55 protein-coding genes (1 of these 55 cut by a window edge) are annotated in these 55861 nt (G+C 71.7%); 24 read left to right on the top strand and 31 right to left on the bottom strand.

Going from position 1 to position 55861, the window contains the following annotated elements; translation table 11 throughout:
- Together ACFC96_RS43500 and ACFC96_RS43495 are read right to left on the bottom strand one after the other, a co-directional pair.
- Window positions 1–821, bottom strand: the 5' portion of a protein-coding gene (locus tag ACFC96_RS43500) for a SpoIIE family protein phosphatase (protein ID WP_376618070.1). Its footprint begins 1264 nt before the window's first position; 821 of the gene's 2085 nt are visible here — the first part of the coding sequence; its start codon is at window positions 819–821; its stop codon lies beyond the left edge, outside the window.
- Window positions 822–1066: 245 nt separating this feature from the next.
- A complete protein-coding gene (locus ACFC96_RS43495) occupies window positions 1067–1483 on the bottom strand; it encodes an NUDIX domain-containing protein (RefSeq protein ID WP_376253687.1) in 417 nt (138 codons plus the stop codon).
- A 522-nt stretch (window positions 1484–2005) separates the two neighbouring features.
- Here ACFC96_RS43495 and ACFC96_RS43490 point away from each other — a divergent pair.
- Both ACFC96_RS43490 and ACFC96_RS43485 read left to right on the top strand, forming a co-directional pair.
- On the top strand, window positions 2006–2602 hold the full coding sequence (locus ACFC96_RS43490) for an ankyrin repeat domain-containing protein (protein ID WP_376618068.1): 597 nt from the start codon (window positions 2006–2008) through the stop codon (window positions 2600–2602).
- Window positions 2599–3711: a YncE family protein gene (locus tag ACFC96_RS43485; RefSeq protein WP_376618066.1), complete on the top strand. Its 1113-nt coding sequence runs from the start codon at window positions 2599–2601 to the stop codon at window positions 3709–3711. Before ACFC96_RS43490 ends, ACFC96_RS43485 begins: the two co-directional genes overlap by 4 nt.
- Window positions 3712–3816: 105 nt before the next feature.
- Here the strand turns inward: ACFC96_RS43485 and ACFC96_RS43480 are convergent, their stop codons facing one another.
- From ACFC96_RS43480 to ACFC96_RS43470, 3 genes are all read right to left on the bottom strand, one after another.
- Window positions 3817–5049 carry a cytochrome P450 gene (locus ACFC96_RS43480; RefSeq protein ID WP_376618064.1) on the bottom strand — a complete coding sequence of 411 codons (1233 nt, stop codon included), beginning with the start codon at window positions 5047–5049 and terminating at the stop codon, window positions 3817–3819.
- Between the two features lie 120 nt (window positions 5050–5169).
- Window positions 5170–6060, bottom strand: coding sequence for a hypothetical protein (locus tag ACFC96_RS43475; protein WP_376618062.1), 891 nt, complete (start codon window positions 6058–6060; stop codon window positions 5170–5172).
- Between the two features lie 375 nt (window positions 6061–6435).
- Window positions 6436–7425, bottom strand: coding sequence for a helix-turn-helix domain-containing protein (locus tag ACFC96_RS43470; protein WP_376618060.1), 990 nt, complete (start codon window positions 7423–7425; stop codon window positions 6436–6438).
- A 58-nt stretch (window positions 7426–7483) separates the two neighbouring features.
- On the opposite strand from ACFC96_RS43470, the gene ACFC96_RS43465 reads away from it, so the two are divergent.
- Window positions 7484–8728: an MFS transporter gene (locus tag ACFC96_RS43465; protein ID WP_376618058.1), complete on the top strand. Its 1245-nt coding sequence runs from the start codon at window positions 7484–7486 to the stop codon at window positions 8726–8728.
- A 154-nt stretch (window positions 8729–8882) separates the two neighbouring features.
- Here the strand turns inward: ACFC96_RS43465 and ACFC96_RS43460 are convergent, their stop codons facing one another.
- Window positions 8883–10106: a PP2C family protein-serine/threonine phosphatase gene (locus ACFC96_RS43460; RefSeq protein ID WP_376253670.1), complete on the bottom strand. Its 1224-nt coding sequence runs from the start codon at window positions 10104–10106 to the stop codon at window positions 8883–8885.
- Between the two features lie 413 nt (window positions 10107–10519).
- Here ACFC96_RS43460 and ACFC96_RS43455 point away from each other — a divergent pair, with 413 nt between their 5' ends.
- Both ACFC96_RS43455 and ACFC96_RS43450 read left to right on the top strand, forming a co-directional pair.
- Window positions 10520–11857, top strand: a complete 1338-nt coding sequence (locus ACFC96_RS43455; protein WP_376618101.1) for an MFS transporter — start codon at window positions 10520–10522, stop codon at window positions 11855–11857.
- Between the two features lie 27 nt (window positions 11858–11884).
- On the top strand, window positions 11885–12373 hold the full coding sequence (locus ACFC96_RS43450) for a MaoC family dehydratase (protein WP_376618056.1): 489 nt from the start codon (window positions 11885–11887) through the stop codon (window positions 12371–12373).
- A 115-nt stretch (window positions 12374–12488) separates the two neighbouring features.
- Here the strand turns inward: ACFC96_RS43450 and ACFC96_RS43445 are convergent, their stop codons facing one another.
- A complete protein-coding gene (locus ACFC96_RS43445; protein WP_376618054.1) occupies window positions 12489–13346 on the bottom strand; it encodes a VOC family protein in 858 nt (285 codons plus the stop codon).
- A gap of 303 nt (window positions 13347–13649) precedes the next feature.
- On the opposite strand from ACFC96_RS43445, the gene ACFC96_RS43440 reads away from it, so the two are divergent.
- The 3 genes from ACFC96_RS43440 (at window position 13650) to ACFC96_RS43430 (ending at window position 16866) form a co-directional block, all read left to right on the top strand.
- Window positions 13650–14492, top strand: a complete 843-nt coding sequence (locus ACFC96_RS43440; protein WP_376253665.1) for a SigB/SigF/SigG family RNA polymerase sigma factor — start codon at window positions 13650–13652, stop codon at window positions 14490–14492.
- Window positions 14493–14811: 319 nt separating this feature from the next.
- Window positions 14812–16359, top strand: a complete 1548-nt coding sequence (locus ACFC96_RS43435) for an FAD-dependent oxidoreductase (protein WP_376618099.1) — start codon at window positions 14812–14814, stop codon at window positions 16357–16359.
- A 111-nt stretch (window positions 16360–16470) separates the two neighbouring features.
- Complete coding sequence (locus ACFC96_RS43430) at window positions 16471–16866, top strand: hypothetical protein (protein WP_376253663.1); 396 nt, start codon at window positions 16471–16473, stop codon at window positions 16864–16866.
- Between the two features lie 687 nt (window positions 16867–17553).
- Here the strand turns inward: ACFC96_RS43430 and ACFC96_RS43425 are convergent.
- Window positions 17554–18216, bottom strand: a complete 663-nt coding sequence (locus tag ACFC96_RS43425; RefSeq protein WP_376253660.1) for a TetR/AcrR family transcriptional regulator — start codon at window positions 18214–18216, stop codon at window positions 17554–17556.
- 70 nt (window positions 18217–18286) lie between these two features.
- Here ACFC96_RS43425 and ACFC96_RS43420 point away from each other — a divergent pair, with 70 nt between their 5' ends.
- Window positions 18287–18535 (top strand): hypothetical protein, encoded by a 249-nt coding sequence (locus ACFC96_RS43420; RefSeq protein ID WP_376618052.1) that lies wholly within the window; start codon window positions 18287–18289, stop codon window positions 18533–18535.
- Window positions 18536–18606: 71 nt separating this feature from the next.
- Here ACFC96_RS43420 and ACFC96_RS43415 read toward each other — a convergent pair whose 3' ends face one another.
- The 3 genes from ACFC96_RS43415 to cynR all read right to left on the bottom strand — a co-directional run bounded on the left by ACFC96_RS43415 (window position 18607) and on the right by cynR (window position 22459).
- On the bottom strand, window positions 18607–20268 hold the full coding sequence (locus ACFC96_RS43415) for an FAD-dependent oxidoreductase (protein WP_376618050.1): 1662 nt from the start codon (window positions 20266–20268) through the stop codon (window positions 18607–18609).
- Between the two features lie 19 nt (window positions 20269–20287).
- The gene (locus ACFC96_RS43410; RefSeq protein WP_376618048.1) at window positions 20288–21202 is read right to left on the bottom strand and encodes a diiron oxygenase; all 915 of its coding nucleotides are present in this window, start codon (window positions 21200–21202) and stop codon (window positions 20288–20290) included.
- A 348-nt stretch (window positions 21203–21550) separates the two neighbouring features.
- Entirely contained in the window at window positions 21551–22459 is a 909-nt protein-coding gene (gene cynR, locus ACFC96_RS43405) for a transcriptional regulator CynR (protein WP_376253801.1), read from the bottom strand.
- Window positions 22460–22594: 135 nt separating this feature from the next.
- Between cynR and ACFC96_RS43400 the strand changes: the two genes are divergently transcribed.
- The 3 genes from ACFC96_RS43400 to ACFC96_RS43390 are packed head-to-tail and all read left to right on the top strand — an operon-like array spanning window position 22595 to window position 24266.
- Window positions 22595–23194 carry a carbonic anhydrase gene (locus ACFC96_RS43400; RefSeq protein WP_376618046.1) on the top strand — a complete coding sequence of 200 codons (600 nt, stop codon included), beginning with the start codon at window positions 22595–22597 and terminating at the stop codon, window positions 23192–23194.
- Between the two features lie 50 nt (window positions 23195–23244).
- Complete coding sequence (cynS, locus tag ACFC96_RS43395; protein WP_340460526.1) at window positions 23245–23715, top strand: cyanase; 471 nt, start codon at window positions 23245–23247, stop codon at window positions 23713–23715.
- Between the two features lie 53 nt (window positions 23716–23768).
- Window positions 23769–24266, top strand: coding sequence for a nucleoside deaminase (locus ACFC96_RS43390; protein WP_356008737.1), 498 nt, complete (start codon window positions 23769–23771; stop codon window positions 24264–24266).
- A 17-nt stretch (window positions 24267–24283) separates the two neighbouring features.
- Here ACFC96_RS43390 and ACFC96_RS43385 read toward each other — a convergent pair whose 3' ends face one another.
- Window positions 24284–26377, bottom strand: a complete 2094-nt coding sequence (locus ACFC96_RS43385; protein WP_376618044.1) for an AAA family ATPase — start codon at window positions 26375–26377, stop codon at window positions 24284–24286.
- 343 nt (window positions 26378–26720) lie between these two features.
- On the opposite strand from ACFC96_RS43385, the gene ACFC96_RS43380 reads away from it, so the two are divergent.
- Window positions 26721–27071: a VOC family protein gene (locus ACFC96_RS43380; protein ID WP_376253641.1), complete on the top strand. Its 351-nt coding sequence runs from the start codon at window positions 26721–26723 to the stop codon at window positions 27069–27071.
- Window positions 27072–27204: 133 nt separating this feature from the next.
- Window positions 27205–29595, top strand: a complete 2391-nt coding sequence (locus ACFC96_RS43375; protein WP_376253638.1) for an ATP-binding cassette domain-containing protein — start codon at window positions 27205–27207, stop codon at window positions 29593–29595.
- A 327-nt stretch (window positions 29596–29922) separates the two neighbouring features.
- Here the strand turns inward: ACFC96_RS43375 and ACFC96_RS43370 are convergent, their stop codons facing one another.
- Window positions 29923–30447, bottom strand: a complete 525-nt coding sequence (locus ACFC96_RS43370) for a hypothetical protein (RefSeq protein WP_376618043.1) — start codon at window positions 30445–30447, stop codon at window positions 29923–29925.
- Window positions 30448–30723: 276 nt separating this feature from the next.
- On the opposite strand from ACFC96_RS43370, the gene ACFC96_RS43365 reads away from it, so the two are divergent.
- On the top strand, window positions 30724–30915 hold the full coding sequence (locus ACFC96_RS43365; protein WP_376253633.1) for a CsbD family protein: 192 nt from the start codon (window positions 30724–30726) through the stop codon (window positions 30913–30915).
- 87 nt (window positions 30916–31002) lie between these two features.
- On the opposite strand, the gene ACFC96_RS43360 is transcribed toward ACFC96_RS43365, so the two are convergent.
- Entirely contained in the window at window positions 31003–31671 is a 669-nt protein-coding gene (locus tag ACFC96_RS43360) for a formylglycine-generating enzyme family protein (RefSeq protein ID WP_376253798.1), read from the bottom strand.
- An 86-nt stretch (window positions 31672–31757) separates the two neighbouring features.
- Complete coding sequence (locus ACFC96_RS43355) at window positions 31758–32723, bottom strand: aldo/keto reductase (RefSeq protein ID WP_376253630.1); 966 nt, start codon at window positions 32721–32723, stop codon at window positions 31758–31760.
- Between the two features lie 205 nt (window positions 32724–32928).
- Between ACFC96_RS43355 and ACFC96_RS43350 the strand changes: the two genes are divergently transcribed.
- The gene (locus tag ACFC96_RS43350; RefSeq protein ID WP_340459325.1) at window positions 32929–33129 is read left to right on the top strand and encodes a hypothetical protein; all 201 of its coding nucleotides are present in this window, start codon (window positions 32929–32931) and stop codon (window positions 33127–33129) included.
- A 69-nt stretch (window positions 33130–33198) separates the two neighbouring features.
- Here ACFC96_RS43350 and ACFC96_RS43345 read toward each other — a convergent pair whose 3' ends face one another.
- Window positions 33199–33357: a potassium-transporting ATPase subunit C gene (locus ACFC96_RS43345; RefSeq protein WP_376618097.1), complete on the bottom strand. Its 159-nt coding sequence runs from the start codon at window positions 33355–33357 to the stop codon at window positions 33199–33201.
- 244 nt (window positions 33358–33601) lie between these two features.
- On the opposite strand from ACFC96_RS43345, the gene ACFC96_RS43340 reads away from it, so the two are divergent.
- A complete protein-coding gene (locus ACFC96_RS43340; RefSeq protein WP_376618041.1) occupies window positions 33602–34492 on the top strand; it encodes a glycoside hydrolase family 19 protein in 891 nt (296 codons plus the stop codon).
- 135 nt (window positions 34493–34627) lie between these two features.
- On the opposite strand, the gene ACFC96_RS43335 is transcribed toward ACFC96_RS43340, so the two are convergent.
- Window positions 34628–35221 carry a YdeI family protein gene (locus ACFC96_RS43335; protein ID WP_376618039.1) on the bottom strand — a complete coding sequence of 198 codons (594 nt, stop codon included), beginning with the start codon at window positions 35219–35221 and terminating at the stop codon, window positions 34628–34630.
- 108 nt (window positions 35222–35329) lie between these two features.
- On the opposite strand from ACFC96_RS43335, the gene ACFC96_RS43330 reads away from it, so the two are divergent.
- Window positions 35330–36157 carry a hypothetical protein gene (locus tag ACFC96_RS43330; protein ID WP_376618038.1) on the top strand — a complete coding sequence of 276 codons (828 nt, stop codon included), beginning with the start codon at window positions 35330–35332 and terminating at the stop codon, window positions 36155–36157.
- A gap of 107 nt (window positions 36158–36264) precedes the next feature.
- Here ACFC96_RS43330 and ACFC96_RS43325 read toward each other — a convergent pair whose 3' ends face one another.
- Together ACFC96_RS43325 and ACFC96_RS43320 are read right to left on the bottom strand one after the other, a co-directional pair.
- Window positions 36265–37191, bottom strand: a complete 927-nt coding sequence (locus ACFC96_RS43325; RefSeq protein ID WP_376618036.1) for an aminoglycoside phosphotransferase family protein — start codon at window positions 37189–37191, stop codon at window positions 36265–36267.
- Between the two features lie 68 nt (window positions 37192–37259).
- Entirely contained in the window at window positions 37260–38081 is an 822-nt protein-coding gene (locus tag ACFC96_RS43320) for a LysR family substrate-binding domain-containing protein (protein ID WP_376618034.1), read from the bottom strand.
- A 58-nt stretch (window positions 38082–38139) separates the two neighbouring features.
- Between ACFC96_RS43320 and ACFC96_RS43315 the strand changes: the two genes are divergently transcribed.
- Window positions 38140–38544 carry a DUF5997 family protein gene (locus ACFC96_RS43315; RefSeq protein WP_340460296.1) on the top strand — a complete coding sequence of 135 codons (405 nt, stop codon included), beginning with the start codon at window positions 38140–38142 and terminating at the stop codon, window positions 38542–38544.
- Window positions 38545–38973: 429 nt separating this feature from the next.
- Here the strand turns inward: ACFC96_RS43315 and glsA are convergent, their stop codons facing one another.
- The 5 genes from glsA to ACFC96_RS43290 form a co-directional block, all read right to left on the bottom strand.
- Window positions 38974–40758 carry a glutaminase A gene (gene glsA, locus ACFC96_RS43310; RefSeq protein WP_376618032.1) on the bottom strand — a complete coding sequence of 595 codons (1785 nt, stop codon included), beginning with the start codon at window positions 40756–40758 and terminating at the stop codon, window positions 38974–38976.
- A gap of 70 nt (window positions 40759–40828) precedes the next feature.
- Window positions 40829–41644, bottom strand: a complete 816-nt coding sequence (locus ACFC96_RS43305; protein ID WP_340459391.1) for an ABC transporter permease — start codon at window positions 41642–41644, stop codon at window positions 40829–40831.
- Between the two features lie 98 nt (window positions 41645–41742).
- Window positions 41743–42627 (bottom strand): ABC transporter permease, encoded by an 885-nt coding sequence (locus ACFC96_RS43300; protein ID WP_227293016.1) that lies wholly within the window; start codon window positions 42625–42627, stop codon window positions 41743–41745.
- Between the two features lie 12 nt (window positions 42628–42639).
- Window positions 42640–43842, bottom strand: a complete 1203-nt coding sequence (locus ACFC96_RS43295; RefSeq protein WP_376618030.1) for an ABC transporter substrate-binding protein — start codon at window positions 43840–43842, stop codon at window positions 42640–42642.
- Between the two features lie 127 nt (window positions 43843–43969).
- Window positions 43970–45004, bottom strand: coding sequence for an ABC transporter ATP-binding protein (locus tag ACFC96_RS43290; RefSeq protein WP_376618028.1), 1035 nt, complete (start codon window positions 45002–45004; stop codon window positions 43970–43972).
- Between the two features lie 107 nt (window positions 45005–45111).
- On the opposite strand from ACFC96_RS43290, the gene ACFC96_RS43285 reads away from it, so the two are divergent.
- Window positions 45112–45936, top strand: a complete 825-nt coding sequence (locus ACFC96_RS43285) for a FadR/GntR family transcriptional regulator (protein ID WP_376618095.1) — start codon at window positions 45112–45114, stop codon at window positions 45934–45936.
- Entirely contained in the window at window positions 45890–46690 is an 801-nt protein-coding gene (locus tag ACFC96_RS43280) for a cache domain-containing protein (protein ID WP_376618026.1), read from the top strand. Before ACFC96_RS43285 ends, ACFC96_RS43280 begins: the two co-directional genes overlap by 47 nt.
- 17 nt (window positions 46691–46707) lie before the next feature.
- Here ACFC96_RS43280 and ACFC96_RS43275 read toward each other — a convergent pair whose 3' ends face one another.
- The 7 genes from ACFC96_RS43275 to ACFC96_RS43245 all read right to left on the bottom strand — a co-directional run bounded on the left by ACFC96_RS43275 (window position 46708) and on the right by ACFC96_RS43245 (window position 52071).
- On the bottom strand, window positions 46708–47271 hold the full coding sequence (locus ACFC96_RS43275; protein WP_376618024.1) for a GNAT family N-acetyltransferase: 564 nt from the start codon (window positions 47269–47271) through the stop codon (window positions 46708–46710).
- 43 nt (window positions 47272–47314) lie between these two features.
- The gene (locus ACFC96_RS43270; RefSeq protein WP_376618022.1) at window positions 47315–48154 is read right to left on the bottom strand and encodes an alpha/beta fold hydrolase; all 840 of its coding nucleotides are present in this window, start codon (window positions 48152–48154) and stop codon (window positions 47315–47317) included.
- A 68-nt stretch (window positions 48155–48222) separates the two neighbouring features.
- On the bottom strand, window positions 48223–49107 hold the full coding sequence (locus ACFC96_RS43265) for an alpha/beta fold hydrolase (protein ID WP_376618020.1): 885 nt from the start codon (window positions 49105–49107) through the stop codon (window positions 48223–48225).
- Window positions 49104–50069: an alpha/beta hydrolase gene (locus tag ACFC96_RS43260; RefSeq protein WP_376618019.1), complete on the bottom strand. Its 966-nt coding sequence runs from the start codon at window positions 50067–50069 to the stop codon at window positions 49104–49106. The genes ACFC96_RS43265 and ACFC96_RS43260 overlap by 4 nt, the downstream gene beginning before the upstream one ends.
- 129 nt (window positions 50070–50198) lie before the next feature.
- Complete coding sequence (locus tag ACFC96_RS43255) at window positions 50199–50843, bottom strand: TetR/AcrR family transcriptional regulator (protein ID WP_376253591.1); 645 nt, start codon at window positions 50841–50843, stop codon at window positions 50199–50201.
- Between the two features lie 68 nt (window positions 50844–50911).
- A complete protein-coding gene (locus ACFC96_RS43250; RefSeq protein WP_376618017.1) occupies window positions 50912–51586 on the bottom strand; it encodes a DUF1707 domain-containing protein in 675 nt (224 codons plus the stop codon).
- A 74-nt stretch (window positions 51587–51660) separates the two neighbouring features.
- Complete coding sequence (locus ACFC96_RS43245; RefSeq protein ID WP_376618015.1) at window positions 51661–52071, bottom strand: RidA family protein; 411 nt, start codon at window positions 52069–52071, stop codon at window positions 51661–51663.
- A gap of 175 nt (window positions 52072–52246) precedes the next feature.
- Between ACFC96_RS43245 and ACFC96_RS43240 the strand changes: the two genes are divergently transcribed.
- The 3 genes from ACFC96_RS43240 (at window position 52247) to ACFC96_RS43230 (ending at window position 55772) form a co-directional block, all read left to right on the top strand.
- Window positions 52247–54769 (top strand): SpoIIE family protein phosphatase, encoded by a 2523-nt coding sequence (locus tag ACFC96_RS43240; protein ID WP_376618013.1) that lies wholly within the window; start codon window positions 52247–52249, stop codon window positions 54767–54769.
- 132 nt (window positions 54770–54901) lie between these two features.
- Window positions 54902–55357, top strand: coding sequence for a GNAT family N-acetyltransferase (locus tag ACFC96_RS43235; RefSeq protein WP_376618011.1), 456 nt, complete (start codon window positions 54902–54904; stop codon window positions 55355–55357).
- Window positions 55358–55379: 22 nt separating this feature from the next.
- Window positions 55380–55772: a helix-turn-helix transcriptional regulator gene (locus ACFC96_RS43230; RefSeq protein ID WP_340459761.1), complete on the top strand. Its 393-nt coding sequence runs from the start codon at window positions 55380–55382 to the stop codon at window positions 55770–55772.
- The last annotated feature ends 89 nt before the right edge of the window (window positions 55773–55861 follow it).

Genomic DNA, 55861 nt, shown 5'->3' with positions numbered 1-55861 from the left:
GCGATGACGGCCAGGCGCCGGCGAGCCCGGGCGGCTTCCTTCGAGGCCCGGTGCTGTTCGCTCACGTCCACGACGGAGATCGCCAGGCCGAGCACCCGGCCGGCCGGGTCGTCCAGCCGGTAGTAGGACACCGACCAGGCGTGCTCCGCATCGGCGGCGCCGCCGGGGCGGCCGACGGTGAATTCGTTGAGGAGCGGCGTGCCGGTCGCCAGGACCTGGCGCATCGTGGACGTGATCGCCTCGGTGTCCAGGAACGGCAGGACCTCGCCGACGCAGCGGCCGATGTGCTGCTCGGCGGGCAGAGCGTTGATGCGTTCCAGCGCGGGGTTGACCATCACGTAGCGCAGGTTCGTGTCCAGGACCGCGAGCCCGATGGGTGACTGGGCCACGAGTTGCACGGACAGTGCGAGGTCCCTCTCGACGCTGCGCAGGAGCGCACGGTCGCTGGCGATGCCCAGGGCGTAGACGTCTCCCAGCTCGTCGTGGAGCCGCATGTTGCGGAACTCCACCAGGCGGGTGCTGCCGTCCTTGTGGCGCACGGGGAAGACGCCTGCCCAGCTCCGGCCGCTCTCCATGACCTCGGCGAACAGGCCGATGACGAGTTCGACGTTCTCCGGGGCGACCAGGAGCTGAGCGGCCCGCTGCCCGAGCGCCTCCTCGGCGGTGAACCCGAACAGTTCCTCTGCCTGGGGGCTCCACAGGCTGATCCGGCCCTGGGCGTCGACCATCACCGCGGCAACCGCCAGGGCGTCCAGAAGGCCGCCGGGCTCGGACACGGTGCCCGCCGTCAGGCCCGTCCGCGACGAACCGATCGCATCCATCCAGACACCTCCCCAGAATCGCCGGGGTCCGAGGGACGGCTGAAGAAGATCAACTCGGTTCGGGATGTCATCGACTCCATCGAGGACGAGTATGTTGTCAGCCGGAGCCCCGGCGTGTGGTGCGGTCCAGATTCTCGGCCATGCTGCCTCCAGACTCCCCACGGCATTTTATGCCCCTTTCCCGGGGAAGGTCATGTTCGCTTCCTCCACTGCTGGTGGGCCGCGCCCACGCGGGGCCGGTGGGTCTATCGGGCGCCGATCATCGCCAGGCTGTCGACCGCCGCGGGGGACAGCTGTGATTCCCGCAAGCCGGACAGAGACATCCAGGTGACGGCGCTCGTGGAGTCGTCCGCCTTGGTCACCACGAGTGGGCCCGGCTCGACGTCGACGCGGTAGAAGAGCCCCACCAGATGCCAGTCGATGCCGAGCCGGTGAGCGGTGTACGACCGCGCGTCGACCAGCCGGGCGTCCAGGAGTTCCAGACCCGTCTCCTCGTACAGTTCGCGCCCCAGCGTCTCGTGCGGCTGCTCCCCCGGGTCGATCCCTCCACCGGGCAGGTGCCACAGGCCGGGCTCGAAGACCGGTGAGCTGTCCGCGAGTTGGGTCAGCAGTAACTGATCCTCCACGACAGCGATCGCATACGCCGAGACTCGCGTACGCATCTGACCTCCCTGGTTGCACCACTGAGGACATCACCGTCTCCGATGACGGCCGATGCAGGGGAACAACCTATCGATCACGGAGCCCGCGCGGTCAGGAATCACGCCGAACCCACAGAGCCCGCACGGCGCGTCAACGTGACACGCCGATCGACCACGTGCGGGTGCCCTGTGCCGCCATGGCAGAACATGGCACATCCCGGCTCGTTGAGGTACCCGAGGACGTCTTCGGGTTCCTGTCGTGGCGACGGCAACCGGTGCACACCCTGAGGGCGGGTCTCCATCACGGCCCCCTCCGCGCCCCACCGGGTACGGAGGGGGCCTTCCTCTTCGTCCCGCCCGGTGGGGCGGCACAGAGGGCGGCACAGGGGGCATCAGCCGATCGGACGACCCCGATGTCGTCCGTAGGGGTCCGCAGCCGCAGACGGCAGGCCGACCGGTGAGGGCGTGACACGGCCGGAGAATGGACTCCGGAACGGAGACCGGAGGCGCCCCGTTCCTTCCCTACGGACCTGGAGCATCGAGATGCACGAGCGCGACCGCCGACTCCTGGAGGCCGCCCGGCGCGGTGACACCGCCGAGGTGCGCGCAGCCCTCCACGCCGGGGCCTCGGTGGAGACCCGCGACGAGGAACTGCGCACCCCGCTGCTCCTTGCCGCTCTGAACGATCACGTCCAGGCCGCGCGGGTCCTGGTCTCGGCCGGAGCCGACCCCGACGCACAGGACCGGCGGCACGACAGCCCGTGGCTCGTCACCGGCGTGACCGGCAGCGTAGCGATGATGCGCGTCCTCCTCCCGGCGGGCCCGGACCTCACTCTGCGTAACCGCTACGGCGGCATCTCGGTGATCCCCGCCAGCGAGCGCGGCCACGTCGCCTACGTGAGGGCGGTGCTCCGGGAGACGGACATCGACGTCGACCACGTCAACGATCTCGGATGGACCGCGCTCCTGGAAGCCGTGATCCTGGGCGACGGGGGCCGCGCGCACCAGGAGATCGTGGAGCTGCTGCTCGCGGCGGGGGCTCGCCCGGAACTCGCGGACGCGGACGGCGTCACGGCCCTGGAACACGCGGAACGCCGTGGCTTCGACGCGCTCGCGGCGCTGCTCCAGGCGGCGGCATGACGGCCCGCGCGCGCGGTGTGCTCGGGGCCATCGCCGTCGTCCTCCTCGCGGCGGGGTGCACGGCGACCGGCGCCACCGGCTCCACCGCGTCCTCGCCCCCGGCTGCCGCCGTCACACCCTCGGCGCCGGCGCCCGCGCGCACCGCCCAAGGCACCCTGCTGGTGGCCGACTTCGGCAGCGACACGGTCACGTTCGTGGACCCGGAGCGCGGCACACTCGACTCGGTGAAGGTGGGCATGGCACCGTACGGGCTCGTCGTCGGCAAAGACGGCCGGGCCTGGGTGGCGACGGCCCAAGGGGTGGCCGTCGTGGACACCGGGACGCGCGAGAAGGTCGGCCGCATCCCGTACACGACGGAAACCGGCCCCGCCACGACCGGCGAGTACCGCGGCGGCGGCATGGGCATCGCCCTCGCGCCCGACGGGAAGCGTGTCTACGTGGGCGTCAACGTCCCGGACAGATACGGGGTGTTGGAGGTCATCGACACGGCGACGCGGAAGGTCACGGGCACCGTACCGGTCGGCCGCCGTCCCTTCGATGTCGACGTGTCGCGGGACGGCGGCGAGGTGTACGCCACCGGCCACGACTCGTTCGACGTGACCGCCGTACGCGCCGACACGCTCGCCCCGCGTCGGTTCGAGGTCGCGCCGTACGGCACGCAGGGCGGACTCGGGTCGTGGCTGAAGCCGCACTACGCCGCCGTACGCGACGACGGGAAGCTCCTGCTGCCCTTCGAGGGCGAGAAGCTGGCCGTGCTCGACCCGCGCACCGGCAAGGTCGCGATCGAGCCGATGACCGCCGACACGCACCAGCACGGCGCCCTGCTCACCCCCGACGGCACCCTGCTCGCCGTCGGCACGGGACCGGTCGGCTCCGGGGACGACGACGCCTCACTGACGATCCGGACCGCCGACGGGAAGGAGCGCGTCGTCCCCCTCGACGGCCCGCACGAGGACGTCGCGGTGTCGCGCGACGGCCGCACCGCCTATGTCACCGGAGGCTTCACCCGGGACGGATTCTGGGACGGGATCACGGTCGTGGACCTGAAGAGCGGGGACACCCACCGGCTGCCCGCAGGTCATCGGCCGCTGGGGATCGCCGTACTGTGACCGGGCCCCGGCCCCCGCGCGCCCGGACCCGACCAGGGCCTCTTGTTCGGACCAGACCCCACGAGCCGCCTGATCCGAACGAATGGCGCTGGATGACGAGAGGCCCTAGATGCGGACCGGCAGCGCGATCGGGTAGGTGCCGTCGCCCGCGAATCCGACGCGCTGGACGGCGTGCCGGTCGACGGCCAGCTCGAGACCGTCCCTGCGCAGGAACAGCTCGTCGAGGATCACCTCGGTCTGGAGGTTGGCGAGAGCGGCACCGATGCAGCGGTGCGCGCCGTGCCCGTACGCGATGTGCCCGGCCCCGCGCGCCGCCTCGCGGGTGAGGTCGAGGCGCGTGGCGTCGTCGAAGGTTCCCGGGTCACGGTTGGCGGCGAGCAGGCCGCTCGTCACACCCTCCCCCCGGCGTACCAGGACACCGCCGAGTCGCACGTCCTCGGTTGCGTACAGGGTGGCCCCGACCCGCACCGCGGACACGTGCCGGAGCAGCTCCTGGACGGCGCGCGGCAGCAGGTCGCGCTCCGCCCGCAGCCGGGCCGCCTCCTGCGGATGGTCGAGGAGGGTGAGGACCGCGTCGGTGATGAAGAAGGCGGGTGGTGCGATCCCCGTGTTGATCAGCAGGAAGACGAGCGCGATCATCTCCTGGCGCGTGAGGCGCTGCCCCTCGGCCGCCGCCGCGCTGGAGCGCAGCAGATCGGAGACCAGGTCCTCCCTGGGCGCCGGGCCACGGAGATCGAGCAGTTCGCCGATGTAGCCGGCGAGGTGGTCGATGCCGGGCAGGAACCGGTCCGGCTCACCGGACTCGTAGTCCCTGATCCAGCCGCTCACCTTCGGCCGGTCGGCCGCGTCCACGCCGATGATCTCGCAGATGACGTCCGTCATGACCGGGTAGGCGAAGGCACTCAGGAGGTCGAACTGGTCGCCCTTCGCGGCGAGTTCACCCGTCACCTCCTGGACGATGCGCTCGATGCGCGGACGCAGCGCGGCGATCCGGCGTGGCGCGAAAGCCCGCATCACGTGCGTGCGCAGGCGGGTGTGCTCGGGCCCGTCGACCATCACGAGGATCTCCAGGTACTGCCGGTACTCCGGCGGCAGCCCGGCGTCGTCGAGCAGTTCCGCGCCCACACCTCCGCCCCGCGCACCGGGAACCTTCGCGAGATCGCGCACGAAGCGGGTGTCGCCGAGCGCCGCCTTCACCACGTTGTAGCCCGTGGCCAGCCACACGGGGGTCGCGGTCCCCGGGAGCTTCACCCGCACCAGCGGTACGCCGTGGCCGTGCGACGCCTCGTCGATCTGAGTGTGGGTCAGTTCCATGGGTGCGACGGCCGGATCGGTCATGTTCTCACTCCGTTTCGCGAGCACGTCTCCCCTGACGTGATCTCGGTCGTCAGCATCCAATAGAACATGGGTACGGGTAGGTTGCGTGACCAGTTCGTGACACGAGCGTGGGACTCGCGCTCAGCGGCCTGATGGGCCTCCGGAGAGCCGGTCGACGGCCCGGGACGTACTCGCCGACTTCCGCTGGGCGGCCTTCTGTTCGCGGGCGGCGTCCCGGACCCGTTCGGACGCCTCGTCCGCCGCCTCGGCAGCGGTGCGCCGCTCCTGCTCGGCCTCGCCGAGCTGAGCCGTCAGGAGTGCGACGCGTTCGTCCGCCGCGGACCGGCGGGCGGCGGCCCTCTCATGCTCCTCCTCGGCCCGGCGCACGTCGTCGTCCCGGCGGCTCGCCTCGGCCGCGGCCTCGGTGGCCGCCTTCATCGCCTCCTTGAGACGGGCCCGGCGCTTCGCCTCGGCGGCGTCGGGGGCCTCTTCACGCGCGGGGGCCGGGGTGGGCCTCTCCGTCTTTGCGTCCTTCTTCGACACCTGCGCCAAAGGCGACGTTCCGGGGAAGTCCGTGGACACGGCGGGGACCTTCGTGAGCCTGCCGGCGGCCCACTGCTCGGCGACCTCCGGGTCGGCCAGCACCGCCCGGAGGATCTGCTCGACCTCGTGCAGAACGCTCGGGCTCACCGGCTGGCCGGCCTGCCGGGCGAGGCCACCCGCCTGTCGCGCGAGGCCCGCGACCACCGCGTGCTGCTGGTGACCGAGGGTCCTGAACCGGTCAGGGTCGAGCGTACGGTGTGCTTCCCGCAGCGCCTCCGCGAGCTCGAGGAGCTGCCGCGCCTCCTCCTTCTGCCGCGCCAGCAGGTTCGACGCCCAGGCGGCGAGAGTCGGCTTGTGGAAGGCAGCGATCCGGCGCGCGGTGGCCGCGTCACCGGCGCGTTTCGCCGCGACGACCTGCGCGTTGCGCGCGGCCGTGAACTGCACGGGCGGCAGGCGGTAGAGCTCCTCGGCGACATCATCTGCATCCACGTGCCCACTCTGCCCTGCGGGCGGCGCAGCCGGCTGAGACGCGCCGGTCACCGTGACGCACCCGCCGCCGCGCCGTCGCGCCGTCGCGCCGAGCGCGGCGCGCGTGTCGCGTTCAGCGCGACGCCGGGGAGGCCATCACCGGCTCACCGGGGACCCGTTCCGCGCGGTCCGAGAACGCGGAGAGGGGCCGCCGGTTCGGCGAGCCGAAGAGGTGTCGGGACCGGGAGGGGAACCCGCGGGGGCAGGACCGGCAGTCGGCGGTGTCCCTCGTGCGGCAGGCTCAGGTACGGGGCGCGTGACGTACACAGCAGGCGTACCCGCCAACTCGTCGCCCTCTCGGCACAGTTGGTTGCCCGCGAGCCGTCGGTCCCGTGGTCAGTCAGCCGGGGAGTCCGCACGGCCGGCGAGACGGTCGCCCGCCTCCGTGCGCCGGTAGACCACGCGGCGCCCCACCCTCGTACCGACGACCATGTCCGCGTCGCGCAGGACGGCCAGGTGGCCGCCGACGGTGCCGAGCGACTGGCCCAGGTGCGCGGCGAGTTCGCTGCTGGTCGCGGGGCGTTCGAGTTCGTGGAGCAGGGCGGCCCGCCCCCTGCCGATCAGCCGGTCGAGAGCCTGCGGCGCTCGCGCCCGCCCGCTCCGCTCGGCCGTACCCCGGGCCGGGTACACCAGGGCGTACCGGTCGGGAGGCGCCTCGGCCAGCCACGTGCCGCTGGTCACGCACACGGGGACGAACAGCATTCCTCCCTCGCCGACGATGCAGTCGGGACCCGGCTGGTCGCTGAAGCGGATCGCGTCGGCGCCGACCCAGGCACTGCGCCGGTTCATGTACTGCAGAGCTCTGGGCCAGCCGTACGCGGCGAGCAGCCCCGCCCGGTACGTGACGTCCCGCTCCAACAGGGCGCGGCGGCGCGGCCAGTCCGGCGACACATGGGCCGTCCACACCTGCCGGAAGAGTTCAGCGGTCCGGGCTCCCCACCCGCGCCCGGTCAGCCACGCCAGGTCGTGCCGCTTCCAGCTGCGGGCCACCGCCGCGTCGAGGTCGGCGCGTATGTCGTCGTCACGGGCCCCGGCGACGGCCTTCAGTTCGTCGGCGAGCCTGGTGCGCATCCCGCCGGACGGCGGGCGGCTCAGGTACGCGGGAAGGTACTTGGTCGAGCAGATCAGCTCGACGAGGCCTCTGGCGAACCGGTCCGCGTCGAGCGCGGCGTGGAAAGCGTCGTGGTGGCGGGTGTACCAGGGGGTGAGCCATGGGTCGGAGCAGGGCCTCATCAGGACGCTCATCGACCCCAGCGTCTCGGCACCCGGCGACAGCGCGAACCGGGACTGTGACAGAGCCATCGAGCTCAACCGCAGCAGCACCATCTTTCGCCTCCTGCCGAAACGTTAGCGTGCGCGCCTTCGGCTCCCCACACTCGGGCCGGTGCGTTCCTCCCTCCTCCAACAGGCCGCGTTCCGCTCGTTCTTCGCGGGACGTCTGGTGTCCCTGCTCGGCAGCTCGATGGCTCCGGTGGCGCTCGCCTTCGCCGTCCTCGACGCCTCGGGCAGCGGTCACGACCTCGGTGTCGTGCTCGCCGCCCACATGCTGCCGCTGCTCGCGTTCCTGCTCGTGGGCGGCGCCGTCGCCGACCGGTTCCCGCGCCGGACCGTCCTGATGACCGCCCATCTGGGGGCGGCGGTCTCACAGGGCGCCGTCGCCGCGCTCCTGCTGACCGGGCACTACTCACTGCCGCTGGTGGCCGCCCTCGAGTTCCTCAACGGCGCGCTCGCCGCCTTCACCACCCCCGCGCTGCGCGGCGTCGTCCCCCAGCTCGTCGCCAAGTCCCTTCTGCGACAGGCGAATTCGCTCCTCGGATCGGCCCGCAACGCCACGAAGATCCTCGGCCCGAGCCTGTCGGGCGTGCTGGTGGTGACGGTCGGGAGCGGGCCCGCCATCGCCTTCGACGCGCTCACGTATGTCGTCGCGGCCGGATTCCTCGCACGGCTCCCCCTCACGGGCGCCACGGACACGTCACAGCGGAACACGGTGCCGGCCGACATCCGTGACGGCTGGAGCGCGTTCCGTGCGATCCGGTGGGTGTGGGTCGGCACGCTGTCCTTCTGCCTGCTGAACCTCGTCCAGACCGGTACGTGGCAGATCCTCGGCCCCCAGCTCACCCGGCAGCTCAGCGGCGAGACGACCTGGGGGTTCGTCCTGAGTGTGCGGGGCGTCGGCATGCTCGTGTCGAGCCTGCTGATGTACCGGCTGACGGTGCGGCATCTGCTGCGGTTCGGGCAGTTGGCAGGGGTGCTGGGCGCGCTGCCCCTGATCGCGCTGGGGGCGCGGGCGCACGCCCCGTGGCTGATCGCGGCGGCGTTCGTCGCGGGGCTCGGTTCCTCCGTCACCGCGGTCGCGTGGGACACCTCGCTCCAGGAGCACGTCCCCGCGCACGTGCTGTCGCGCGTCTCGTCCTACGACGACCTCTTGTCGTATGTCGCGGTTCCGGTCGGGCAGCTCTGCGTGGGCCCGCTGGCCGAGGCGTTCGGCGCGTTCCGGGTGGCCGTGGTCGCGGGCGCCGTCTCCGCCGCGGCGACGCTGCTCCCCCTGGCCTCCAGGGCCGTACGCCGACTGCCCCACGGCCGGCCCGACACCACCGCACCCGCCGCGGACTCCTGCTCGGCTGCCTGACGGCGTGCAGCATCATCGGCGGTCCGGAGGCCAGGTCCAGGGTCCGAAGCCCGACCCAGACGCCCGACGCCCCACGCCCCACGCCCGACGCCCCACGCCCGACGCCCGACGCCCGACGCCCGACGCCCCACGATCGTGGCGTCCCGGGGGCCGTTCAGACACCCTGTCCGTGAGGCGTCGACGGCGGCACTCCGTCGGGGTGCGCGTCGGCCCGGTCCGTCACGGGGTGGCCGTCGAGAAGCGGACGGAGCAGGTGGTGGGTGGGTACGCGTTCGATGACGAGGAGCGCGATGTCGTCGTTGAGCTGCCCGCCGGTGTGGGCGAGCAGATCACGGTGAATGTGGCGCAGCAGGGAGTCGGGGCCGCCGCCGGGAAGGAACGGGAAGGACGCGAGCCGATCGGCGAGCGGATAGAAGGCGCCGGCGGGCGAGCGTGCCTCGATGACTCCGTCGGTGTACAGGACGAGGAAGTCACCGGCCGTGAAGGTGAAGCGGTCGCTTCGAAGCGGGGGGACCGGCAGTTCACCCATGCCCAGAGGTGGCGCGGAGTCACGTGGCACCAGCGCCGTGACCCGGCGTTCGCTCACCATCAGTGGCGGGGGATGGCCGGCGGTGACCATCTCCGCGTGCGTGCCGTCGTCCGGGATGTCGAGCACGAGGGCGGTGACGAAGTGCTCTCCGGCGTCGTGTTCGGTGTCGGCGACCTCTTCGAGGTTCCGGGCGACGCTGTCGTCCATGGCCTCCATCAGGTCGGGCAGCAGAGCGTGGCGGTGAGCTCCCTCGCGGAACGCTCCGAGCACGACCGACGCCTCACCGATGGAGGCCAGGCCCTTCCCGCGTACGTCGCCGATGACCACACGGGTGCTGGGGTGAGCGGCGCGGGCGACCGCGAACAGGTCACCCCCGATCTTGGCCTCGTCCTCCGCCGCCAGGTACAGCCAGGCCACCCGCAGGGGACCGACCTTGCGGGGCGGAGGTCTGAGCAGCACCCGCTGCGCCGCCTCGGACACCGACCGCACCCGGTTCAGCTCCCGGATGCGCCGGTCCCGTGCGCGGGAGAAGAGCACGATCAGCGCGGAGAGGAAGGTGATGGCGACGATCTGCGAGATGTGGTTGGTCGTGGCCAGACCGCCGTGCAGTGCCCCTATCAGCACCTGCGCGCCCACGGCCAGGAGTCCCACCAGGGCGGTCAGCCAGGGGCCTGCGACGGAGGCGGTCAGGGCCGGGGCGATGACGAGCAGCGGGCCGAGGTGGACATCTGTCGGTGAGTGGATGTCCACCAGGACGATCACCACGATCAGACCGAGCGGAACAGCCACCAGACCGCGGCCCGATGGCCGCTGCACGACGCGATCCATCGACCATCGCCGGTATCTCACAGGGGAATTTTATACCCGTGTGACGTCGGCGCCCTGCCGTGCGAACGGCCCACCGGCGCCCACCCCACCCCCTTCGACCTGCACGTATACCGCGCGCACCGGACACACCCCTCCCTCCGGCGCGGTGCGCCACCCACGCGGTCCCACCACCGCCCGAAGAGGCACGGGCCGCCGCGCAGCGCACAAAAGGGAAGTAAAACTGCTCAGCTCAAACTGGACAGGCAAAACTGTCGAATCTACGGTGGGGGGATGAGCAAGTACGCCGAGACCCCTCCGCACACCCGCCGGGGGCTGACCCGCCCATGAGCAACCCCGACATACCCGCCCGGACTGCCGACGGCCCGGCGGCAGAGTCCGACCCCGGCGCGCACGAGGCCCCCGCACGTCACTTCGACCGCAGGCTGATCCCGCCGATGGTCATCGGTTCGGTCCTCAACCCGATCAACTCCACGATCATCGCCGTGGCCCTCGTCCCCATCGGGGTGGCGTTCGGCGCGCCTCCCGCGCAGACCGCGTGGCTCGTCTCGGCGCTCTATCTGGCCACCGCTCTCGGGCAGCCCGTCGTCGGACGGCTCATCGACCTCTTCGGACCGCGCCGCCTCTTCCTGGTCAGCACGTCCCTGGTCGGCATCGCGGGCCTCGCCGGCGCCCTGGCCCCCAACCTGGGATCCCTGATCGCCGCACGCGTACTGCTCGGCTTCGGCACCTGCGCCGGCTACCCCGCTTCGATGTCCCTGTTGCGCAGCGAGGCGGAACGGACCGGTCGCGACAGTCCCGGCGCCATCCTCACCACCCTCGCGGTGTCCGGCCAGACGATCGCCGTCATCGGGCCCTCCCTCGGCGGGCTCCTCATCGACGTGGGCGGCTGGCGCGCCACGTCCGCCCTCAACATCCCCCTCGCGGCGGCCGCCCTGATCCTCGGCGCACGCCGACTGCCGGTGCAGGCCCGCCCACGCCGCACCGGCGGCAGGAGCATCGCGTCCGAACTCGACCTCCCCGGAATGGCGCTGTTCGCCGCGCTGCTGTTCTCGCTCCTGCTGTTCCTGATGAACCTGCACGCCGGCACGTGGTATCTGCTCGCCGTCGCCGCCGTGGCGGCCGCGGCCTTCGCGGTACGCGAACTGCGCGCTCCCGTACCGTTCATCGACCTCAGGGTGCTCGCCGGCAACATCCCGCTGCTCACCACCTACGCCCGGGCCCTGGTCGCCTACGTGGTCTCGTACGCCTTCCTCTACGGCTTCACGCAGTGGGCCGAGGAGGGCCGTGGGCTCTCGCCCTCCCAGGCCGGCCTCGTACAACTGCCGATCTTCCTCACCGGCATCGCCGTCTCCACCCTCACGGGCCGCCACCAGGCCATCCGCGGCAAGCTGCTCATCGGAGCCGTCTTCCAACTCGCCGCCTGCACACTGCTGTTGCGTCTCGGCGGCACGAGCCCGGTCTGGCTGCTCCTCGCCGTCGCCCTGATCTTCGGCGTACCCCAGGGACTCAACAGCCTCGCCCTGCAGAACTCGGTGTACTACCAGGCCGACCCGGAGCGCATCGGCACCTCGTCCGGGCTGCTCCGCACGTTCATCTACCTCGGCTCGATGGTCGCCTCCGCCGCCTCCGCGACCGCGTTCGGGCAGCACGCCGACACCCCGGGAATGCACCAGCTCGCATGGTTCATGCTCGGCGCGGGCGCGCTCTTCCTGCTCCTGACGGTGTTCGACCGGGGGCTGCGCCGCGTCACCGCCCCGCACTCCCCCGCGTGACCCGGGGCGTCGGCTACCGTGCCTTCGATGACCACTGCAGCGATCGGCACGGACTTCAACACCCCCATCGACGAACGCTACTTCGAGGACTACGTTCCCGGGTCCAGCTATGTGTTCGGGAGCGTCACCGTGACCCAGGAGGAGATCCTCAGGTTCGCGGGCGAGTTCGATCCGCAGGACATCCACACGGATCCCGATGCCGCGGATCAGGGGCCCTTCAAGGGGCTGATCGCGAGCGGCTGGCACACCGCCTCCCTGATGATGCGCATGTACGCCGACCACTACGTGAGCAAGGTCGCGAGCCTCGCCTCGCCCGGTGTCGACGAGTTGCGCTGGACCCGCCCCGTGCGGCCCGGTGACAGCCTGTCGATCCGTACGACGGTGGTCTCCGCACGCCCCTCACGGTCGAAGCCCGACCGCGGGATCGTGCGCACCGGCATCGAGGTGTTCAACCAGCGCGGCGAAACCGTGCTCACGATGTCCGCGATGAACTTCCTGCGGCGCCGGACGCGGTGACGGGCCGGCCCCGGACCGGACAGGCGCGCCTGCGCTTCGTCGGCGAGACACCCGAGGTGAACCGGAAGGGACTCGGACGGCTGGGAGCGGCGCTGCGGGTGACGCGGACCGTCGGTCACGAACGGTCCGCGGGCCGCTCACGCGTCGGCTCCGCGCCGCTGTCCGGGTGCGGTCGGGGTGCGAAGACCGTGAACCGGGCGCCCTCGGGGTCGAGCAGGGTCACGGAGTCGCCCCTCGGGTCCGCGTGCCGGCTCGTGACCGCTCCGCCGTGCTCCACGGCGGCCCGGGCACACGCCGTGGCGTCCCGGACGGTGAAGCGGACCTGCCAGTGCGGCCGCACGTGCGGGTCGGGGGCCGATCCCGGCGCCCCGCCGCCGAGTGCGGCCACCGGCTGTCCCGAACAGACGAGGACGACCTCCTCGTCCTCGTACCGCACGTCGCAGCAGCCCGGGCTCGTCCACCCGAGCACTTCCCCGTAGAAGATCGCGGCGTCGAACGCGTCGCGCGTGACGAGGTGCAGCCACAGGGGCGCGTCACGGCGCCACGCTCCGAAGTTGCGGACGAGCGCGCCGGCCCAGATCCCGAAGACGGCGCCGGCGCGGTCGGACACGATGGCCGCCCGCCCCGTGGGGAAGCCGATCGGACCGACCCCGACCGTGCCGCCGCGCTCCTGTATCCGGCCGGCCGTCTCGTCGGCGTCGGCCACCGCGAAGTAGGGCGTCCACGCGACGGGAACCTGCAGAGCCGGAGCGACCGCTCCGATCCCCGCAACGGCCCGCCCCTGCGCGAGCGCCACCACGAACCGCTCACCCAGCGTGCCCGGACGGAACGTCCAGCCCAGGACGGCGCCGTAGAACGACTGCGCAGCCGACAGGTCACGCGCCGCGAGGCTCACCCAGCAGGGAGAGCCGAGGACCGCATGATGCGACGTGGCGTCGTCCGATCCGGTCCTGGAGATCAGCTTGCTGCTCATTGGAGGCCGCCCCCTTTCGCCCCGGGGGCTCGGTCGGTGCCCTGGCAGCGGCCGGGTACCCGCATCACCGCGTCCGACACGCCACGTCCTGACGGAAACACCGTCCGCAGAACTCCGATGACCTGCAGTGACGCCGCGCCCGCCGACTCGCATCCGGGCACGCGCGGTCGGAGAATCGTAGTGCAGTCGCAAGTCGATGCTTCGGACCGGAGGCACTTACCTGCGAGCGGTGTTCCGCTCCTGATGGATGCCGGCGCCCGTTCCCGCGGCCCGCGCCGGCACACCGTTGAGGAGCGAATCCCGATGCTCACTGACATCACTGCGGTCGCCACCCACAACCGTCGGACCTCGCGCCACGTTCACGACGACACCCCTGACACGACGGCGGCCTTCGCGCGCATGGCCGGTCTCGCCGAGGGACCCGAGCGGGATCTCCTGTGCGAGGAACTCGTCGAGGCGTGGCTGCCCATGGCGCATCGCATCGCCCGCCGATATCGCAACAAGGGCGAGAGCACGGAGGACCTGGAGCAGGTCGCGGCCATGGGACTGGTCAAGGCCATCAACCACTACGAACCCGAGCGCGGCCCCTTCCAGTGCTATGCCGTGCCCACCATCACCGGCGAACTGCGCCGGCACTTCCGCGACCGGATGTGGGACGTGCACGTGCCCCGCCGCGTGCAGGACCTGCGCAACAAGGTCCGTGCGGCACGCCGCGACCTCACCGAGCGCCCCGGCAGCCCCGAGCCCGGCATCGGCGCCATCGCCGCGCACACGGGGCTGACCGAGGCGGAGGTCCGGGACGGGCTCAAGGCGATCGAGAGCTACAGCGCGCTGTCCCTCGACGCGGAGCTCTCCCCGTCCGGTCACGACGGACAGAGCCTCGCGGACGCGCTCGGCGCACCCGACACCGCGTACGACCTCATCACCGACCGCGAAGCCGCCAAGACGGGTCTGCGCCACCTTCCCGAGCGCGAGCGCGCCATCCTCTACCTGCGTTTCTTCGAGGGCATGACGCAGGCCCGCATCGCCGAGAAGTTCGGCATCTCGCAGATGCACGTCTCGCGTCTCATCCATCTCAGCTGTGCACGGGTACGCGCCGAGGCGGGACGGGACTTCGGCCCGGCCGACAGCCTGCCGGCCGCCTGACACCTGGCGCTTTGTCCGGCCGGGGGGAGGACACTGGGATCAGGGGTTGCACTCCGCCCCCTGCCCCCGCTCCCTGTGGAGCGGGTGCGGCAGCCGGCGGGGAGCGGCCGCCGCCGGGATGTCTTGGGCGACGGCCGCGGGACGCGAGGACACAGCGTTTCCCCTCCGCGAAGTCCTCGCGTCCGCCCACCCGCCTCCCCCACACTCGACGAGCGCCCCACCGGCATCACCGTCACCATGTTTGAGGGGGTCGCGGGGGAAGGAGGTCTTCACCGTGGCGCCGAGACCGCACCTGCCCGGACGGGGCGAGTCGTACTGGATGCACACCAGCGGTACGACCGCCTACCCACCGCTCACCGAGGACGTCGAGGTCGACGTCGCGGTGATCGGCGGCGGAATCGCCGGGCTCAGCACGGCCTGGGAACTGACGCGCGCCGGCCGGACCGTCGCCGTACTCGAGGCCGACCGCATCGCCGCGGGAGTCACCGGCTACACGACGGCCAAGGTGTCCGCGCTGCACACCCTCGTGTACGACCGCCTGCGCCGCACGCACGGCGAGGAGGCCGCCCGGCTGTACGCGGCGTCGCAGCAGGGAGCGGTGGAGCGGGTGGCCGAGATCTGCGCCGGCGTGGCGATCGACTGCGACCTGGAGCGCGCCCCGGCCTTCACCTACTCGGTCCGCCAGGAAGGCACGGACATACTGCGCGCCGAGGCGGAGGCCGCCCGCGAGGCCGGGCTCCCGGCGCGGTACACCGAGGACACTGGCCTGCCCTTCGCCGTCGCGGGGGCGGTACGGGTGGACGACCAGGCACAGTTCCACCCCCGCAGGTATCTGCTGGCCCTTGCCGAGGATCTGGTCGCCCAGGGCTGCGTGATCTTCGAGCGGTCCCGCGTGACCGAGATGCTCGGCGGCATCCCGTGCACGGTGACCACGGAGGCGCAGCACACGGTGACCGCGGAGGCCGTCGTCGTCACCACCCACTACCCGATCTTCGACCGCGCGTTCCTGTTCGCCCGTCTCCAGCCGCGCCGGGAACTCGTCGTGGCCGCCCCGCTCGCCTCCGACCCGGGCCCGCTCGGCATGTTCATCACCGAGGACGAGGGCAGGCGTTCGGTGCGCACCGCTCCGTACGGCGCCGACGGGCAGCGGCTGCTCATCGTGACCGGGGAGAGCTTCACACCGGGTACGGGCGACGCGGCGGCGTCCTTCGCCCGGCTCGACTCGTGGATGCGCGAGCACTTCGCCGTCGAGGACACCGCGTACCACTGGGCGGCCCAGGACAACGACTCCGGCGACGGGATCCCGATGATCGGACCCCTGCATCCCGGCGCCCGGCACGCGTATGTGGCGACGGGCTTCGGCGGGTGGGGCATGAGCAGCGGCGTCCTGGCCGGACAGCTGCTGAGCGGGCTGATCACCGGCGACGACGTGCCCTGGGCCGAGCTGTACGACCCCCGACGCCTGTGGCACGCGATGCGGGAGGCTCCCGCTCTGCTGCGCCAACAGGCCGATGTCGCACGGCACTTCGTCCGCGACCGGCTGCACACCGCTCACGTCGACTCCGTCACCGAGATCCCGCCGGGATCGGGCGCGGTGGTGCGTGTGGACGGGCACCGGTGCGCCGTGCACCGCGCCGAGGACGGTACGGTCCGCGCCGTCTCGGCGCGCTGTACGCATCTGGGCTGCATCGTGGCGTTCAACGCGGCGGAGACGACGTGGGAGTGCCCCTGTCACGGTTCGCGCTTCGCCACGGACGGGTCGGTCCTCCAGGGACCGGCCATGCGGCCACTGGCACCGGTGGATCTGCCGGGTACGCCGTCTGCGCCGGATGACGGGGGAGGAGGCGCCACGGCGAGTGGGCCATGACCGTGGCGATGCCCGCACCGCTTCCCGCAGAGACCGGCCCCACAGAGACCTGGAGCCCCGGAGCTTCAGGGCCGGAGACCTACCTACAGACCTACAGACACGGAGAACGACGTGAACGGCACATCAGCTTCGACAGCCTTCCCCGCGGAGGCCTCCTCGTCGCGGGACCTGGTGGAGGTCATGCTCGGCGACTGCTCCGCGCCGGACGCCGACGCGGTCTTCCACTTCCTGGGCGACCACTTCGACTCCGACCGCGGCGAGGCCGTCCCTCACGGCAACGAGGGCCCGCGGCCCGCCGCGTGGACGGGGCACTTCCTCGTGGAGCACTCCCCCGCCGACGTCTCCGGCGTCGTGCTGGCCGGAACGGTCACGGCCGATCTCCAGGGCTGTCCGGTGGCGGTGGAACGCCTCTGCCGGACGCTGGACGCGGCCTTCACCGTCGAAAGGGTCGGCAAGGTCGCCGGTGACCAGGAGGTCGAGGTCCAGCTCCACCTCAACAACCCGTGACCATCCGCACCCCCGGTCACCGGCCCGGACTCACACCGCGGTGGCGACGGCGGCCCCCGGGCCGCACGCGCGCTCGACCCGGCCTCGCGCGGACCGCCGGGCTGTGACCACACGCAGCCGGTGAGGAAGCCGGGGACTGGAGCAGCGCCAAGGCGGGACGGGCCACGAGGCGTCCGTCCACCAGCGGCTGCGGTGCCCGGCTGTACGGACATGGGCTGGCGTCACGCACGTGATGCCCACCGCCCCGCGATCGGCGTGCCGGGCGCTCAAAACATGCCGTACAGCCGCCCGTTCGCCGAGGAGGTCCGCGGCGAGGCCGCGGACGAGGCGGTGCCGGACAGCGCACCGGCGATGGCCCGGACGGGCCTCCGCCTAGCCGCAGACGCCAGTGGCGCACCCGCTGCACGGCTTCTCGCCACGACCGATCTGCAGGGTGCGCGGTCAGGTCCTGCCACGGGGGCACCTGGGTTCAGCTAGGGCCTGTCGTCACATTCCCGTCGTCCGCCCGAGGGCGGGCCCGGCGGCGTCCGGTGCGTGCGATCGCAAGGCGCCGGAGAGCCCTTGTAGCGGAGCTACCAGGGCTTTCCGGCAACGCCGCATGGGGGTCCCCCTGCTCGAGCAAAGCCGAGAGCCAGGGGGGAGTGCGTACCAGACGCCGCCGGGCAGACGGGAATGTGACGACAGGTCCTAGGGCCTTTCGTCCGGATCGTGCCGGGCCGCGATCAGTTCGGCGAGCGTCCCGGCAGGCACGTCCAGTTCGCGTTCCGCGGTGCTGATGGCCATGGCCGTCACCGCCGGGGGGCGGTCGGTCAGCTCCGTGTTGGCGTGGGCCCCGAGGCCGTCCAGGACCACGAGGATCTGGATGGCGGCCACCTCGGGGTCCTCGGTGCGCAGGGCCCCGGCCGCCACGCCGTCGCGGATGAGCTGGGTCAGGCGTTCGCGCCACTGGGCCTCCTGGTGACCCACCCGGTCGCGCAGCCTGTCGCGGTAGCGGCTCAGATGCCTGGCGTTGAGCCACAAGCGGCTCATCCCGTCGAAGCGGTCCCCCGTGGTGAGGCGGAAGAAGCGGGCCAGGTCCTCCAGCGTCTCGCCCTCGGGCCGATCGGCGGGAATCAGTGCGTCCAGTTCGGCCGTCGCCGCCACGCCGAAGGCCTCGGCGACGAGGTCCTCCGCGACCGGGAAGTAGTGACTGATCAGGCCGGGGCGCACCGCGAGCTCGTCGGCGACCCGGCGCATCGTGATGCATTCGAGGCCCTCGGCCAGGGCGATCGACGCCGCCGCGGCCACGATCTCGGCGCGGCGGGCCTCCGGATTCTTCCGCACCCGTTTCGGCCGGGTGCTTGACGGCACCCCCTGCTCACTATTGGATTCATGGCCAATAGACAAGTCGGCTCCCGTGCTCGCCTGTTCGGAGGACTGCATGGCTCCCACGATCCCAGACCCCTCGGCACAAGCCGCCCCACCCCCTGTCGCCCAGGCCGGGCGCGTGGAGGCACACGGCATCGACTTCATCCCCGACGCCGAACGGCACGGCCGCGCCCGCGAGCTGTTCGCCGTATGGGCGGCGGGCGGCGCGGACCTCTCCCTGCCGGTCGGGATCCTGGTCTCCGCCGCCGTGTACGTCGCCATGATGCGCGTGTACCGGCCAGCCGAGGTCCCGCGCGGGTAACCCGGCATCCCCCTCCGGGTGGCACCGGGGCCCGACACCCCCAACTCCCGTGCCGGGCCCACCTGTTCACCTCATCGGAGCACGCGCCTACGCCGCGCGCTCGCCACCAGTTCGTCGACCGTGGCCAGCTTGACCCGTGGCCGGCCGGTCTCGCGCCCCCGCGCGGCCTCGGCCCGTTCGATCGCCATCAGGCCCTTCGCGTCGAGGACGCGCCGGTTGCGGCGTCTGGCCAGCCGGTGGAAGCCCTTGGGCGCGTGCGGTGGCGTCGGCAGCGCGCCGGAGGCGGCGTCGGCCAGCAGCGTGGCCACCGTCTCGGCCGCGCAGGTGCGGTTGGCGCCGATGCCACCGCTCGGGCCGCGCTTGATCCAGCCCACCACATACGTTCCGGGCATACCGGTGACACGCCCGCCCTCGTGCGGAACGGTGCCGGTGACCTCGTCGAAGGGGAGGCCGGAAAGCGGTCCTCCGCGGTAGCCGATCGCCCGCAGCACCATGCCCGCCGCGATCACCCGCTCCCCCGACGCACCATCGGTGCGCACGGCTTCGACCTGTTCCGACCCGAGCAGCTCGACGGGCGAGCTGTGGAAGCGCAGGACGATGCGCCGCCCGGGCGGCGGTGCCACGTCCGCGTCGAAGGCGCCGCGGGGAACACCCTTCAGGACGGCGGCCTTGTCGCCCGCACCGGCCGCGTCGACGGCCTCGCCGACACGGGGATCGTGGTCGTCCACGAGCAGTTGCAGGCCCGGCACATGCTTGAGCGCGAGCAGTTCCGGCGTGGTGTACGCGGCGTCCTCGGGGCCGCGGCGGCCGAGCAGGACCACCTCGCGCACCGAGCTCGCGAGCAGCGCCTTCAGGGCGTGGTCGGCGATGTCGGTGCGGGCCAGGGTGTCCGGGTCGGCGAGCAGGATCCGGGCGACGTCGAGGGCGACGTTGCCGTTGCCGACGACCACGACGCGTTCGGCACGGAGGTCGATCGCGTCGTGTGCCACGTCCGGATGGGCGTTGTACCAGGCGACGAAGGTGCGGGCCGAGATGCTTCCGGTGAGGTCCTCGCCGGGGACGGACAGGCGGCGGTCGGCGGCTGCCCCGACGGCGTACACGACCGCGTCGTGGTGCTCGGCGAGCTCCTGCGGGGTGACGTCCTCGCCCACTTCGAGGCCCAGGTGCATGCGGACCCGGTGATGCGTGTGGAACCTGGCGAACGTCTCGCCGACCTTCTTGGTGGCGGGGTGATCCGGCGCCACGCCGTACCGCACGAGGCCGCCGGCCACCGGCAGCCGGTCGATGAGGGTCACCTCCGCGTTGGTGTGCAGCAGCAGGTCCTGCACCGCGTACATCCCGGCCGGTCCGGTGCCGACGACGGCGATCCTGAGCGGCGCGAGGTCGGACGGCAGGACACGCGGGAACGAAGGGCTGCCCCAGGCATGGAAGTTGGGGCCGTCCTCGACCGCTTCCGCACCCGGATCCGTAGGGCGGTCCCTGTTCTCGAAGTACGCGGCGTTGATCGCGGCGTACTCCTTCTGCGCCGGGGACAGCCTGTCCACCGGGAAGATCGCGTCGACCGGGCAGGCGTCGGCGCACGCGCCGCAGTCGATGCAGGACACCGGGTCGATGTGCAGCATCTCGGTGCTGCCGAACGCCCGCTCCTCGGGGGTGGGGTGGATGCAATTGACCGGGCACACGGCGACACACGTCGCGTCGCTGCAGCAGGTCTGGGTGATGGCGTACGTCATGTCGTCAACTCACGTCGGCTCAGATGAGGTTGGCACGCTTGTAGAACGCCAGCGCCGGCTTGGTGAGCAGCCGTGCGGAGGCCAGGAACTCCATGAGGCCGGAACAGCTCGCGCGCATCATGGACTTGTGGTGCTCGTTGGCCCCGGCCTCGGCCACGGCGCGCCGCACGTCGAGGCCGGCGCTCTCGTAGACCTGCCCGCGGACCATGCTCGTCACGATGAAGTAGGACGCGGTCGCCACCACGAAGGCGTTGATGTGCCGGCGGATGCGGCCCGCACCGGCGAGACGCTTGCGCGTCTGTTCGCGGGCGAACTTCATGTGCCGCGACTCCTCGACGACATGGATGTTGTTGATCGTGCGGACGAACGGCACGACCCGCTCGTCGCGCATCCAGTCGCGCTGCATGACGTCGAGGACTTCCTCGGCCACCAGGATCGCGGCGTACGCCGCCTCGCCGAAGGCGAGTGTCTTGAAGACGCGGCCGAGTTCGATGACGAGCCGGTGCGGCCGATAGGCGGGCGCCCCCAGTTTCTCGGCGCCGCGGGCGAACATGATCGAGTGGCGGCACTCCTCGGCCACCTCGGTGAGCGCCCACTGGAAGTCGGCCTTCGTCGGATCCTTGGCGTACATGTCCCGCAGCACCATCTGCTGAAGGATCATCTCGAACCAGATGCCGGTACTGGCCACCGACGCGGCTTCCTGCCGGGTCAGCTCCTTGCGCTGCTCCTCGGTCAGTTCCGCCCAGTACGCGGTGCCGTAGAGCGTGCTCCACTCCGGGCTCGCGCCGTGGAAGTCCCTGTCCAGCGGCGTGTCCCAGTCCACCTCGGTCGCCGGGTCGTACGCCAGCACGGCGGCCGACTCCAGCAGTCGCCGCGAGACGCCGCGCTCGTCGGGGAGTTCGTGCGATTCCGGCCGAACAGTGCTGCTTGCCATGCTGCGGCTCCTTGGGTCAGGCGTGTGCGTTCCCTGTCGTTGCGCTGCCGTGTCAGTCGCCGTCCGTGAGCACGCCCGCCGGTACACGGGACTGATCACGGAGGCCGCCGCGCGGGCACACGCACGGGGCCACGGACCGTCGCCCCGCCGTGGCCCTTCGGCGGGGCGCCGCCTGCCGGCTCCGCGGACTGCGCGAAGGCACCAGGTCAGCACAGGTGGACGGGGGCTCTGCAGAGGCCACCCGCCCGCTTGTTAGACGGACCGTATAACAAGGGGACCGCGTTGGCCTACCCCTCGGTAAGTAGCGGGCGACAGCCCTCGCACGGCGTCGTCGAGACCTCGGCGCGGTCAGGCCTGCCGGTAGCCGCGGTCCTTGACCAGGCCGTGCGCGAGGTGGGCGAACGCGCGCGCGGCCGCGCTCTCGTAGGCGCTCTCCCTGCGCAGGAGCACGGCGGTGCGGGTGGGCAGCGGCGGGTCGAGAGGGACGGGCCGCAGGTGTGGGTGATCGTCGGCGATGGCGTCGGGGAGCACGGTGGCCAGCAGCGACGAGCGACGCACGATCTCGGTGAGCGCCAGGATGCTGTTGGCCTCGACGGCGACCGACGGATCGACGCGATGTGCCGCGAGATAGTCGTCGATGTGCCCCCGGGTGGCGAAATCACCGCTGAGCAGGGCGAGTTGGCGGTCACCGAGTTCACGTACGGGAAGCGGCCGGTCCCCGCGGACCTCATCACAGCCCGCGCTCACGACGAGGCTCAGGTGTTCGGTGAACAGCGCCGTGGCGGAGATACCCGCCTGATGCGCCCCCTCGAAGGCGATCCCGAGGTCGAGTTCGTCGGCGTGCAGGCTCGCCTCGATGTGGTCCTGCGTCATCTCCCGTACGTCCACCGTGATTCCGGGGTGGCGGCTGCGGAGCGTGTCGATGAGCGGGCCGATGAGGTAGACGGTGAACGTGGGCGTCACGGCGAGCCGGAGATGCCCCCGCGAGAGGTCCGCGACATCGAGCACGGCGCGGTCGGCGGCCGCCAGGTCCCTCAGCACGCGCTTGGCGTAGTGCACGTAGGCCTCACCTGCGTCGGTGGGGCGCACCGTGCGGCCGCTGCGGTCCAGCAGCTGGGCCCCGACGACGCGCTCCAGCTGTTTGATCTGCTGCGACAGCGTCGGCTGCGAGATGCGCAGCTCCTCGGCCGCACGGGTGAAGTTGCCGTGCTCGGCCACGGCGATCAGATAGCGGAGATGACGAAGTTCGGGGCCCATGACCTGACTATAGGCCGAACCATAGATGTCATCGATAGAAGTCATGGTCATTGCGTCTTGGACGCTATAGCAGCTGGTCATGCATGGTGGATCTCGTCAGCCCGACGGGCCGGCAGTCATCGAAGGGAGTGACCCATGCATGACCTCTCGGACGGTCTCGCGCGCTTTCGCCGCGACGTCTTTCCCACGAAGGCGGGGCTCTTCGCCCACCTGGCGACCACCCACCGCCCGACGACGCTGTTCATCGGCTGTTCGGACGCCCGCGTGGTCCCCGAACTGATCACACAGAGCGAACCCGGCGAACTGTTCGTCGTCCGCACCGCGGGAAACCTGGTCCCGGCCCACGCGCCGGACCCCGACGGCGTCGCGGCGAGCATCGAGTACGCCGTCGCCGTGCTGCACGTGCGCGACATCGTCGTGTGCGGTCACTCCGCCTGCGGGGCGATGACCGCGCTGGCCGAGGAACACGACCTCAGCGCCGTGCCGGTCGTCTCCGGCTGGCTGCGGCACGCGGACGCCGCACGGGCCCGGGCCGCCGCGGTCCCGGAAGCGTCGGGTCCCGACAGGGTCGCCGCCCTGGTGCGGGCGAACGTGTCCGCACAACTGCGGAACCTGGCCACCCACCCCTCCGTGGCCCGCGCTCTGGCCGAAGGGACGCTCACGCTGCACGGCTGGGTGTTCGACATCGCCACCGGAGCAGTCCATCCGGTCGACGCCACCGCGATCGCGGCCTGAGCGCGCCGACCAGAACCGAGAAACACCGAACCCTGAAAGAGGAACTCCCCATGCCGCACGCCCAGTTCGACCCCACCGCCCGCGAGACCCTCGCCGTCACCGCCGTCGAGGCCAAGACCCGCAGGGACCTCACCTGGCAGCAGATCGCCGACGCCGCCGGGCTGTCACCGGCCTTCGTCACCGCGGCCGTGCTCGGCCAGCACGCCCTTCCGCGGACGTCCGCCGAGGCCGTCGCGGAACTCCTCGGCCTCGACGAGGACGCCACCCTGCTGCTTCAGACCATCCCGACGCGCGGTTCGATCCCCGGCGGCATTCCGACCGACCCGACCATCTACCGCTTCTACGAGATGCTCCAGGTCTACGGCACCACCCTCAAGGCCCTCGTCCACGAGCAGTTCGGCGACGGCATCATCAGCGCGATCAACTTCAAGCTCGACGTGAAGAAGGTCGCCGACCCCGAGGGCGGCGAACGTGCGGTGATCACTCTCGACGGCAAGTACCTGCCCACGAAGCCCTTCTGAGTTCTCGTCAGAACAGACATCACATCAGGTCACGCCACTTCCCGGAGGACCCCATGGACTTCGCCCAGCGCACCATCGATCTGGCCCGCCAGAACGTCGAAGAGGGCGGACGCCCCTTCGCCACCGTCATCGTCAAGGACGGCGAGATCCTCGCCGAGAGCCCCAACAGGGTCGCCCAGACCTCCGACCCCACCGCGCACGCGGAGATCCTCGCCATCCGCGACGCCTGCCGCAAGCTCGGCACCGAGCACCTGGTCGGCGCCACCATCTACGTCCTCGCCCACCCATGCCCGATGTGCCTGGGTTCGCTGTACTACTGCTCCCCCGACGAGGTCGTCTTCCTCACCACCCGCGACGCGTACGAGCCGCACTACGTCGACGACCGCAAGTACTTCGAACTCGACTCCTTCTACGGAGAGTTCGCCAAGGACTACACCGAGCGGCGCCTGCCCATGCGTCACGAGCCGCGCGACAGCGCCGTCGACGTGTACCGACTGTGGCAGGAGCGCAACGGCGGCAGCCGCCGGGTGCCCGGGGCGCCCACGGCCTGAGGCGGTCCCGCGCCGGCTCAGCGCAGGATGCCGCCGCCGGGCTGCGCGGGGATCGCCACCCCCGTGAGCCCTCTCGGCACAGTCGCCGCCGGCAGTCCGCTACGACTCCCCCGGTCGATGTCGGTGATCAGATCCCGCAGGGCGGCGCAGCCCTGCGGTGCCGGCAGCCGGCCGTCCAGGGCGGCGAGCGCGCGGTGCGCCCGCAGGCGGGCCCTGCCGGTGCGGCCGTCGCTGTGGTCGACGAACGCCTGGGCGTACCGGGCGACGAGACAGGCCCAGGCGTCACCGCGGATGCCGGGCTGGCTCAGGGCCCGGCGGGCGCTCCGCCGCGCCGCCCGCGGCGACTGCTCCGCCTGCGTCACGGCGAGGGCGGCCATGCTCACCGCGGGCGGCAGACCGCCGGACACGTGCGGCGGGATCGTGCTCGCCGCCTCGTGGAACTGCTGGATGGCCCGTTCCAGGTCACCCTCGTGGAGCGCCAGCATGCCCTGGACGTGCGCGATCCGCCCGACGGTCGCGTCGTCCCCGGCCAGGACCGCGGCCGGCCACGCGTGCTGGAGCAGTTCACCCGCCCCGCCCGGGTCGCCGTACGCCGTGAGCCAGGCCGCGAGGCACAGGCCGCGCGCGATCAGGAGGCTGTCCGAGCGGCACATCGGGAGCAGCCGCAGCAGATGGCGACGCCCTTCGTCGGCGGCGTCGTAGACCGCCCACCAGAACCACAGGTTCAGGACGGATTCCAGAGCCGCCGCCGCGACTTCGGGCCGGCGGGGCGCGTACTCCAGCATCGCTCTGAGCCCTTCGGCCTCGTCCAGGACGAGTCGTACGGCCTGTGGCTGGCTGCCGAGGCTCCACAGGTTCTCGGCGAGGGCGGCCACCCGCTGGAAGTGGATCGCACGGCGTTCGGCGGCGACGTCGAACTCCTTCGCCTCACGCAGCCGTTCGCCGCCGAAGTCCCGGGAGACGGGGGCCATGCGGTAGCGGGGTTCGCGGATGCCGCCGGGGTCGCGTACCGGAGTCAGGACGCCGACCGCGGCGAGCCGGGCCAGGCAGGCCGGCACCCGGGCCGGGGCGAGTCCGCCACCGGCGCAGACGAACGCCGCCGTCGACTCGTCGAAGTCCCCGGCCAGGATGCTGGCGCGGGCCCACACGATCCGCTCGTCGCGGTCGCACAGCACGTAGGCCGCGGCGACGGCGTCCCGCAGCGAGCGGTGCCGGGGAGCCGCCATGTCCGGTGCGCTCAGCCAGCACTGGTGTTCCTCGAGTCGTTCCGCGACCTCCCCCACGCTGCTCCTGGCGGCCTGCTCCGCGGCCAGCTCGACCGCGAGCGGCAGCCCGCCCACGTACCGGCAGATGTCCGCCACCGCGCTCAGATCGGCGTCGTCGGCGTCGAAGGAGGCGTCCCCCCGCTCCAGGGACCGGTCCAGGAACCGGTCCAGGAACAGCTGCGCGGCAGGCGCGGTGCCGTGCTCGTCCGCGGGCTCGGCGCTGAGCGGCGCCAGGCGCAGCACGGCCTCCCCGCCCAGACCGAGGGGCCGGCGCGAGGTCACCAGGACACGCAGCGACGGCACGAACTCCAGCAGCGTCTGCACCATCCCCACGCACTCGGCATGGACCGGATCGACGTCGTCGAGGAAGAGCAGCACGTCGGCGGCGCGCAACCGGTCGGCGAGGGCGCCGACACCGGCCGCCGCGCGACGCCCGCGGATCCCGGCCGCCGCCTCCATGACGGCGGCGGTCAGCGAGGCGGGCGAGCCCGGCCCGGCATCGCACCCCGCGCTCTGCCCGTCCTCCGGCCAGCGGACGACCATGATGTGCGGCCCGGCCTCCTTCGCGCCGACGCCGGCGGCCCCCTGCGCCGCCGGCCGCCCCTCGCCCGCGCCGGGCACGCACTCCCCCGCCCCGCGCGCCACGACCTCCGCGACCGCCTCCGCGGCGAGCCGGCTCTTGCCCACGCCGACCTCGCCGGCCACCGTCACCAGTCGATGGTTCTCCAGGAGCGCGCGCAGGTCCCGCGACTCCCGTTCCCGGCCCACCAGCGGACCGGGCACCTCACCGCGGTCCTCCGCGGCCGGCGCGCTGTCGCCGCCCTTGCGTGTCCACACGTCCGCCATGCTCCGCACATTCCTGCCCTCGTCCGTCGACCGCCGCCGCCATCCGTAGCCCGTGCCCAGCCTGTGCAGAACCGTCACTGCACTTGCGCCACGGCAACCCCAACGCCCTGAACGGCCCCAGGGTGTCGTCGCCGGGCGACGGTCCACCCTTCGCGCGGAACAGTCGAACGCGCGCCCGACTTCACGGCGGCGCGGAGGGCCACTCGAAGTGAGCAGTTTTGGAGAAGCGCCGGTCATGAGCGGCGCCTAGCCTGATCTCCGTGGACAGCGCCCCTCACGGCAGCTCTCCCGCCGTCCTCGAACCGGACGACGGCGACCACATCCACCGTCTTCAGGAGTGATCATGACCAGCTCTTCCACCCAGGGGATCAAGACCGTGCTGCACCCCGTCTCCGACCTGGCGAAGGCCAAGGCGGTGTACGTCGCCCTGCTCGGCGCGGAGCCGACGGCCGACGCCCCCTACTACGTCGGCTTCGACGTCGCGGGCCAGCACATCGGGCTCGTGCCCGGTGGCGGGGGCATGAGCTCGCCGGTGACCTACTGGCACGTGCCGGACATCGAGGCGAAGCTCGCCGAGGTCACAGCCGCGGGTGGCGTGGTGAAGGAGGCCGCGCACGACGTCGGCGGCGGCCGCCTCGTCGCCACCTTCACCGACGTCGACGGCAACGTCCTCGGGCTGCTCCAGGACAGCTGACGCACTGGCCGGCCGCCCGGGCCCCGGGCAGAAGACGAACAGCATCAGGCGGGCCGCTCGAAACTGGTTAGATCGAGCCGGGCGACGCCGACGGGGCCCGCGAGGGCGGCCCCGCGCAACAGATGGAGACACGATGACCATGGCCAAGGGGACGCAGGCGCAGTCACCTGCTCTGCACGCTGCCGACAGCCACGATCTGATCCGCGTGCACGGTGCGCGCGTGAACAACCTCAAGGACGTCAGCGTCGAGCTCCCGAAGCGCCGGCTGACGGTGTTCACCGGTGTCTCCGGCTCAGGCAAGAGTTCGCTGGTCTTCGGCACGATCGCCGCGGAGTCGCAGCGGATGATCAACGAGACGTACAGCACGTTCGTCCAGGGCTTCATGCCGACGCTGGCCAGGCCCGAGGTCGACGTGCTCGACGGTCTGACGACCGCGATCATCGTCGGCCAGGAGCGGATGGGCGGCGACGCCCGCTCCACGGTCGGCACGGCCACCGACGCCAACGCGATGCTGCGCATCCTCTTCAGCCGGCTCGGCGAGCCGCACATCGGCTCGGCCAAGGCCTTCTCCTTCAACGTCGCCTCGATCAGCGGCGCGGGCGCGGTCACCGTCGAGCGCGGCGGCGAGAAGGTGAAGGAGCGGCGCAGCTTCAGCATCGTCGGCGGCATGTGTCCGCGCTGCGAGGGCCGGGGTTCGGTCACGGACTTCGACCTGACGGCGCTGTACGACGACAGCAAGTCCCTCAGTGAGGGCGCGCTCACCGTCCCCGGCTACAGCGTCGACGGCTGGTACGGCCGGATCTTCCGCGGCTGCGGCTTCTTCGACCCGGACAAGCCGATCCGCAAGTTCACCAAGAAGGAACTGCACGACCTGCTCCACAAGGCGCCGACCAAGATCAAGGTCGACGGCGTCAACCTGACGTACGAGGGCCTGATCCCGAAGATCCAGAAGTCGATGCTGTCCAAGGACATCGACTCGCTTCAGCCGCACATCCGCGCCTTCGTGGAGCGGGCGATGACGTTCACGTCCTGCCCCGACTGCGGCGGCACGCGGCTGAGCGAGGCGGCCCGGTCGTCGAAGATCAAGAAGATCAGCATCGCCGACGCCTGCTCGATGCAGATCAGCGACCTCGCCGAGTGGGTGCGGGGCCTGAAGGAGCCGTCGGTGGCGCCGCTGCTGAAGGCGCTCGGGGACACCCTCGACTCGTTCGTGGAGATCGGACTCGGCTACCTCGGCCTCGACCGCCCGGCGGGCACGCTCTCCGGCGGCGAGGCACAGCGCGTCAAGATGATCCGCCACCTCGGGTCGTCCCTGACCGACGTCACGTACGTCTTCGACGAGCCGACGATCGGACTGCACCCGCATGACATCCAGCGCATGAACGACCTGCTGCTGCGGCTGCGGGACAAGGGCAACACCGTGCTGGTCGTCGAGCACAAGCCGGAGGCCATCGCGATCGCCGACCACGTCGTCGACCTCGGCCCGCGGGCGGGCACCGAGGGCGGCGAGGTGGTGTTCGAAGGCACGGTCGAGGGGCTGCGGGCGAGTGACACGCTCACCGGGCAGCACCTGGACGACCGCGCGACGCTGAAGCCCACGGTGCGCACACCGACGGGGAAGCTGGGGGTGCGCGGCGCGAGCACCAACAACCTCCAGGACGTCGACGTCGACATCCCTCTCGGCGTACTGACCGTCGTCACGGGCGTCGCGGGTTCGGGCAAGAGCTCGCTGATCCACGGCTCGGTGGCCGGGCAGGAAGGCGTGGTCACGGTCGACCAGGCCGCGATCCGCGGCTCGCGGCGCAGCAACCCGGCGACGTACACCGGGCTGCTCGACCCGATCCGCAAGGCGTTCGCCAAGGCCAACGGTGTGAAGCCGGCACTGTTCAGCGCGAACTCCGAGGGTGCCTGCCCCACCTGCAACGGCGCGGGCGTCATCTACACGGATCTGGCGATGATGGCCGGTGTCGCCTCCACCTGCGACGAGTGCGAGGGCAAGCGGTTCCAGGCCTCGGTCCTCGACTACCACTTCGGGGGGCGCGACATCAGCGAGGTGCTCGCGATGTCGGTCGCCGAGGCCGAGGAGTTCTTCGGCGCCGGTGAGGCACGCACCCCGGCCGCGCAGAAGATCCTTCAGCGGATGGCCGACGTCGGACTCGGCTACCTCACGCTGGGGCAGCCGCTCACCACACTGTCCGGCGGCGAGCGCCAGCGCCTCAAGCTGGCGACGCACATGGCCGAGAAGGGCGGCGTCTACGTCCTCGACGAGCCGACGACGGGTCTCCACCTCGCTGACGTCGAGCAGCTGCTCGGCCTGCTCGACCGGCTCGTGGACTCCGGCAAGTCCGTGATCGTCATCGAACACCACCAGGCGGTCATGGCCCACGCCGACTGGATCATCGACCTCGGTCCCGGCGCCGGTCACGACGGCGGACGGATCGTCTTCGAGGGCACGCCCGCCGAACTCGTCGCGGACCGTTCCACCCTGACCGGTGAGCACCTCGCGGCGTACGTGGGCGGCTGATCGGGAGGCGAGGGCCGACACCCTCCGGGTCGGACGCGAGTCGGTGGCGCTCATGCCGCCTGCTCGTGACGAGGCGAGGATCCCGGCGTACCGTCCTGCGGACCGACCGTTCGCGTGACGACGGCTCCGCCGGGATCCAGGCCTTCTCGATGTCTGTCCGGCCCGGACCGGACCGCGGGCGCACCGCCTCGCGGAACAGTCCGCGACCGACCGGCCGCTGCCATGCACCGGCGACGCCGTCGGACGGGCGTCACGACAGAGCTGTCTCGACGCGCCCACGCGTCTCCGGATCGACGGCCCGGCCGCCGGACAGCGGTCGGCCGAGGATCAGCCCGTCGACGCACGCCGACGGGTGAGCCTGCGGTCCTCGGCGTCCGCCGCTCCGTGCGGGGACAGCACCTCGCGTACGGCGTCGCGCGCCGCGTTCTCGCGCGGGGCAAGGATGTCCCCCGGCTCGGGATGGCGCACGCTCCCGACGGCGCGCGCATCACACGCGAGGGACCGAAGCCCCCGCCCCTGCTCCATGAACTCCGCTGTCTGCGACGCCAGTTGACCCATGTCCCGCAGCGACGGCACCTCCTCCCCCTCCGCGTGGAGCTCCGTCTGGTCCCGTTCCACGAGCCGCCGGACCGGAGGAGTGAAGAGCGCCTGCCGCGTGCGGTAGTACGCGGAGGTGGTGCCCGCCGGCACGTCGGCCGCCGCGTCACCCTCCTCGGCGACACCGCCCACGCCTCGACGCCGAACCGCAGCCTCCGGTGCCTGCCAGGCACCGGAGAACGCGGTCGTGCTCGCCGCCGCCCTCGCCCGTGAGCCCATCGTCGAACCGGCGATCGCCGCTACGACGGGGAGCACCGGCCACGCGGCCAGTACGTCACCCGCGCCGCCCGGCAGGCGGGCCGGAGGGCCGACAGCTGACGCATCCCCTGGCCATCGCCCTGCGCAGCACCGCACTTCGCCAGGTCCCGGTCCGCGTGACCGTCCGCACGCTCCTGCGCCACACGGACCGGACCCCACCTGAGCTGCTCAATTGCCGTGAGCTTCACGGAGCGTAGTCGTCCGGCGCGCGGCTTCGGTGCCGCCGTTCTACGTTGGTCGAGCAAGACCCCCGTACAAGACAAAGGAGTCGTAATGGCTGACAAGGGCGGCATGGACAAGGTCAAGGGCAAGGCCAAGGAGATGACCGGTAAGGTCACCGGCGATCGCCGCAAGGAGGCTTCGGGCCGCGCCGACCAGGCGAAGGGCGAGGCCAAGAAGGCCATGGGCGAAACCCACGACCGCGCCCGCGGAGTCCAGGACTCCATCCGTCGCGACGGCTCCTGACCCGAGCCTCGACGAAACCCCCGCGCGTGCTGCGCCGGAGTTTCGAAGAAGCCCCCGCGCGTGCTGCGCGGGGGCTTCCCCCTGCCGTCACCCGGTGCGGGCCAGCCGGAACCCGAGGTCGTCGATCGCGAACGTCGGGTGGCTGCGACGGCGCACCGAGGCCCCGCAGCCACGCTCCGACTCGGCCCAGCCCCCACCGCGGAAGATGCGGTACGCGCCGTACACCTCCTCGTCGTAGAGGTCCCAGCACCACTCCCAGACGTTGCCGAGCATGTCGTGCAGCCCCCATGCGTTGGGGGCCTTTCCGCCGACATCGCGGACTCCGCCACCGGAGTTGTCCGCGTACCAGGCGATGGCGTCGATCGGCCCGTACCGGTAACCCTCGGTTCCCGCCTTGCACGCGTACTGCCACTCGGCCTCCGTGGGCAGACGGTAGCCGTCGGCGTCCCAGTCGCATGTCACCTCGCCGGTGCACGCGTCGCGGGTGTAGGCCGGTGTCAGACCGGAGCACGCCGAAATGGCGTTGCAGAGGTCGATCGCGTCGAGCCAACTGACGTTCGTCACCGGCGAGGCACCACTCGTGGCGCCGCTCGTGGCACCGCTCATGCCGGGAGCGGGATCGGTTCCGGTGGCGGAGCGAAGAAGGTCGGCCGTGACGGGATGGCGGCCGAGCAGGAACGGAGCGATGTCCGTCGTCCAGCGCGTGCCGCGCCGGTCGTCCCGCAGATCGACGGCGCCACCGGGGATGCGCACCATCCCGTCGGCGACGGTGTCGGCGGTGGAGTCGGTCGCGGGGTGCACCTCGTGAAGCCTCTCCGTCTTCTCCCCCCTCTCCATAGGGATCACGCGTAGAAGTTGCGCTGCCAGCGGTGGCGCGCCAGCACGGCGAGTCGGTCGGCGGTCAGCGGCCGTCCGTCACTCAGGGCCGTGTTGCGCTCGACGTTGCGCACGGTGCGCATGCCGGGGATGACGGTGGAGACGGCGGGCGAACTCAGCACGAAGCGCAGCGCGTTCTCGGCGATCTCGTCGGGTGCGATGCCGAGGTCGGCGACGATGGCGGCGACCTTCCGCTCGACCTGCGCCGGCCGGTCGTCGCGGAAGTAGCGGGCGCGGAAGTCGCCTTCGGGGAACGTCGCCCCTGCGGTGACCCGGCCTGTGAGGCCGCCCTCGTCCAGCGCCACGCGCACGATGACACCGACGCCGTGTTCTGCGCAGGCGGGCAGCAACGCGTCTGCGGGTGCCTGGTCGAAGATGTTGTAGATGACCTGGACGGTGTCGACGGCGCCGCTGCGTACGAGGGCGAGTGCGTTGTCCGGCTGGTGGTCGTTGACGGAAACGCCGAACAGGCGGATCTTCCCCTCCTTCTTCAGCTCCTCGACCGTCTGCAGCCAGTCGCCCCGGCCCACCCACTCGTCACTCCAGACGTGGAACTGCACCACGTCGAAGTGGTCGAGGCCACTGACCCGCAGACTGGTCTCCACGCTCTCGCGTATGTGGGTGCCGGGGAACGCCTCGGCGGGGTCGACGCCGTCGGGCGCGGGCCAGATCCTGTTCAACGGCGGCACCTTGGTCGCCACCAGTACCTCGTCGCCCGCCCTTTCGCGCACGACCCGGCCCACGATCCGCTCGCTCTCGCCGTAGCCGCGGGCGGTGTCGATGAAGTTCACCCCGAGGTCGACCGCCCGGTGCAGGGCGCGTAGGGACTCGTCCTCGGTGGCGCCCACCCACCCGGACGCGCCGATGCCCCAGGCGCCGTAGCCGATCTCGGACACGGACATTCCGCTGCGGCCCAGTTCCCGATAGCGCACTTTCGACCTCCACGTCGAGTCTCCTCGCCCGGGCCGCATCGAAGCCGGCGCCCGGAAGCGTCCCGACGATCCATACCCTCTTCCGGGGTCGCGCGTCCCCCGACTTGGACACTTTGCCTACGCCGGACAGGTCACCGGTAGACTCGTTGGCTGATTCCTCCGGTGCCGGGGGCGTCGCCAGCCAAGGAAAGAGGGAAGTCTCGACGTGTGGGCCGCACAGCACGAAGCTCCGATCTACAGTCGGCTCATCCAGGAACGAGGCGACATCCCCGCCCAGGTCCGTGCCGCAGCCGAACAGACCCTGCGGGATCTGGAACGGGTGATGCCGGCGCCGCTGCCGCGCGCCATGCCGACGCAGCAGACGCACTCGCCCGCGCTCACCAGCGGCGGACAGGGCTCGCTCTAGCGCGTACGGGAGCCGGTGGCAGCGGGAGGGTTTCCCGAGCCGCCGGCTTCCGTCCTGTCCGGGTCGCGGTCAGCTCTTCGCGGCCAAGTCCTTGAGCACGATGTCGAGTTCGAGCATGTTGACGAAGGGCTCGCCCATGAAGCCGAGGTTGCGGCTGCTGGTGTGCTCCTCGACGAGCTTGTCCACCTGACGGACGGACAGGCCGCGCTTCTCCGCGACACGGCGGATCTCGACGTCCGCCTAGGCGGGAGAGATGTCCGGGTCGGGGCCGGAGCATTGATGCCGATGAACGGCGTGATCAGACCGTCGAGCCCGTAGATCCCGAGGTTGCGCCGCAGCCTTCGGTCCGCGCCACCACAGCGGCCATTTCTGGTCTAGACCTTGACAGGTCCAGACCAAGTTCGCTTGAGTGGCCGGCACCCCCATGGCGGCGCCGGACCCCCAACTCGCGCCGCGCCGAAGGAGCGTTGGCATGATCAAACGCGTCACGAGTCTTGTCGCCACCCTGGCCGCGGTCAGCGCCGTGGTCGTCATCGGCCCGGCCACCACGGCATCGGCGGCCGCGTGCGCCGCACCCTGGAACTCCTCGTCCGTCTACACGGGCGGCGGGTCGGCCTCGTACAACGGGCACAACTGGAACGCCAAGTGGTGGACCCAGAACGAGACCCCGGGCACCTCCGACGTCTGGGCGGACCAAGGCGCCTGCGGTGGCGGCGAGACGGACCCAGGCGACCCCGACCCGTCCGGCTTCGTCGTCAGCGAGGCGCAGTTCAACCAGATGTTCCCGAACCGGAATCCGTTCTACACCTACAGCGGGCTGACCGCCGCGCTCAGCGCCTACCCCGGCTTCGCGAACACCGGCAGTGACACGGTCAAGCGCCAGGAGGCCGCGGCGTTCCTGGCCAATGTCAGCCATGAGACCGGCGGGCTCGTGTACATCGTCGAGCAGAACACCGCCAACTACCCGCACTACTGCGACAGCAGCCAGTCCTACGGCTGCCCGGCCGGCACCGCCGCGTACTACGGCCGCGGCCCGATCCAGCTCAGCTGGAACTTCAACTACAAGGCCGCGGGCGACGCGCTCGGCATCGACCTCCTCCACAACCCGTACCTCGTGGAACAGGACGCGGCCGTGGCCTGGAAGACGGGCCTTTGGTACTGGAACACGCAGAGCGGACCCGGCACCATGACGCCGCACAACGCCATGGTGAACGGCGCCGGCTTCGGCGAGACGATCCGCTCCATCAACGGCAGCCTGGAGTGCAACGGCGGCAATCCCGGCCAGGTCCAGAGCCGCATCGACCGGTACAAGGCGTTCGTCCAGATCCTGGGCACCACACCGGGCGACAACCTGAGCTGCTGACACGTCACCGCATGTGACGTGACATGCCGCCGCGGGGCGGGCCGTGAACTCACCAGGCCCGCCCCGCGGTCTCGTCAAGGTCGCGAGGCGCGCCAGGTGAAGGTGCGAAGTGACGTGCCCGGCAACGAAGTCGGGCTATCCGGGCTCGTCGTCGAGCAGCTTGGCGACGGCCCTGCGGAGCCGAGCGCCCCTCACCTCAGGGGTGAGGGCCTGGAGCAGCGGAAGGATCACCTGGTAACGCCCCGACCTGTCGAGCGCGTCGAACGCCTTCCTGGCCTCGGGCGCCGCGTCGAGCGCCGCGGCGAGGTCGGGTGGCACCGTCGCCGTCTTCTGCGACTCGTACGCCGCCGCCCACCGTCCGTCCTCCTGCGCCCTGCGCACCTCGGCGAGACCGGGCTCGCGCATCCGGCCGACGGCGGTCAGCACCGCGACCTTGTCGACGTTCACCCGCGACCACAGGCTCCTGGCCCGGCGCGGCACGTACCGCTGGAGGTAGTACCGCTCGTCGCGGGAGCACCGCCTGCCGGAGATCCAGCCCCAGCACAGCCCGATGTCCACGAGCTCGTCGTCCGTGACGGACGGGACACCGGATCTCTTCCTGGCGACCTTGACCCACACACCTTCCTGTCGCGTGTGGTGCTCGCCGAGCCAGCTCTCGAACGCCTCGGCGTCCCGGAAAGCGATGATCTCCACCCCGTCGGCCCCGTACTCCCCACCCGTCCCGTCCATGGGGCGCAGCGTACCGCCGCCGCGACGACCATCGGCCCGAAATGTACAATTTAATGGCGTTCGACATATGGGTGGTCCCGTTCGCGAGGTGGCGCCATGCAGAGGTGTGTGTCGAGGCATCGCAAGGCCGCGCTGCTCCCGGTGAGCGCCGCCGTCGCCTGTGTGACCGCTCTCGCCGGGGTCCCCGCGCTCGCGGACGACGGGGGCGATGCGTCGAAGTTGAGTGCGCAGCAGCTCGCCGATGACGCGAAGAAGGAACTGCTGGGCGCCAAGTCCCTCCATGTGCTCCTGAAGAACAACTCCGCGGGACCCCCCGACGCCCAGTCCCCCGCGGTCCTCGATCTCGCCCTGGACCAGGACGGCAACTGCGCCGGATCACTGACCATGGGCACGGGCGGCGCCAAGGGCGGGACCGTCGAACTCATCAAACGCGGCGGCGAGTTGTGGATGAAGCCCGACACCACGTTCTGGAAGACCCAGGTCACCGGCGGCGCGGGTGAGCTCGCGGCCCAGTACTTCAACGGGCGTTATGTGCACGGCAGCGCGAACGACGAACTGCTCAAGACCTTCGGCGACACGTGCGACTTGAACGCGTTCCAGGCTCAGGTGGACAGCGGCCCCTCGGGCGGGCCCCCCGCGAAGCTGACCAAGGGCAAGGAGACCAAGGTGGACGGCACGGACGTCGTGCCGGTGAGCGGCAGAACCGACGACAGCCAAGTCGTCCTGTTCATCACGGCGAAGGATCCGCACCGGCTCGTACGTGCCACCGAGAAGACGGGCGATCTCCGCACGACGATGACGCTCACGGACTACAACCGGCCGGTGCCGTCCGCGACCCCGTCGAAGGACGAGTCCGTCGACGTGTCCAAGCTCCAGAACCTGTCCCCGAAGGCCACCCCACCGCAGGCCGCGGCGCCGGACCGGGCCGTACGGTGATCCGCCCGGTCGGAGAACACAGTTGAGCGGTTGAGCCGCGCGGCCTCGCGCAGGGCTTCCGTGGCAGACGCATGCAGCCATCAGCCCCAACTACCGCTTACAGACGGTCAGTTGCCGGATCCGCCGAACCGGTCGTGGTCGGCGAGGACTTCGTCGATCACCTGGTGGTTGGCCGCGGCGCGCTCCGGGTCGGTGCCGAGGGACTCCGACATGACCAGCAGGGACTTCCACAGCGACCAGCCGCGGGCTCGGGCCCAGGTGCCGGCGTCCTGGGCGACCGTGCGGCGGAAGGCCTCACGGCTGTCTCCGGAGAACATGCCCCAGGCGATCACCAGGTCGCAGGCGGGGTCGCCGACGCCCGACGTGCCGAAGTCGATGACGGCCGTGAGTGCGCCGTCGGCGACGAGCAGGTTGCCGGTGGCGATGTCTCCGTGGAACCACACCGGCGCCCCCTGCCACCGCGCCGCGAGCGCGGCCTCCCACACGGCGGCCGCCCGGCGCGTGTCGACATGCCCCTCCAGCGCCGTGAGGCAGCGGCGGGTCTCGTCGTCGTAGTGGGTGAGCGACGCGCCCCGGTACCAGCTGTGCTGTCCGGCCGACGGTCCCCCGGTGGCGTCGCAGCGTTGCAGCGCGAGGAGGAACTCGGCCACGGAGACGGCGAACCGCACCATGTCGTCGATGCGGCCGCGCTCCGCCGTCTCTCCGTGCAGCCAGCCGCGCACGGACCACGGGAAGGGGTATCCCTCGCCGGGCTCGCCCTGGGCCAGGACGGGCGGGACTGCCACGGGCAGTGAGGGAGCGAGCCGCGGCAGCCACTCGTTCTCCTTGGCGACCGCGGGAACATAGCCCTCGCCGGTGGGCAGGCGGACCGTCATCGCGTCACCCAGGCGGTACGTCCTGTTGTCCCAGCCGTCGACCTCCACCGGCGTCACAGGAAGGCCGCTCCACCGGGGGAACTGGGCGGCGATCAACCGCTCCACGAGCGCGGCGGTGATTCCGGCACGGCCGTCGGTGGAACTCGGAGTCGAAGCCATTCAGGGATCATCACGCCCGGAAGCCGTACGGGGCAACGGAATATCCGTGCCCGCGGACCCCGTCGCGACTACGGCCTGCGGCGCGGCTTCCCGCGCTTGGCGCCGCCCTTGGAACCACCCTTGGGGCCGCCCTTCGCAGCGCCCTTCGGCCCGGGTTTGGACCCGCCCTTGGCGCCGCTCCCGGCACCGCCGCCGCGCGGGTTCTTCCCGGCGGCAGGCTTCTGCCGCGCCGCCCCGCTCTTGTCGGTACGCGCGGCCTTGGCCTGCGGCGGGGTCGCCGCACGGCCGCGCGAACTGTTGACCGTCCGCCCGCGGACGATGCCGATGAACTCCTCCACCAGGTCGGTGGTCTCGTCCTCCGGCCACGACAGCGCGACCTGGGACTCGGGGGCGTCGGTCACCGGCCGGTAGGTGAGGTCCTTGCGGTGGTGCAGGCGGGCGAGCGACTGCGGCACCACCAGCACACCGATCCCGGCCGCCACCAGCTCGACGGCGTCCGCCGTCGTCTCCGGGCGCTCGAACGCGGGCTCACCGGGAAGCCGCTCCCACACGAGGGTGTCGTCGAAGGGGTGCAGCACGGTCTCGTCGGCCAGATCCTCCAGGGACACCTCGTCGACCGCGGCCACGACGTGGTCCTTGGGGATCACCACCACGGTCGTCTCGGTGTAGAGGGGGATCGCGCTGAGCACGGTCCGGTCCACCGGCAGCCGCACGAGGCCGGCGTCCGCCCCGCGGTCCCTCAATACGTCGGATGCCTCGCCGGCGGGCGTCGGGACGAGGGTCAGCGGAACGCCGGGCAGCCGCTCGTTCCAGATCCGCACCCACTTGGTGGGCGTCACTCCCGGGACATACGCGAGCCGGAACGAAGGGGATGCATCTGAGCCTGTCACTCCGCCAGGTTACCGGTCGTGGTCGGAGGTATCGCACACAGTCGATACCCTTGACTCCATGACGTCGCACCAGACCACCCAGACCATGAAGCCCGCGACCGCGGCCAAGAAGCTGGGTGTGTACCTCGAGGCCACCCCCGCCGAGTTCCGGGAGGGTGTCGTCTCGCGCAGCGAGCTCAACGCGCTGCAGGCCGATCCGCCCGAGTGGCTCCAGGAGCTGCGGCGCAACGGCCCGCACCCCCGGCCCGTCGTCGCGTCCAAGCTCGGCATCTCGATCTCGGGTCTCGCCCGTGGCGGGGTCACCGAGGCGCTCACCACGGAACAGATCGAGGCGCTGAAGACCGAGAGCCCCGAGTGGCTCCAGCAGGAGCGTGCCACCCAGGCCGCGGTGCGCAAGGAAGCCGTCCGCATCAAGGAGCGGAACGCGCAGCGCGCCGAGCAGTCCGGCGACCGGCGTTCCTGATCGCACTGCCCGATCGCGCCGCCTGATCGCGCCGCCTGATCGCCTCTCCCCGGCTGCACCTTCCAGGCGCCCTGACAGGCCCGTTGAGCGGCTCTCGTTGCTCATCGACAGGAAGAGCCGGTCGAGGCCCGTGGTGGCCACAGACCGGTTGATGCTCCCGTCCGGGTCGGCGCCCGCCGTGACGCGGTGATCCGCCGCCGTCGCCGTCTCGGGCAGTCGCCGCGGAAGACCCACGCGCGACGGCCGCGGCCGGCCCCGCAGTGGCCGCCGCGCGTGCGGCCGCTCCCTTCACCACCCGCGCCGACCGGCGCTCCACTTCGCTCATGCGGCACCCCCACCGGCAGCGAAACGTGGAGGATCGATCGGTCCTCGACACCGGCATCGCGGCGGCTCGGGCCGCACCCCCCTCGGGCCGCACCCCCGTCCGGCTCAGGCCCCCTCGGGGCGGTCCACCGTCTCCGCGCCGTCGAGCGGGCTGCGCTCCAGGAAGGCCGCCGCCGCCGGGACGGCCGAGCGCAGGCGCAGCAGTCCGGCCGCGGTCAGGGTGCGGCACACCGAGTCCTCCTCGGCCATGACGCGCTGGCCCAGGCGAGCGTGGAAGTCGGCGGGGGTGAGGGCCGCGCCGGGCCCCGCGGACCAGGTGCGGCCCGCGGGTGTGGGCCGCGAGCCGTGGGCGCACACGGCCAGGCGCCCCGACTCCACGTACCACAGGACCACGGGCTCCGCGCGGGGTGGCTCGACGGTCTGGCCGGCGGACAGCGACATGGTGCCGAAGCAGTCGGAGACCGTCTGCGCGGCCTGCTCGCCGGCTCTCCCGAACAGGTCGCTGTCCGTCAGGGGAACGGGCGCGGAGGGGTCGAGGCCGAGGTCGGTCAGGAGTTCGTCCTCGCAGGATTCGATGGCGCGTCCGAGGTCGGCGAATTCGTCCTTGGTGTGCGTGACGGGGCGCGCCGACGGGTCGGCGATCACCATCCGGATCCCGCGTTCGCGCAGGTCGTGGCCGAGGGCGCGCAGGAGGTCGGCGGCGACGGGTTCGATGCGGCCGACCCGTGCCAGGTCCAGGACGAACCAGCGGGCGGCCTTCGGGAGGTCGCGGGCGGCGCGCAGGGTCTGTTCCGCGGTGGCGAAGTCCAGGTCGCCCTGGAGGACGTGGACGCGGATGCGGTCGGGCCGTTCGTCGAGTGCGGCGCGCTGGTCGCGCGGGCGGTGGCGCAGCGAGCGCAGTGGGCCCGGATCGAGGGAGCGCGGCGGCAGCGGACGGCCGCTGCTGCCGGTGGCGCGCATCAGGTGCAGCCCGAACTGTTCCGACAGGAGGTGGCAGGCGGCGATGGCGCGGACGCTGTTGCCCTTCTCGTCCAGGGGCGGGCTGAACACCCCGATGCCGAACTGCCCGGGCAGCGCCACGCCGATCCCGCCCGAGACCCCGCTCTTCGCGGGCAGGCCCACGCGCAGCATCCACTGCCCGGAGGCGTCGTACATCCCGCAGGTGGCCATGACGGCGAGGACGTGCTGGGCGTGCTGGGCGGCGACGACCCGTTCGCCGGTGAGCGGGTTGGTGCCGCCGCCGGCCAGGGTCGCGTGCATCACGGCGAGATCGTCGCAGGTCACGAGCACGGAGCACTGCCGGAAGTAGACCGCGAGCTGCTCCTCCACGTCGCCGGTGAGCGATCCCGCGTTGTGCATGAGGTAGGCGAGGGCGCGGTTGCGGTCACCCGTGGCGCGTTCGGAGGTGAACACCGCCTCGTCGACGGTCAGCTCCCGGCCCGCGAAGGCTCCCAGACCGGCCAGGATGCGGGCGAAGCGCTCGTCGGGGTCCTCTCCGGCCACCAGCGAACTGGTCACGATGGCACCGGCGTTGACCATCGGGTTGGGCGGGCGTCCGGTGCCGGGTTCGAGGCGGATCGAGCTGAACCCCTCACCGCTCGGTTCGGCGCCGACGCGCGCGAGGACGTCCTCCAGTCCCTGGTCGGCGAGTGCGAGCGCGAAGACGAAGGGCTTGGACACGGACTGGACGGTGAACGGCACCTCGCTGTCGCCGCAGCTGTACACCTGCCCGTCGAGGGCACACAGGCTCAGTCCGAACAGGTCCGGGTCGGCCCTGCTCAGCTCCGGGATGTACGAGGCCGGCTCGCCCTCCGTGAGGTCGCGCAGCCGGATGCGGACGCGGTCCAGGAGCGCGGCGAGCGGATCGTCCGGCGGCTTGTCGTGCCTCACACCGCAATCGAACACCACGGCCGGACGATGCGCCTTCCCAAGCGGGCAACGGGTGCCCTCAGTGCCCGCGTCAGATCCGGCTCCCGGACGCGGTGTCCGAGGACAGACGCTGGGCGAGGTAGATCGGGATGACGGACAGCAGGACGAGGACGGCGGCGACGACGTTGACGACGGGGGCCTGCTGCGGGCGCGCCATGTTCGAGAAGATCCAGACGGGCAGCGTCTGGATGCCGGGTCCGGCGGTGAAGGTCGTCACGACGATCTCGTCGAAGGAGAGGGCGAAGGCCAGCAGGCCGCCCGCGACCAGCGCGGAGCGCACCAGCGGGAACGTGATGTCGAGGAACGTACGGAAGCTGTGCGCGCCGAGGTCCGTCGCGGCCTCTTCGTACGACCCCGGCATGCGCCGCAGCCGGGCGATGACGTTGTTGAAGACCACCACGATGCAGAACGTGGCGTGGCCGACGACGACGGTGAACAGGCCGAGGCCCACGCCGAGCGGTTCGAGGACCGTACGGAAGGCGGTGTTGAGGGCGACGCCGGTCACGATGCCGGGCAGCGCGATCGGCAGGACGACGACGAAGGAGACGGCGTCGCGTCCGAAGAACCTGTAGCGCTGGCAGGCGAACGCGATGAGCGTGCCGAGGATCAGGGCGATGGCGGTCGCGCCGAGCCCCGCCTTGACCGATGTCCACAGCGCGTCGCGGGCACCGGAGCTGTGCCAGGCGTCGGCCCACCAGTCGAGGGTGAGCCCGGGCGGCGGCCATCCCGAACTGCGGTCGGGATTGAGGGAGTTGACGAGAACGAGGAGCAGAGGGACGTAGATCACCGCGAAGCCGAGCGCGGCGGCGATACGCAGGGTGATGCGCGCGGGGCGGGAGAGATTCATCGGAGGGACCTTCGCTGTGCGTGATCCGGAGGGTCGGCGGGGGCGGGCGGTGGCCCGGGACATCAGGGGTTTCCAAGGCGCCGGAGGGCCTGTGGGCGTCACAGGCTGCTGAGGGCTCCGGTGCGGCGTACCGCGAGCAGATAGAGCACGATGATCACCACGGGCACGGTGCCGAGCGCGGCGGCGAGCGGCAGGTCGAGGGTGATGTTGGAGTAGATGAGGTTGCCGATCAGCTGGGTCTTGCCGCCGACGATCTGCACGGCGATGTAGTCGCCGAGGCTGAGCGAGAAGGTGAAGACCGAGCCGGCCGCGACGGACGGCAGGATCATCGGCAGGACGACGGAGCGGAAGGTGCGGCCCGTGCGGGCGCCGAGGTCGGCGGAGGCGTCGAGGAGGCTGTCCGGGAGCTGTTCGAGTCCGGCGTGGATCGGCAGGATCATGTACGGCAGCCACAGATAGGTCAGGACGAGGACGGTCGCGGTGAGGCCGTAGCCGGGCCCCTTGAGGCCGAGCGGTCCCAGCACCCAGTCCAGCAGCCCGCCCTGGGCGAGGATGAGCCGCCAGGCGTACGCCTTGACGAGGTAGCTCGCCCACAGCGGGGTGAGGATGGCGACGACGAGGAGCGGCCGCCACCGCGGGTTCGCGATGCGGGCCGTGTAGAACGCGATGGGGAACGCGATCAGTACGCACAGCGCGGTGACCGCGAGGGCGACGCCGACGCTGCGCAGGGCCACCTGCCGGTAGACGTCGGTGGTGAACAGCGCGGTGAAGTTGTCCGTGTTCCAGATCTTCACGACGTTCGAGGTGAAGGAGTCCGTGGTCCAGAACGCGGACAGGAACAGGACCGTGAGTGAGCCCAGATAGGCCAGGACGAGCCAGGCCGTCGGTGCGGAGAGCAGCAGGGACAGCTGTAGCCGGGGGCGGCGGTAAAGCGCCCCGGCGAGCCGCCGGACGGGTCCGGCGGCAGGCGCGGTGTCGGTCATCGGCGGCAGGTCCTAGCCCTTGATCTCGGTCCAGGCCTGGACCCACTTGGCGTACGGGACGCACTTGGTGTCCGTGCGGCCGTCGATGCACTGGGCGATGGGCGTGGTCCAGAAGTGGACGTTCTTCCAGTAGGCCTCGTCGGCGGCGTGGTACGTGGCGCAGTGGTTCTTGTCGGCCGTCAGGTCACAGGCCTTCGCGTTGGCGGGCGCCTCGCCGAAGTACTCGGCGACCTGCGCGTTGGCCTTCGGCGAGATGATCCAGTTCATCCACTTGTAGGCGCAGTTGGGGTGCTTGGCCTTGGCGGAGAGCATCCAGGTGTCGGACCAGCCGGTGGCCCCCTCCTTGGGCAGGACGCCCTTCACGGGAACCTTCTCCGCCTGGGCCGTGTTGAGGATCACCTGCCAGCTGGTGCCGACGACGGAGTCGCCACTCTTGAACGCCGAGACCTCCTTGAGGTAGTCGCTCCAGTACTCGCCGACGTCGGAGTTCTGCGCCTTGAGCAGGGCGACGGCAGCGTCGAACTGCTTCTGGTCCAGGGCGTAGGGGTCCTTGATGCCGAGGGACGGCTTGGACTTCATCAGGTACAGGGCGGCGTCCGCGAGGTAGATCGGCGAGTCGTACGCGGTGACCTTCCCCTTGTGGGCGGAGGCCTTGTCGAAGACCGCGGACCAGGAGTCGGGCGCCGGGGAGACCTTCTTGGTGTTGTACATGAGCAGGTTGGCGCCGCGGCCGTGCGGGATGCCGTAGGCGACGCCCTTGACCGAGTTCCACTGCTGGTTCTTCAGCCCGGCGAAGACTTCCTTGTAGTTGGGCACCAGTTTGGTGTTCACGGGGGCCGCGTCACCCGAGGCGATCAGCCGCAGCGACGCGTCGCCGGAGGCGGAGACCGCGTCGTACTGGCCGGTCTTCATCAGGTTGACCATCTCGTCGGACGTGCCCGCGGTCTTGGTGTTGACCTGGCAGCCCGTCTGCTTCTCGAAGTCGGTGACCCAGTCGACCTTCGGGTCGTTCGAGCCGTCCTCGGCGTAGCCGGCCCAGGCGATCAGGTTGACCTGCCCCTCCGGCTTGCCGAGGGTCTTCTGCGCCGAGAGTTTCGGCGGGGTGAAGTCGCTGCCGCCGGGAGAGGATCCGGCGGTGTCCGAGGAACCGCAGGCGGAGGCGAGGAGCAGGGCGCCGAGCGCGGCCACCGCTCGGGACGTTCGGGTCAGTCGCACGGGGATCTCCACGGGGAGGGGACGGGCGGGCGGTAACGGTCGTACGGGGTCTGCGGCGACGCACGCGTGGCGTGTGCGTACGCACGTGCACGTATGCGCGTGCGTCAGGAGCGTGGCGGGACGGGGTTCAACTCGCTTGGGTCACCTGGAAGTTGTGCCGCCTGTGCCACTGGAGTCTGACCCGGGAGCCGCGCAGGGCGGCCACGTCCTCGGACGAGGTCTCCAGGTTCTGCTGGAGGGCGGTGAGCCGGCCGCCGGCGTCGAGGTCGACGAGGAACCGGGTCGCGTCCCCCAGATAGACGACCTCCGCGACGGTGCCGGTCGCGCTCGCGTGCTCCGGCTCGGCGGCGGCGGACTCCTTGAGCACGTGGATCTTCTCCGGGCGGATGCTGTACGTGGCCCGGTCCCCCACGACCTGCTCCGCCGCGTCACCGGACAGCAGGTTCGAGGTGCCGACGAACCCCGCGACGAAGGGGGTGGCAGGACGCTCGTATATCTGGGCCGGGGTGCCGACCTGTTCGATGCGACCCTGGTTGAAGACCGCGATGCGGTCGCTCATCGTCAGCGCCTCCTCCTGGTCGTGCGTGACGAAGACGAACGTGATGCCGATCTCGCGCTGGATCGCCTTGAGTTCGACCTGCATCTGCTCACGGAGCTTGAGGTCGAGGGCGCCCAGCGGTTCGTCGAGGAGCAGCACCTTCGGACGGCCGACGAGGGCGCGGGCCAGGGCCACGCGCTGACGCTGACCGCCGGAGAGCTGGGAGGGCCGGCGCCCGCCGAAGCCTTCGAGCCGCACGCTGGCCAGGGCTTCTCGAGCCCGTTCGAGGCGCTCGACCTTGGGCACCTTGCGGACCTTGAGGCTGTAGGCGACGTTCTGCTCCAGGGTCATGTGCGGGAACAGCGCGTAGTCCTGGAACACGGTGTGCACGTCACGCTCGAACGGGGCCCGACGGGTCACGTCGGCGCCCGCGAGCTCGATGGTGCCGGCGGTCGGGGCCTCGAAGCCCGCGATCATCCGGAGCACCGTGGTCTTGCCCGAGCCGGACGGCCCCAGCATCGAGAAGAACTCGCCGTCCGCGATCTCCAGGTCGACCCCGGCCACGGCCTCCGTCCTGCCGAAGGACTTGCGCAGGCTCTGCAGCCGGATGGCCATTCCCTCCATGGGCGGGAACCTTTCTGGTGCTGTCGGGAGTTGGCGGTAAACATATGAAGCCATAGTTCTAATTTCAAGGCCCCGCTAAGGTAAAGGCTGTGTCAAGTGGCAAGGTGGTGACCGTGAACCGAGACAAAACCGGCGTCCGAAGAGCCGTCTTCACACCCGTCGACACGCTCGCCCGTGTGGACGCCGTGGTGCGGCGGCTCGGTGACGCCATCGACCTCGGGCTGCTCGCCGACGGTGAGCAGCTGCCCGGCGAGAGCGACCTCGCCGCCCAGCTCGGCGTCTCCACCGTGACCCTGCGCGAGGCGCTCATGGCGCTGCGGCAGCGCGGCCTGGTCACCACCCGCAGGGGGCGCGGCGGGGGCAGCTTCGTGACCGTCCCCGACGGCCCCGCCGAGGACCGGCTCCTCGCCCGCCTCGCCGACTGGAGCACCGAGGAACTGCGCGATCTCGCCGACCACTGGGCCGCCGTCTCCGGCGCCGCCGCCCGTCTCGCGGCCCGGCGCACGGAGCCCGCCGATCTGCGGCAACTGCAGAGGTCTTTGGGAGAGTTGATGGACGCCAAGGACTCGGGAGCCCGCAGCCGCGTCTACGGACGCTTCCATGTCGAACTGGCCGCCGCCGCCCAGTCCGCCCGTCTGACCAGGGAAGAAGTCACCCTGCAGACCGAAGTCGGGGCGCTGCTGCGGCTCGTGCTGGACGACGACGGACTCCTGGCGGACGCCGCGGACCGTCACCGCGCCGTGATCTCGGCCGTGCATGATGGGGCGGACGACCGCGCCAGGGCCCTGGCCGAAGAATGCGTGCAGACCTCCATGGCGCACCTGATCGAACTCCGCCTCGGCCCGGCCGGCGGCGCGCGCGGTCCTGGTCCGAAGGAGGCCCCCGATGGGCAGCAACCCCCGTCCCGCACACGCCGGATCGGCGCTGCTTGACGACCCGCCGGCAGCCGAGGCGGCCGCGCGTGTCCGCGACGCGCTCGAAGGTGTCTTCGACGCCGTCGGCGCCACCGCCGCGGACATCGAGTCCGTGCTCTCCTCCGTCGCCGCGAAGGGCCGCCGCCCGGTCACGGACGACCTGACCGCGCTCCGCCCCGGGCTGCACGCCCGGCTCGACCACTACGACCTCGTCTCGGGGATCGGCTTCGTCGCGGCGCCCGGCCTCCTCGACGACGTACCCGCGTGGCTGGAATGGTGGCAGCGGACCGCGGACGGGGCCGTGCAGCCGCTGCTCCTCGACCTGGACCCGCAGCGCTCCGCGTACTCGGACTACACCCATTGGGACTGGTTCACGCTGCCCCGTGACACCGGGCAGCGGGCCGTCGCGGGCCCCTACGTCGACTACCTCTGCTCCGACGAGTACAGCCTCACGCTCTCCGCGCCCGTGACGGTCGCGGGACGCTTCATGGGGGTGGCCGCCGCCGACGTCTATCTGCGCCGCTTCGAGTCCGTCGTCATGCCGCTGCTCCAGCGCCTTCCGGGGCCCGCCCGTCTGGTGAACGCGCGCGGCCGCGTCGCCGCCTCCACGGACCCCCGCCACCTCGTCGGCTCCCTCAGCAAGGTCCCCGACCTCGCGGCGGTGCTGGCCGGACCGGCACAGGGCACGGACCACGACGGGCTGCGCCTGCTGCCCTGCGACGGCGTCCCGCTGATCCTGGCGACGGCGACGCCTTCCACCCTGCGGCCGTAGACCTGCGTCCTGTCCCCTCAGGCGCCACCCGGCGCGCGAGCCGCCGCCGCGACGGCGCTGTAGGTGCGGCCGTCCACCACGTACTCGCCCAGGGGCCGCATACCGAACCCGTCCACGTGGACGCGCCAGGAGGGCCGGTTCGCGGACTCGATGAACGCGACCACCGCATCGGCCCGTGCCGCGGCCGCCTCGACGGCCATGGTGAACAGTCCCCGCGCCACCCCGTGCCCCCGGTAGGCCGCGTCGACGACCACGGGGCCGTAGAGCAGCCAGCGCACCTCGCTCAGCGGCCGTCCCTCCCAGCGCAGCGTGTCCTGCGCCGCGAGCAGGCCGGCGACCGGTGGCGGTGCGGGCAGTTCGCCGGGACCGGAGAGGGCGAGGAGACCCGCCACCTGCCCGTCGTCGTCGGCCACCAGCAACGTCCCGGCGGCCGCCATGGCGCGGAGGGTCCCGGCGTCGAAGACCCCTTGCACAAAGCCCTGTTCGTCGCGCTGACGTTCCGTCAGTGCGTCGCGGTGATTGGCGGCGAAGAGCGCGGCCATGGCGGGAGCGTCGGCCTCGGTCGCCCAGCGGTACCTCATGCAGCCGATCCTGACACGGCAGGCACGGCACGCGCCGCAGCGACTACCTCAGAAACGAGGCCACCGTCTTCGTGAAGCGATCGGGATCGTCGACCCACGGGAAGTGGCCCGCGCCTTCCTGGACGACCAGTTCGGCGTGCGGGAGAAGCTCCGCGACGGCGGCGGCCACCCGGGGCAACGGGCCGCCGTCCCGCTCGCCCGCCAGGACCAGGACGCGCGCGTCCCACCCGGCCAGGGCCTCGCGGGCCGCGGCGGGGTCGAAGGCTCCGGGTGAGGCGTAGACGTCCGCCGCCGCCTCGTTGGTCTGCTCGACCTCGCCGGCGGCGTGCGCCTCGGCGGCCGCGTCCCAGCGCCCGTAGAAGAACGGCACCGCCGCGTCGAAGTCGGCGTCGGTTGCCGTGCCGTCCCAGACCCGTCCGTACGCGTCGCGCGCGGAGGCGAACCACGGTTCGTCCACGCGCAGGGCCGCTGCTTCGAGTCGGTGCTCCGTGGTGAAGTCGACGCCCAGGGCACGTGCGCGGGCGGTGACCATCGTGAGGGTGCGGACGCGCCGGGGGTACCTGGCCGCGTAGAGCAGCGCGAGGTCACCGGCCGCCGAGTGCGCGAGCAGATCGACGCTCTCCAGGCCGAGTCGGACCCGGAGTGCCTCGACGTCGTCGAGCTGCCGGTCGCAGCGGTACGTGGACGGGTCCGCCGGGACGTCGGAGTCGCCCGTGCCGCGCAGGTCGAGCAGCACAAGGCGGCGCCGCTTCGCGAGCCCGCCGAGGTCACCGAGGTAGGCGGAGGCGCGCATGGGCCCGCCGGGCAGGCAGATGAGGGGCTCACCCTCCCCCACGACGCGGTAGGCGAGCCGGGTGCCGTCGGGTGCGGTGAAGGCGGGCATGACGTCATCCTCGGGGCCGCGCGCCGATCATGGCAAGCGGATTGACGCCGAGTCGGCGGGGCCGGGAGTCACCAGCGGGGGTCCGGATCAGCCGGGCGCGTGAACTCCCTCACGGCTGAGACCAGTTCGGTCGGCCGGTCCAAGGGAACGAGGGTGTAGCTGTCCTCGATCTCGACCAGCCGGCCCTGCGGGAGGAGTTCGGCGAGGCGTCGGCCGTGGGCCGGCGGCATCACGCGGTCGTCGCGCGCCCACACGACGAGGGCGGGCCGGTCGAACGCCGGCAGGCGCTCCGCCGCCCGGAGCAGGACGCGGGTGTCGGCGAAGACCGCTCGCAGCATCCGTACGGCATCGCGGCGGATCTCCTGTCGCGTGATGACAGGCCGCATCCACCGGCCGGTCGCGGCGCCGCCGCGTCTGGTCAGCCACCCGAACGCAACGGGCAGCCGCCGCACCGCGCCGATCCGCATCGGCTGCATGAACAGCCCGAACATCCTCGGCGACAGCTTCCCCGCGACAGCGAGCGTCCTGCCGGTCAGCCCGGGCGGAAGGTTGTCGAACGCCTCGCACGAGACGAGCACCACGCGGCCCACACGCTCGGCGGCACCCTCGCAGACGACCAGTTGGACGAGGGCCCCGCCGGTGTCGTTGCCGACGAGGGTGACGTCGCGCAGGTCGAGACGGTCGAGGAACTCGACGACGAGGCGGGCGACCCCGGCCAGCGACAGATCGGCGTCGTCACGCATCGCGTGGCGGTGCGCGCCCAGGGGCAGCGTCGGCGCCACGCATCGGTGCGCGCCGGACAGTTCCGCGATCGGCCCGTCCCAGAGCGAGGCGTCCATCATCAGGCCGTGCAGGAAGACGACCGTGGGGCCACCGCTGCCCGCGCCCGCGTCGGCCCGCTCTCCCGTGTCCTCGTACTCGACGGTCCCTGCGGTCAGCTCGATCTCCCTCACGGCCGGCTCCGCGCCGAAGGATCAGCGGTGACGGCGGCACCACGACCGGCGGGTGGCGTCTCGTCGATCAAGTGGCGCTGCAGAAAAGCGAGTTCGGCTTCGACGGCCGACTCGTGCGCGTCCATGAACGGCGCGTAGTGCCCTCCCGGCAGGTGGACCGTCTCTGCCCGCGGTGCTCGTCTCGCCGCGTCCACGGCCGGCCCCGGCAGGGCGGACCGGTCCTGGTCGCACACGACGACCAGCAGGGGACACCGCACCTTGGACGCCTGACGGCCCGGCCGGTAGAAGCTGAGGCTCAGCGCCGAGCGGGCGGCGACCTCCTGCCGCCAGTCCGGATGACGGTTGCCCGGATTGAGCGCCCGGTCCGCCTCGTTCCCGTCCGGCGTGGTGAGCATCGCCACGGTCCCGGGCGGACCGGCGAGCGGCATCAGCAGGGGCTCGCGTCCGACGAGACCGCCGACGGCGTCGAGGAGGCCCCTCACGGTGAGCCGGAGCATTCCCCACGGCGTCTGGTACGCCATCGCCCTGCGCGACGCCACGGGCCCGTCGGCCAGCGGCGTCTGCGCGATCGCCGCCGCCAACTGCGGTGCGCGCGCCGCGACATGGAAGATGTGACCGCCCGAGGCCGAGAACCCCCAGGCAGCGACGTGTGCCGGGTCGACCTCGGGCAGGGAAGCCGCACAGGCGATCGCGGCCCGCCAGTCGGCGAGTTGCTCCTTGATGTCCAGGATCTGGCGCGGGGCGCCCCCGCTTTCACCGAAGCGCCGGTAGTCGAAGGCCAGGACACTGAACCCGGCGGCGTGGAAGCGCGCCGCGAACGGGTCGGTGCCCGGCTCCTTGGTCACCCCGCCGCCGGGCGCCATGACCACGCACGCACCGTTGGTCCCCGGGTAGTGCCACGCGGCGCAGTCGGTGCCGCCGCTGGGGAATCGGACTTTCTCCCGCTCCTTGGACATCCGCATGACCGGCCTCCGAGTGGATCCGAGTGGACGAGAAGCACCCTCACTCGAAGTGAACCACGTGGTTCACATCCTGTCCACGGACTCCCCGCACGGGGTCCGGCCGGATCGGGTGCCGTCCGGACGGCGCGGTCACGCCTCTGCGGCCTCCTCCCGCTCCAGCGCGCGGGCCAGCGCCTCGAACCCAGCGGCGACGCCCTCGGCGTCACCGCTGGTCCGCGCGTCCACCAGAAAGCCCCGGAGCGTGGCGAGGACCATCTCGGCGACCTCGAGCTTGCGACGGTCGGACCAGTGCCCGGGACACACGGACAGCAGCGTGGGCAGATACTGCTGCGACGCCTCACGGCCCAGCGCCGCGTGGCGGTCCGGGTCGTACATCGCCAGCCCGATGGCCTGGTCGAGCACGCGCGCCTCCGCCCCCACGAGGATCGGCCAGACCGCCCGCACCCAGTCCGCCAGCGTCCTGCGGTCGTCGCCCTCGGTGGCGGCGGCGAGCGCCTTCGCGATGCGCCGCTCGCGCAGCTGGACGACCGCCTGCGTGAGCAGGTCGTCGGCCCCGTCGAAGTGGTACAGCAGCACCTTGTGCGTGGTGCCGGCCGCTCGCGCCGCGCGCCGGAGCGAGAAGTCCACGAGTCCGTTGACCTCGAGGTCGTCGGTGACGAGGGCGAGGAGTTCCCGCCGCCGGGCTTCGCCGCGCGGCGACCCGGCCGACCGCCGGTACCCCGCCCGTCCCGGTGAGCCGTCGTCGGCAGGGGTGTTCACATCGGCGGCTTCCATGGCCGGTCCTCCTCGCGCAGCGAACGCTCGGGCCGACCTTAGCCGCCGGGGACACGCCGTGATCAAGGTCAGCCGGAGGTCTCACGCGGACCCGGTGGGCGAGAGAGGGCCGCCACCGGTCGCGGGCGCCGCAGCAGCCACTGCCAGAAGCCGCGGCGAGGCGGCCCGGGCGGCCGTATCGCGATGCTGCCGCCGTGCACCTCACCCGTCATCCGGATGCGCATCCTGACCGGTGCCACGGGCTCGGGGCGCGCCTGGTGGCGCACGCTGCCGTCGCGTACGGCCACGTCGTCGACGTCGGCGACGACGTCCGGCGGCACGAGCAGCGTCACCGAACCGCTGCGCACCGCGACCTCGATCTCGAGGGTGGGCGCCGCGGTGACGGCCTGGGTGAAGTCGAGAACGACGGAACCGCTCCTCGACTCGACCTCCAGACGCCTCGGGACCACCCAGCCGCCGTCCCGCTTCGTGCTCGCGCCGTCGACGGCGATCCGCGACACGTCTTCCGGAGCGGCGGCCGCGACCCCGGCGGCCCACACGGGACCGGCGTCCGGCAGGTCGGCGAGCAGGGCCGCCAGCTCACCGTGGGTACGGGCCGTCAGCGCGGCCTCGAGTCGCTCGTCCAGCTCGTCCGGGGTCAGCCGGCCCTCACCGGCGGCGACGGTCAGCCGCTCCACGGCCTGGTCGCGCTCCTCGTGCGACGCACGCAGTTCGCGGCGTTCTGGCACCATTTCACCGGGCATGGAGGCACTCTAGTGGCGTGGCCGCCACCCGTGGAACCGTGCCCCGGCGGCCACCCGGGACCGGCCCGCCCCTGTCAGGAGTCCAGTACCGCCGCGACGCCCTCGATCTCCACGAGCTGGTCGGCGTACCCGAGCACCGTGACTCCCATCAACGTGCTGGGGACGTCGTGCTCGCCGAACGCGTCACGCACCACCCCCCAAGCCGTCACCAGGTCCGCCTGGCGCGTGGACGCGACGAGGACGCGGGTGCTGATCACGTCGTCGAGGGTGGCGCCGGCCTCGGCGAGCGCCGTACGCATGTTCTCCACGGCCTTCGCCGCCTGTCCGGCGTAGTCGCCGACGGCAACCGTCGAGCCGTCCTCGTCCAGCGGACAGGCCCCCGCGAGAAAGATCAGCCGTGCTTCGGCGGGAGCCGTCGCCGCGTAGGCGTACTCGGCGACGTCGGACAGCGAGGACGAACGGATCAGCGAAACGGCACGGGGCACGTGAATTCCCTCCGGAGCGGGCACGACGGTCGGTCATCCTCGCAAGGAACCTCGGCGGGCGCCCCTGATTTTCCCGGCGCGCGGGCGCGCTGACGGGGAACATCTGCCGTCATCGTCATACGAGGTGAAGAATGGGCGGGAGAGGGAAACCACTCTCAGGACGGAGCGGGACGGCGTGGGGACGAGCGAGCAGAGCGATGCCGCGGAGCAGCGCTTCGACGTGGCGGACGCCGCGCCGGTGCTGCTCGACAGGCAAGGCGTGGTGTCCGGCTGGTCCGGCGGGGGCGAGCGGCTGCTGGGGTATGCGGCCGCCGAGGTGGTGGGCCGCAAGGTGGCCGAGCTCCTGATCCCCGAGGACGCGGCCCGGATGCCCGCGCTCAGCGAGCGCTGCAGGACGGACGGGGGCTGGTCCGGGATCCTCACGGCGAGGCACCGCGACGGGCACCCGGTCGTCCTGAGGGTGCGCGCCGTCGAGGCACAGCTCGGCCCGGAGTCCGAGCGCTGGCTCGCGCTCGTGACGGACCTGGCGGGGGCGCCGGGGTGGGCCATGAGCCGATCGGTCCTGGAGCAGATGGCCACACGCTCGCCGCTGGGGATCGCCATCGTCGACACGGACCTGAAGTACGTGTGGTCGAACGCGGCGCTGGCGCAGTTCGGCGGCGGTCCGGCCGAGGAACGTCTCGGCCGCAGGCTGGCGGACATCCAGCCGGGGCTCGACTCGGAGCGGCTCGAGGCGAAGATGCGCGAGGTCCTGGAGACGGGCGAAGCCGTCGTGGGGTGGGAGCAGGTGGGCCGCGTGCGGTCCGCGCCGCATCGCGAGTGCGCCCACGCCATGTCGTTCACGCGGCTCAACGACGACGACGGACACCCCCTGGGCGTGTACTACACGGCGATGGACATCACCGACCGCTATCTGGCCCGGCAGCGGCTCGCCCTCCTGGACCGGGCCGGTGAGTACATCGGCCGGAGTCTGGACGTCGTACAGACCGCGCAGGACCTGGCGGACGTGGCGGTGCCCGGCCTCGCGGACTTCGTCGCCGTGGATCTGCTGGAGTCGGTGCTCGAAGGGGCCGAGCCGACAGCGGGGCCGCCGAGCGACTCGGAGGTGGTCACGCTGCGGCGCGCGGGCCACCAGTCGGTGCGGGACGGCGTTCCCGAGACTCTCGTCCGCCTCGGGGAGACGGTCCGCTACCGCGCGGAATCACCGCCCGTCCGCGTCCTGACCAGCGGCGTGTCCTGGTACGCGGAGCAGGTGGACCCCCGGGACGAGGACTGGACCGCCACCGACCCCGGCCGCCCGGCGGCCTCCCTCATCGAGCTCGGGCTGCACTCGATGATGATCGTGCCGATCCGCTCGCGCGGCATCACGACGGGCGTCACCAGCTTCTTCCGGCGTGACCGCCCCGACCCGTTCGACGCGGAGGATCTGACGCTCGCGGAGGAGTTCGTCGCCCGGGCCGCGATCTGCGTGGACAACGCCCGCCGCTACACACGCGAACGCGACGCCGCGCTGGTGCTTCAGCGCAGTCTGCTGCCGAGCCACCTGCCGGAGCAGGACGCGGTGGACGTCACCGCCTGCTACCGGCCGGCGGACGAGCTGACGGGCCTCGGCGGCGACTGGTTCGATGTCATCCCGCTGTCCGGCGCCAGGGTCGCGCTCGTCGTGGGCGACGTCCCCGGCCACGGCATCGACGGCGCCGCCGCCATGGGACGGCTGCGCACCGCGGTCCAGACGCTCGCCGATCTGGACCTGCCCCCGGAGGAAGTGCTGGCCCACCTCGACGACCTGGTCAGCAGGGGCGCGCGCGAGGAGGATGCCCGCAGCGCCATCCAGGCCGTCGGTTCCAGCTGTCTGTACGTGGTGTACGACCCGGTCAGCGGCCAGTGCGCGATGGCGAGCTCCGCGCATCCCCCGCCCGCGCTCGTCACCCCGGACGGCACGGTCTCCTTCCCCGACGTCCCGGTAGGGCCGGCGCTCGGCACGGGCGGTCTGCCCTTCGAGGCGGCCGAGTTCTGCCTCGACGAGGGCACCGTCCTCGCACTGCACACCGACGGACTGCTCGCCGTCGACCCACGGGAACCCGGCCGCGAGCCCGAACTGGACGCGGGCCGGGAGCGCCTGCGCCATGCCCTGGAGCTGCGCGGCCCCTCCCTCGAGGGCCAGTGCGTGGCCGTCGTCGACGCGCTGGTGCCCGCGCGCCCGAACGACGACGTGGCCCTGCTGATGGCCCGCACCCATCGCCTGGGCGCCGGGCAGGTCGCCTCGTGGGACCTGGAGAGCGACCCGGCGGTCGTCGCCGAGGCGCGCAAGAAGGTCACACAGCAGCTCGACGACTGGGGGCTCGACGGACTCGCCTTCACCACGGAACTCGTCGTCAGCGAACTCGTCACCAACGCGATCCGGTACGCCTCCGGGCCGATCCGGCTGCGTCTGATCGTCGAGCGGGCGCTGATCTGCGAGGTGTCCGACGCGGGCGCCAGCGCTCCGCACCTGCGCCATCCCCGCACCACCGACGAGGGCGGGCGCGGCCTGTTCCTCGTCTCCCAGTTCTCCCAGCGCTGGGGAGCGCGCTACACCCTCGACGGGAAGATCATCTGGGCCGAACAGTCCCTCACCGAGCCGACGGACGCACCGCTCTTCGACTTGGACGAACCGGCCGCCGGAACCGACGGACCGACCCCTGGGACGACGCGCTGAAGCAACGCCGCGCCGAGCGCATCGCCGAGAACGTCGCCGAGAACGTCGGACGCCGAAGAGGTCGCCCGACCACCGACTCCGGTGCGCAGATTTGCAGTTGACGTGCGGCGATGCGCGCGATTTCCTGCTCCGATGACTGATCTTCGCATAAAGAAGGTGCAGGGCGACGCCCTGATCGAGGACTGGCGTCACGTCCACAACCTGATCATCCCGGCCGACCCGCTGTCCCTCGACGACGTCCGCGAGCGGGCGGGGCGCAACCATCTGGAAGTCGCCTATCTCGGCGAGACCCTCGTGGGCTGCACGACGGTGCGCCCGCCGACGGACGACACCGCCACGGCCACGGTGATCGCCCGCGTCCTCCCCGGGCACCGCCGGCAGGGCTTCGGCGAGGTGCTCTACCGGCACGGCCTGGAGCACGCGCGAACGCTGGACGCCGCCTTCATCGAGACGGTCGTCCTGGCGTCCAACGTGGCCGGGGTGCGGTTCGCGGAGAAGCACGGGTTCGTGGAGGTGGAGCGATACGTGCTGCCGGAGGATCCCGCGCTCTGGTTCACCATGCGACTCGCCGAGGACGGGCTCACCTGAGTATTCGTCTATCTTGGCGCGTATGCAGTCCTACACAATCGGCCAGGCCGCGCGACTCCTCGGCGTGAGCCCGGACACCGCACGCCGATGGGCCGATGCCGGCAGAGTGGCCACCCACCGCGACGCGGGTGGGCGGCGGCTCATCGACGGCAAGGACCTGGCCGCTCTCTCGGTCGAGGTCGCCAGGACCGGTGGTGAGGACGACATCTCGTACACCTCCGCGCGCAACGCATTCCCTGGCATCGTCACCGCCGTGAAGCTGGGTGACGTGGCGGCCCAGGTGGAGATCCAGGCCGGCCCCCACCGGCTCGTCTCGCTGCTCACGCGTGAGGCCGTGGAGGAGCTGGGACTTGAGGTGGGCGCGGAGGCCACCGCCCGCGTGAAGTCGACGAACGTGCACATCGACCGCACCTGACGGCCACGGGCGGTGGTCGCCGCTCCAGCCTCAGGAGTCACCGGTCGCCGTGGGGGAGGAGCGTGGCCGCACGCGGACGGCCACGCTCC

The organism is Streptomyces sp. NPDC055955 (genome assembly GCF_042270245.1).
In the GTDB taxonomy this organism is placed as follows: domain Bacteria; phylum Actinomycetota; class Actinomycetes; order Streptomycetales; family Streptomycetaceae; genus Streptomyces.
The sequence above is the reverse complement of the archived record's forward strand: the minus strand, read 5'-3'. Positions and strand labels throughout refer to the sequence as shown.

Excerpts from the sequence above, each read along its gene's own strand:
- ACFC96_RS43495 (WP_376253687.1), bottom strand. The coding sequence starts at position 1,483 with ATGCGTACGCGAGTCTCGGCGTATGCGATCGCTGTCGTGGAGGATCAG.
- ACFC96_RS43450 (WP_376618056.1), top strand. The coding sequence starts at position 11,885 with ATGACCACTGCAGCGATCGGCACGGACTTCAACACCCCCATCGACGAA.
- ACFC96_RS43455 (WP_376618101.1), top strand. The coding sequence starts at position 10,520 with ATGGTCATCGGTTCGGTCCTCAACCCGATCAACTCCACGATCATCGCC.
- ACFC96_RS43235 (WP_376618011.1), top strand. The coding sequence starts at position 54,902 with ATGACTGATCTTCGCATAAAGAAGGTGCAGGGCGACGCCCTGATCGAG.
- ACFC96_RS43435 (WP_376618099.1), top strand. The coding sequence starts at position 14,812 with ATGCACACCAGCGGTACGACCGCCTACCCACCGCTCACCGAGGACGTC.
- ACFC96_RS43490 (WP_376618068.1), top strand. The coding sequence starts at position 2,006 with ATGCACGAGCGCGACCGCCGACTCCTGGAGGCCGCCCGGCGCGGTGAC.
- ACFC96_RS43480 (WP_376618064.1), bottom strand. The coding sequence starts at position 5,049 with ATGACCGATCCGGCCGTCGCACCCATGGAACTGACCCACACTCAGATC.
- ACFC96_RS43445 (WP_376618054.1), bottom strand. The coding sequence starts at position 13,346 with ATGAGCAGCAAGCTGATCTCCAGGACCGGATCGGACGACGCCACGTCG.
- ACFC96_RS43255 (WP_376253591.1), bottom strand. The coding sequence starts at position 50,843 with ATGGAAGCCGCCGATGTGAACACCCCTGCCGACGACGGCTCACCGGGA.
- ACFC96_RS43290 (WP_376618028.1), bottom strand. The coding sequence starts at position 45,004 with ATGGAGGGAATGGCCATCCGGCTGCAGAGCCTGCGCAAGTCCTTCGGC.
- ACFC96_RS43360 (WP_376253798.1), bottom strand. The coding sequence starts at position 31,671 with ATGGTGCGCATCCCCGGTGGCGCCGTCGATCTGCGGGACGACCGGCGC.
- ACFC96_RS43440 (WP_376253665.1), top strand. The coding sequence starts at position 13,650 with ATGCTCACTGACATCACTGCGGTCGCCACCCACAACCGTCGGACCTCG.
- ACFC96_RS43305 (WP_340459391.1), bottom strand. The coding sequence starts at position 41,644 with ATGAATCTCTCCCGCCCCGCGCGCATCACCCTGCGTATCGCCGCCGCG.
- ACFC96_RS43400 (WP_376618046.1), top strand. The coding sequence starts at position 22,595 with ATGCATGACCTCTCGGACGGTCTCGCGCGCTTTCGCCGCGACGTCTTT.
- ACFC96_RS43380 (WP_376253641.1), top strand. The coding sequence starts at position 26,721 with ATGACCAGCTCTTCCACCCAGGGGATCAAGACCGTGCTGCACCCCGTC.
- ACFC96_RS43375 (WP_376253638.1), top strand. The coding sequence starts at position 27,205 with ATGACCATGGCCAAGGGGACGCAGGCGCAGTCACCTGCTCTGCACGCT.
- ACFC96_RS43250 (WP_376618017.1), bottom strand. The coding sequence starts at position 51,586 with ATGCCCGGTGAAATGGTGCCAGAACGCCGCGAACTGCGTGCGTCGCAC.
- ACFC96_RS43280 (WP_376618026.1), top strand. The coding sequence starts at position 45,890 with ATGGGCAGCAACCCCCGTCCCGCACACGCCGGATCGGCGCTGCTTGAC.
- ACFC96_RS43340 (WP_376618041.1), top strand. The coding sequence starts at position 33,602 with ATGATCAAACGCGTCACGAGTCTTGTCGCCACCCTGGCCGCGGTCAGC.
- ACFC96_RS43420 (WP_376618052.1), top strand. The coding sequence starts at position 18,287 with ATGGCTCCCACGATCCCAGACCCCTCGGCACAAGCCGCCCCACCCCCT.
- ACFC96_RS43415 (WP_376618050.1), bottom strand. The coding sequence starts at position 20,268 with ATGACGTACGCCATCACCCAGACCTGCTGCAGCGACGCGACGTGTGTC.
- ACFC96_RS43410 (WP_376618048.1), bottom strand. The coding sequence starts at position 21,202 with ATGGCAAGCAGCACTGTTCGGCCGGAATCGCACGAACTCCCCGACGAG.
- ACFC96_RS43230 (WP_340459761.1), top strand. The coding sequence starts at position 55,380 with ATGCAGTCCTACACAATCGGCCAGGCCGCGCGACTCCTCGGCGTGAGC.
- ACFC96_RS43390 (WP_356008737.1), top strand. The coding sequence starts at position 23,769 with ATGGACTTCGCCCAGCGCACCATCGATCTGGCCCGCCAGAACGTCGAA.
- ACFC96_RS43260 (WP_376618019.1), bottom strand. The coding sequence starts at position 50,069 with ATGCGGATGTCCAAGGAGCGGGAGAAAGTCCGATTCCCCAGCGGCGGC.
- ACFC96_RS43325 (WP_376618036.1), bottom strand. The coding sequence starts at position 37,191 with ATGGCTTCGACTCCGAGTTCCACCGACGGCCGTGCCGGAATCACCGCC.
- cynS (WP_340460526.1), top strand. The coding sequence starts at position 23,245 with ATGCCGCACGCCCAGTTCGACCCCACCGCCCGCGAGACCCTCGCCGTC.
- ACFC96_RS43275 (WP_376618024.1), bottom strand. The coding sequence starts at position 47,271 with ATGAGGTACCGCTGGGCGACCGAGGCCGACGCTCCCGCCATGGCCGCG.
- ACFC96_RS43485 (WP_376618066.1), top strand. The coding sequence starts at position 2,599 with ATGACGGCCCGCGCGCGCGGTGTGCTCGGGGCCATCGCCGTCGTCCTC.
- ACFC96_RS43385 (WP_376618044.1), bottom strand. The coding sequence starts at position 26,377 with ATGGCGGACGTGTGGACACGCAAGGGCGGCGACAGCGCGCCGGCCGCG.
- ACFC96_RS43315 (WP_340460296.1), top strand. The coding sequence starts at position 38,140 with ATGACGTCGCACCAGACCACCCAGACCATGAAGCCCGCGACCGCGGCC.
- ACFC96_RS43300 (WP_227293016.1), bottom strand. The coding sequence starts at position 42,627 with ATGACCGACACCGCGCCTGCCGCCGGACCCGTCCGGCGGCTCGCCGGG.
- ACFC96_RS43335 (WP_376618039.1), bottom strand. The coding sequence starts at position 35,221 with ATGGACGGGACGGGTGGGGAGTACGGGGCCGACGGGGTGGAGATCATC.
- ACFC96_RS43270 (WP_376618022.1), bottom strand. The coding sequence starts at position 48,154 with ATGCCCGCCTTCACCGCACCCGACGGCACCCGGCTCGCCTACCGCGTC.
- ACFC96_RS43365 (WP_376253633.1), top strand. The coding sequence starts at position 30,724 with ATGGCTGACAAGGGCGGCATGGACAAGGTCAAGGGCAAGGCCAAGGAG.
- ACFC96_RS43470 (WP_376618060.1), bottom strand. The coding sequence starts at position 7,425 with ATGGTGCTGCTGCGGTTGAGCTCGATGGCTCTGTCACAGTCCCGGTTC.
- cynR (WP_376253801.1), bottom strand. The coding sequence starts at position 22,459 with ATGGGCCCCGAACTTCGTCATCTCCGCTATCTGATCGCCGTGGCCGAG.